The organism is Thermococcus celericrescens (assembly GCF_001484195.1).
Taxonomy (GTDB): Archaea; Methanobacteriota_B; Thermococci; order Thermococcales; family Thermococcaceae; genus Thermococcus; species Thermococcus celericrescens.
In genome coordinates, this window is record NZ_LLYW01000035.1 from 1 (window position 1) to 55426 (window position 55426).

Annotated in this window: 55 protein-coding genes, 2 tRNA genes and 6 pseudogenes (1 of these 63 cut by a window edge); 37 read left to right on the forward strand and 26 right to left on the reverse strand. The window is 55.9% G+C overall.

Going from position 1 to position 55426, the window contains the following annotated elements; translation table 11 throughout:
• Positions 1-408 (forward strand): zinc ribbon domain-containing protein (locus APY94_RS09665; RefSeq protein WP_157065522.1); only part of this gene is annotated, 408 nt, incomplete at its 5' end.
• Here APY94_RS09665 and APY94_RS09670 read toward each other — a convergent pair.
• The gene (locus tag APY94_RS09670) at positions 405-1004 is read right to left on the reverse strand and encodes a GNAT family N-acetyltransferase (protein WP_058939433.1); all 600 of its coding nucleotides are present in this window, start codon (positions 1002-1004) and stop codon (positions 405-407) included. The genes APY94_RS09665 and APY94_RS09670 overlap by 4 nt on opposite strands.
• 45 nt (positions 1005-1049) lie before the next feature.
• Between APY94_RS09670 and APY94_RS09675 the strand changes: the two are divergent.
• Positions 1050-2005, forward strand: a pseudogene (locus APY94_RS09675) (transcriptional regulator).
• Between the two features lie 21 nt (positions 2006-2026).
• Here the strand turns inward: APY94_RS09675 and APY94_RS09680 are convergent.
• Positions 2027-3277: an HD domain-containing protein gene (locus APY94_RS09680; protein ID WP_058939434.1), complete on the reverse strand. Its 1251-nt coding sequence runs from the start codon at positions 3275-3277 to the stop codon at positions 2027-2029.
• Between the two features lie 232 nt (positions 3278-3509).
• Between APY94_RS09680 and APY94_RS09685 the strand changes: the two genes are divergently transcribed.
• The 3 genes from APY94_RS09685 to APY94_RS09695 all read left to right on the forward strand — a co-directional run bounded on the left by APY94_RS09685 (position 3510) and on the right by APY94_RS09695 (position 5635).
• The gene (locus tag APY94_RS09685; protein WP_058939435.1) at positions 3510-3827 is read left to right on the forward strand and encodes a hypothetical protein; all 318 of its coding nucleotides are present in this window, start codon (positions 3510-3512) and stop codon (positions 3825-3827) included.
• Positions 3828-4024: 197 nt separating this feature from the next.
• Positions 4025-5119, forward strand: a complete 1095-nt coding sequence (locus APY94_RS09690; protein WP_058939436.1) for a DUF835 domain-containing protein — start codon at positions 4025-4027, stop codon at positions 5117-5119.
• 315 nt (positions 5120-5434) lie between these two features.
• On the forward strand, positions 5435-5635 hold the full coding sequence (locus tag APY94_RS09695) for a hypothetical protein (protein WP_245610456.1): 201 nt from the start codon (positions 5435-5437) through the stop codon (positions 5633-5635).
• A 29-nt stretch (positions 5636-5664) separates the two neighbouring features.
• Here the strand turns inward: APY94_RS09695 and APY94_RS09700 are convergent, their stop codons facing one another.
• Both APY94_RS09700 and APY94_RS09705 read right to left on the reverse strand, forming a co-directional pair.
• Complete coding sequence (locus tag APY94_RS09700; protein ID WP_058939437.1) at positions 5665-6855, reverse strand: molybdopterin molybdotransferase MoeA; 1191 nt, start codon at positions 6853-6855, stop codon at positions 5665-5667.
• A gap of 1 nt (position 6856) precedes the next feature.
• On the reverse strand, positions 6857-7372 hold the full coding sequence (locus APY94_RS09705) for a MogA/MoaB family molybdenum cofactor biosynthesis protein (RefSeq protein ID WP_058939438.1): 516 nt from the start codon (positions 7370-7372) through the stop codon (positions 6857-6859).
• A 101-nt stretch (positions 7373-7473) separates the two neighbouring features.
• Here APY94_RS09705 and APY94_RS09710 point away from each other — a divergent pair, with 101 nt between their 5' ends.
• The gene (locus tag APY94_RS09710) at positions 7474-8064 is read left to right on the forward strand and encodes an adenosylcobinamide amidohydrolase (RefSeq protein WP_058939439.1); all 591 of its coding nucleotides are present in this window, start codon (positions 7474-7476) and stop codon (positions 8062-8064) included.
• A gap of 4 nt (positions 8065-8068) precedes the next feature.
• Here APY94_RS09710 and cobT read toward each other — a convergent pair whose 3' ends face one another.
• The gene (gene cobT / locus APY94_RS09715; protein WP_058939440.1) at positions 8069-9073 is read right to left on the reverse strand and encodes a nicotinate mononucleotide-dependent phosphoribosyltransferase CobT; all 1005 of its coding nucleotides are present in this window, start codon (positions 9071-9073) and stop codon (positions 8069-8071) included.
• 68 nt (positions 9074-9141) lie between these two features.
• Between cobT and APY94_RS09720 the strand changes: the two are divergent.
• Positions 9142-9747, forward strand: a pseudogene (locus APY94_RS09720) (cobyric acid synthase); the annotation flags it as partial.
• Positions 9748-9786: 39 nt separating this feature from the next.
• Here APY94_RS09720 and APY94_RS09725 read toward each other — a convergent pair.
• Positions 9787-11098: pseudogene (locus APY94_RS09725) on the reverse strand (RNA-guided endonuclease InsQ/TnpB family protein).
• A 105-nt stretch (positions 11099-11203) separates the two neighbouring features.
• On the opposite strand from APY94_RS09725, the pseudogene APY94_RS09730 reads away from it, so the two are divergent.
• A pseudogene (locus tag APY94_RS09730) lies at positions 11204-11572 on the forward strand (cobyric acid synthase); the annotation flags it as partial.
• On the opposite strand, the gene APY94_RS09735 reads toward APY94_RS09730, so the two are convergent.
• Genes APY94_RS09735 through cobZ form a run of 5 tightly spaced genes read right to left on the reverse strand, consistent with a single transcriptional unit; the run spans position 11569 to position 13724 of the window.
• Entirely contained in the window at positions 11569-11781 is a 213-nt protein-coding gene (locus APY94_RS09735; protein ID WP_058939442.1) for a hypothetical protein, read from the reverse strand. The pseudogene APY94_RS09730 and the gene APY94_RS09735 overlap by 4 nt on opposite strands.
• The gene (locus APY94_RS09740) at positions 11778-12317 is read right to left on the reverse strand and encodes an NTP transferase domain-containing protein (protein WP_058939443.1); all 540 of its coding nucleotides are present in this window, start codon (positions 12315-12317) and stop codon (positions 11778-11780) included. The genes APY94_RS09735 and APY94_RS09740 overlap by 4 nt, the downstream gene beginning before the upstream one ends.
• Positions 12318-12362: 45 nt before the next feature.
• Positions 12363-13058 carry an adenosylcobinamide-GDP ribazoletransferase gene (gene cobS / locus APY94_RS09745; protein ID WP_058939444.1) on the reverse strand — a complete coding sequence of 232 codons (696 nt, stop codon included), beginning with the start codon at positions 13056-13058 and terminating at the stop codon, positions 12363-12365.
• Entirely contained in the window at positions 13055-13264 is a 210-nt protein-coding gene (locus APY94_RS09750; RefSeq protein WP_245610457.1) for a hypothetical protein, read from the reverse strand. The genes cobS and APY94_RS09750 overlap by 4 nt, the downstream gene beginning before the upstream one ends.
• 31 nt (positions 13265-13295) lie before the next feature.
• On the reverse strand, positions 13296-13724 hold the full coding sequence (gene cobZ / locus APY94_RS09755) for an alpha-ribazole phosphatase CobZ (RefSeq protein WP_058939446.1): 429 nt from the start codon (positions 13722-13724) through the stop codon (positions 13296-13298).
• Between the two features lie 42 nt (positions 13725-13766).
• On the opposite strand from cobZ, the gene APY94_RS09760 reads away from it, so the two are divergent.
• The 12 genes and pseudogenes from APY94_RS09760 (at position 13767) to APY94_RS09815 (ending at position 29749) form a co-directional block, all read left to right on the forward strand.
• Entirely contained in the window at positions 13767-14513 is a 747-nt protein-coding gene (locus tag APY94_RS09760) for a uracil-DNA glycosylase family protein (RefSeq protein WP_058939447.1), read from the forward strand.
• A complete protein-coding gene (gene cbiB, locus APY94_RS09765; RefSeq protein WP_058939448.1) occupies positions 14501-15385 on the forward strand; it encodes an adenosylcobinamide-phosphate synthase CbiB in 885 nt (294 codons plus the stop codon). Before APY94_RS09760 ends, cbiB begins: the two co-directional genes overlap by 13 nt.
• The gene (locus tag APY94_RS09770) at positions 15370-16338 is read left to right on the forward strand and encodes an aminotransferase class I/II-fold pyridoxal phosphate-dependent enzyme (RefSeq protein ID WP_058939449.1); all 969 of its coding nucleotides are present in this window, start codon (positions 15370-15372) and stop codon (positions 16336-16338) included. The genes cbiB and APY94_RS09770 overlap by 16 nt, the downstream gene beginning before the upstream one ends.
• 84 nt (positions 16339-16422) lie before the next feature.
• The gene (locus APY94_RS09775) at positions 16423-19974 is read left to right on the forward strand and encodes a transglutaminase domain-containing protein (protein ID WP_157065523.1); all 3552 of its coding nucleotides are present in this window, start codon (positions 16423-16425) and stop codon (positions 19972-19974) included.
• Positions 19961-20992: a hypothetical protein gene (locus tag APY94_RS09780; protein ID WP_058939451.1), complete on the forward strand. Its 1032-nt coding sequence runs from the start codon at positions 19961-19963 to the stop codon at positions 20990-20992. Before APY94_RS09775 ends, APY94_RS09780 begins: the two co-directional genes overlap by 14 nt.
• 3 nt (positions 20993-20995) lie before the next feature.
• Positions 20996-21970 (forward strand): AAA family ATPase, encoded by a 975-nt coding sequence (locus APY94_RS09785; protein ID WP_058939452.1) that lies wholly within the window; start codon positions 20996-20998, stop codon positions 21968-21970.
• The gene (locus APY94_RS09790; protein ID WP_058939453.1) at positions 21970-23232 is read left to right on the forward strand and encodes a DUF58 domain-containing protein; all 1263 of its coding nucleotides are present in this window, start codon (positions 21970-21972) and stop codon (positions 23230-23232) included. The genes APY94_RS09785 and APY94_RS09790 overlap by 1 nt, the downstream gene beginning before the upstream one ends.
• Positions 23229-24185 carry a hypothetical protein gene (locus APY94_RS09795; RefSeq protein WP_058939454.1) on the forward strand — a complete coding sequence of 319 codons (957 nt, stop codon included), beginning with the start codon at positions 23229-23231 and terminating at the stop codon, positions 24183-24185. Before APY94_RS09790 ends, APY94_RS09795 begins: the two co-directional genes overlap by 4 nt.
• A gap of 49 nt (positions 24186-24234) precedes the next feature.
• The gene (locus APY94_RS09800; RefSeq protein ID WP_058939455.1) at positions 24235-24981 is read left to right on the forward strand and encodes a class I SAM-dependent methyltransferase; all 747 of its coding nucleotides are present in this window, start codon (positions 24235-24237) and stop codon (positions 24979-24981) included.
• A gap of 54 nt (positions 24982-25035) precedes the next feature.
• Entirely contained in the window at positions 25036-26193 is a 1158-nt protein-coding gene (locus tag APY94_RS09805) for an MFS transporter (protein ID WP_058939456.1), read from the forward strand.
• Positions 26194-26412: 219 nt separating this feature from the next.
• Positions 26413-29084 (forward strand): annotated as a pseudogene (locus tag APY94_RS09810) (valine--tRNA ligase).
• Between the two features lie 86 nt (positions 29085-29170).
• The gene (locus tag APY94_RS09815; RefSeq protein WP_058939457.1) at positions 29171-29749 is read left to right on the forward strand and encodes a ferritin-like domain-containing protein; all 579 of its coding nucleotides are present in this window, start codon (positions 29171-29173) and stop codon (positions 29747-29749) included.
• 29 nt (positions 29750-29778) lie between these two features.
• Here APY94_RS09815 and trm10 read toward each other — a convergent pair whose 3' ends face one another.
• Positions 29779-30891 carry a tRNA (guanine(9)-/adenine(9)-N1)-methyltransferase gene (gene trm10 / locus APY94_RS09820; protein WP_058939458.1) on the reverse strand — a complete coding sequence of 371 codons (1113 nt, stop codon included), beginning with the start codon at positions 30889-30891 and terminating at the stop codon, positions 29779-29781.
• 97 nt (positions 30892-30988) lie between these two features.
• On the opposite strand from trm10, the gene APY94_RS09825 reads away from it, so the two are divergent.
• Both APY94_RS09825 and trm5b read left to right on the forward strand, forming a co-directional pair.
• Positions 30989-31066: transfer RNA gene (locus APY94_RS09825), tRNA-Glu, on the forward strand.
• 362 nt (positions 31067-31428) lie between these two features.
• Positions 31429-32424 (forward strand): tRNA (guanine(37)-N1)-methyltransferase Trm5b, encoded by a 996-nt coding sequence (trm5b, locus tag APY94_RS09830; RefSeq protein ID WP_058939459.1) that lies wholly within the window; start codon positions 31429-31431, stop codon positions 32422-32424.
• A gap of 13 nt (positions 32425-32437) precedes the next feature.
• Here trm5b and APY94_RS09835 read toward each other — a convergent pair whose 3' ends face one another.
• The 6 genes from APY94_RS09835 to APY94_RS09860 form a co-directional block, all read right to left on the reverse strand.
• Positions 32438-33949 carry an AMP phosphorylase gene (locus APY94_RS09835; RefSeq protein WP_058939554.1) on the reverse strand — a complete coding sequence of 504 codons (1512 nt, stop codon included), beginning with the start codon at positions 33947-33949 and terminating at the stop codon, positions 32438-32440.
• A 122-nt stretch (positions 33950-34071) separates the two neighbouring features.
• Positions 34072-34320: a hypothetical protein gene (locus tag APY94_RS09840; protein WP_058939460.1), complete on the reverse strand. Its 249-nt coding sequence runs from the start codon at positions 34318-34320 to the stop codon at positions 34072-34074.
• Between the two features lie 89 nt (positions 34321-34409).
• Positions 34410-34658, reverse strand: a complete 249-nt coding sequence (locus APY94_RS09845) for a hypothetical protein (protein ID WP_206206007.1) — start codon at positions 34656-34658, stop codon at positions 34410-34412.
• Positions 34658-35437 carry a cell division ATPase MinD gene (gene minD / locus APY94_RS09850; RefSeq protein WP_058939462.1) on the reverse strand — a complete coding sequence of 260 codons (780 nt, stop codon included), beginning with the start codon at positions 35435-35437 and terminating at the stop codon, positions 34658-34660. The genes APY94_RS09845 and minD overlap by 1 nt, the downstream gene beginning before the upstream one ends.
• A 173-nt stretch (positions 35438-35610) precedes the next feature.
• Positions 35611-36456, reverse strand: coding sequence for a slipin family protein (locus APY94_RS09855; protein WP_058939463.1), 846 nt, complete (start codon positions 36454-36456; stop codon positions 35611-35613).
• On the reverse strand, positions 36457-37803 hold the full coding sequence (locus APY94_RS09860; RefSeq protein WP_058939464.1) for an NfeD family protein: 1347 nt from the start codon (positions 37801-37803) through the stop codon (positions 36457-36459).
• 91 nt (positions 37804-37894) lie between these two features.
• Here APY94_RS09860 and APY94_RS09865 point away from each other — a divergent pair, with 91 nt between their 5' ends.
• Genes APY94_RS09865 through APY94_RS09880 form a run of 4 tightly spaced genes read left to right on the forward strand, consistent with a single transcriptional unit; the run spans position 37895 to position 39761 of the window.
• A complete protein-coding gene (locus APY94_RS09865) occupies positions 37895-38194 on the forward strand; it encodes a hypothetical protein (protein WP_058939465.1) in 300 nt (99 codons plus the stop codon).
• Positions 38176-39006, forward strand: coding sequence for a DNA-3-methyladenine glycosylase family protein (locus tag APY94_RS09870; protein WP_058939466.1), 831 nt, complete (start codon positions 38176-38178; stop codon positions 39004-39006). Before APY94_RS09865 ends, APY94_RS09870 begins: the two co-directional genes overlap by 19 nt.
• Positions 39003-39335: a hypothetical protein gene (locus APY94_RS09875; RefSeq protein ID WP_058939467.1), complete on the forward strand. Its 333-nt coding sequence runs from the start codon at positions 39003-39005 to the stop codon at positions 39333-39335. The genes APY94_RS09870 and APY94_RS09875 overlap by 4 nt, the downstream gene beginning before the upstream one ends.
• Positions 39336-39362: 27 nt before the next feature.
• Positions 39363-39761, forward strand: coding sequence for a hypothetical protein (locus tag APY94_RS09880; RefSeq protein ID WP_058939468.1), 399 nt, complete (start codon positions 39363-39365; stop codon positions 39759-39761).
• 119 nt (positions 39762-39880) lie between these two features.
• Here the strand turns inward: APY94_RS09880 and APY94_RS09885 are convergent, their stop codons facing one another.
• Complete coding sequence (locus tag APY94_RS09885) at positions 39881-40387, reverse strand: type II toxin-antitoxin system VapC family toxin (protein WP_058939469.1); 507 nt, start codon at positions 40385-40387, stop codon at positions 39881-39883.
• A 60-nt stretch (positions 40388-40447) separates the two neighbouring features.
• Between APY94_RS09885 and APY94_RS09890 the strand changes: the two genes are divergently transcribed.
• The 3 genes from APY94_RS09890 to APY94_RS09900 are packed head-to-tail and all read left to right on the forward strand — an operon-like array spanning position 40448 to position 42912.
• Entirely contained in the window at positions 40448-41215 is a 768-nt protein-coding gene (locus tag APY94_RS09890) for a LamB/YcsF family protein (protein ID WP_058939470.1), read from the forward strand.
• A 4-nt stretch (positions 41216-41219) separates the two neighbouring features.
• Complete coding sequence (gene pxpB, locus APY94_RS09895) at positions 41220-41915, forward strand: 5-oxoprolinase subunit PxpB (protein ID WP_058939471.1); 696 nt, start codon at positions 41220-41222, stop codon at positions 41913-41915.
• Complete coding sequence (locus APY94_RS09900) at positions 41908-42912, forward strand: 5-oxoprolinase subunit C family protein (RefSeq protein WP_058939472.1); 1005 nt, start codon at positions 41908-41910, stop codon at positions 42910-42912. Before pxpB ends, APY94_RS09900 begins: the two co-directional genes overlap by 8 nt.
• Here the strand turns inward: APY94_RS09900 and APY94_RS09905 are convergent.
• A complete protein-coding gene (locus APY94_RS09905) occupies positions 42909-43343 on the reverse strand; it encodes a UPF0179 family protein (protein ID WP_058939473.1) in 435 nt (144 codons plus the stop codon). The genes APY94_RS09900 and APY94_RS09905 overlap by 4 nt on opposite strands.
• 33 nt (positions 43344-43376) lie before the next feature.
• Entirely contained in the window at positions 43377-44417 is a 1041-nt protein-coding gene (locus APY94_RS09910; protein ID WP_058939474.1) for an NAD(P)-dependent glycerol-1-phosphate dehydrogenase, read from the reverse strand.
• Positions 44418-44489: 72 nt separating this feature from the next.
• On the opposite strand from APY94_RS09910, the gene APY94_RS09915 reads away from it, so the two are divergent.
• The 5 genes and pseudogenes from APY94_RS09915 to APY94_RS09935 form a co-directional block, all read left to right on the forward strand.
• Complete coding sequence (locus APY94_RS09915) at positions 44490-45299, forward strand: DUF63 family protein (protein WP_058939475.1); 810 nt, start codon at positions 44490-44492, stop codon at positions 45297-45299.
• Between the two features lies 1 nt (position 45300).
• The gene (locus tag APY94_RS09920) at positions 45301-46071 is read left to right on the forward strand and encodes a bifunctional fructose-bisphosphatase/inositol-phosphate phosphatase (protein ID WP_058939476.1); all 771 of its coding nucleotides are present in this window, start codon (positions 45301-45303) and stop codon (positions 46069-46071) included.
• Positions 46061-46678: a rhomboid family intramembrane serine protease gene (locus APY94_RS09925; protein ID WP_058939477.1), complete on the forward strand. Its 618-nt coding sequence runs from the start codon at positions 46061-46063 to the stop codon at positions 46676-46678. The genes APY94_RS09920 and APY94_RS09925 overlap by 11 nt, the downstream gene beginning before the upstream one ends.
• A gap of 61 nt (positions 46679-46739) precedes the next feature.
• Positions 46740-46847: transfer RNA gene (locus APY94_RS09930), tRNA-Met, on the forward strand.
• Positions 46848-47104: 257 nt separating this feature from the next.
• Positions 47105-48231 (forward strand): annotated as a pseudogene (locus tag APY94_RS09935) (RNA-guided endonuclease InsQ/TnpB family protein); the annotation flags it as partial.
• A gap of 162 nt (positions 48232-48393) precedes the next feature.
• Here the strand turns inward: APY94_RS09935 and APY94_RS09940 are convergent.
• From APY94_RS09940 to APY94_RS09950, 3 genes are read right to left on the reverse strand one after another with little or no spacing between them, the layout of a single operon-like run.
• A complete protein-coding gene (locus APY94_RS09940) occupies positions 48394-49158 on the reverse strand; it encodes a sulfite exporter TauE/SafE family protein (RefSeq protein WP_058939478.1) in 765 nt (254 codons plus the stop codon).
• Positions 49159-49186: 28 nt separating this feature from the next.
• Entirely contained in the window at positions 49187-50182 is a 996-nt protein-coding gene (locus APY94_RS09945; RefSeq protein ID WP_058939479.1) for a M42 family metallopeptidase, read from the reverse strand.
• A gap of 10 nt (positions 50183-50192) precedes the next feature.
• Complete coding sequence (locus tag APY94_RS09950; RefSeq protein ID WP_058939480.1) at positions 50193-51194, reverse strand: 2-hydroxyacid dehydrogenase; 1002 nt, start codon at positions 51192-51194, stop codon at positions 50193-50195.
• Between the two features lie 125 nt (positions 51195-51319).
• Between APY94_RS09950 and proS the strand changes: the two genes are divergently transcribed.
• Positions 51320-52768, forward strand: a complete 1449-nt coding sequence (gene proS, locus APY94_RS09955; protein WP_058939481.1) for a proline--tRNA ligase — start codon at positions 51320-51322, stop codon at positions 52766-52768.
• A gap of 103 nt (positions 52769-52871) precedes the next feature.
• Here the strand turns inward: proS and APY94_RS09960 are convergent, their stop codons facing one another.
• On the reverse strand, positions 52872-53273 hold the full coding sequence (locus APY94_RS09960) for a hypothetical protein (RefSeq protein ID WP_058939482.1): 402 nt from the start codon (positions 53271-53273) through the stop codon (positions 52872-52874).
• Positions 53274-53364: 91 nt separating this feature from the next.
• On the opposite strand from APY94_RS09960, the gene APY94_RS09965 reads away from it, so the two are divergent.
• Entirely contained in the window at positions 53365-54978 is a 1614-nt protein-coding gene (locus APY94_RS09965; protein WP_058939483.1) for a carbamoyltransferase family protein, read from the forward strand.
• 23 nt (positions 54979-55001) lie between these two features.
• Here the strand turns inward: APY94_RS09965 and APY94_RS13895 are convergent, their stop codons facing one another.
• A complete protein-coding gene (locus APY94_RS13895) occupies positions 55002-55136 on the reverse strand; it encodes a hypothetical protein (protein ID WP_281176035.1) in 135 nt (44 codons plus the stop codon).
• Positions 55137-55191: 55 nt separating this feature from the next.
• Here APY94_RS13895 and APY94_RS09970 point away from each other — a divergent pair, with 55 nt between their 5' ends.
• Positions 55192-55426: the 5' portion of a pyridoxal phosphate-dependent aminotransferase gene (locus APY94_RS09970; RefSeq protein WP_058939484.1), read on the forward strand. 935 nt of this gene lie beyond the right edge of the window; 235 of the gene's 1170 nt are visible here — the first part of the coding sequence; its start codon is at positions 55192-55194; its stop codon lies beyond the right edge, outside the window.

The window sequence follows — 55426 nt, forward strand, 5'->3', positions numbered from 1 at the left end:
TCCAACAAGGGTAAAAAGCAGAATTATCTCCTCTCCCACGTCTGGCGGTTTAATTACGTTATCAAACGCTTGAAGGAAGTTGCTGGGGAGTATGATATTCGGGTTTTGGTTGTGGACGAGGTTTTCACGTCTAAGCGTTGCCCCGTTTGCGGGAGGCCTCACGAGGGGGCTCGCTTCCTTCGTGGTTTGTTTAAGTGTCCCGAGACGGGGCTTGTCTTCAATTCAGACTTGGTTGGGGCGTTTAATATTTTGAAGAGGGCTGTGGGAACGATAACCCTGAACTTGGGCGGTTTGTACGCTCAAGGGAGGGGTAATTGGGGGAAGGCCGGGCCGGAGGGGTCTAAGACCCGCTTTTTAGTGGGTTTGAATGAGACCCCTCAAACCTCTCCGCCTTTAACGAGGGGTTAAGCCGAACCCTCGCCCTTCACGGCAGGGAGGAGGTCAGCGTTCGTTGGACTTTCATTTATCGCATCCTGCTCCCTGAACCGCTCGTACATCAGCACATCAACAAAGCCCTCCCCCGGGACGTACTGGTGCTTCCTCCAGCGGCCGGCAAGTTTGAAGCCGTTCTTCTCAAGAACCCTTATCGATGCGATGTTTGTCTCGAAGACGTGGGCATAGACCTTCCGCAGGTTGAGCCATTCGAAGGCGTATTCGAGGGCGAGCTTTACAGCCTCGCTGGCGTAGCCGTGGCCCCAGTGCCTTTTGGCCAGGAAGTATCCCAGCTCGGCGCGCCCGTTGTGGTGGTCTATCCTGTGCAGCCCCACAAGTCCAACGAGGGAGCGCGAGGAGTTCTCCATGATCGCAAATACCTTTTCGTGCTTCTTTTCCCGCCTCAGAGCCTCGTACCACTCCAGCTCGTCCTCGTAGAAGAATATCTCCTCCGGGAAAGAGAGGTACTTCCTGACATCGCGGTCGTTGTACCAGAGCCAGACCTGCCGCAGGTCGTCCTTCAGAAGCATGCCTATCGACACGAGACTTCCCCTTAGTATGATCGGCCTCATAGCAACACCTTAACTTTATATAAGCCGTTTGCGTATTTAAGAGTGATGGACAGGGGAAGGCTCATACGGACGGTTGAGGCGATACTCAGGGGCACGGGATATAAAACGGCGCGTATGGAGTTTAAGGGCTCGTGCTTTGACATAGTGGCGAGCAGGTTATTCCTCTTGCTCTTTATAAAGGTGGCCACCAACATAGACGCCGTCACCGGGGAGCAGGCGGAGGATTTAAAGAGACTGGCCCGCTTCTTCAAGCTTCGCCCCTGATCGTCGGCCTAAAGACGAAAAACGCCGAGCTTGAGGAGGGTGTCGTTTACGAGAGGTTTGGAATCTATGCCCTCAGACCCGAGACCCTCTACGACGTTCTTGTCGAGAACGAGATGCCGGCAATATTCGCCGAGCGCGGCGGCTTTTACGTGAGGATAAACGGCGGCCTATTGAGGAAACTGAGGGAGAAGTACGGATACTCAATAAACGAGCTGGCGCAGCTCCTCGGCGTCTCCAGAAAGAGCCTCAACAACTACGAACGCGGTGAGCAGGCTGTCTCGCTAGAGGTTGCCATCCGCCTTGAGGAGCTCTTCGACGAGCCCCTGGCGGAGCCCATCGACGTTCTCCACTCAACAGTTGAGGCCAACCTCGACGTTACCCCGGAGACACCGCTTGAGAGGGAGATATTCGACCGCCTCAAGGAGCTGGGCCTCGGCGTTGTCAAGGTCAAGAAGGCCCCCTTCAACGCTGTGTCGAGGGAGGATGAGTTCAGGATCCTGACGGGCATAGACGAGCGCAAGACCCGCTCCACAGTCAAGCGTGCCGAGATGGTGGCGGAGGTTGGCAGGATAATAAACAGCGACGGTATATTCATACTCGAGAAGACCAGAACCGAGGTCGTGGGGGAGGTTCCCCTTATCCCGAAGGACAGCCTCGATGAGGTGAGGGACGCCGACGAGCTCATAGACCTCATAGAGGAGCTGAAAAAGGAGATAAAGAAGCAGCTCTTCGGCTGATCGCATTCCGGCGGTGCCCCTTCAGCTGAACAGCACCTTTCTCCAGGTCTCCCGCAGTTTGGGTACGTACTCCCCCGGTGACGCTATGAGGACGGCCCAGCGCGGCGTCTGGCGCCTCTTTAGGGCGTTGGCCAGGGGCGTAACCCGGGTCAGCGGCTGGATGCTTCCGTCGTCCAGAAGAACGTTTATCTCCGTTGCCTTAAGCCTCGGCTCGCTGAGCATGAGGTCCGCTATGCTGAACTCCAGGATCACCTCTCCCTCCCTCGCACCAACCGCATCGGCGAGTGCCCTTTCTATCTCCTGCCTCCTCCTGACGTTCCTGTACGCTGTCAGCAGCTCCCTCTTTTCCTCGGTACTCAGTTCGTCGGCGTTTGCCAGAACCGCGGCCTTGTAAAGCTCCCTGTACTTCACGCGCCGCACCATCTCCGCGGGGAAGCCCTCGAGATCCTCCAGCTCCACAAGAACGCGGCAGTCGGTCATCTTCCAGAAGTCCCAGAGGTGGCCCTCCTCCAAGGCGAACTCCAGGGCCCGGGTGAGCATTCCCTCCGCTATCTTCACGGTGTGGTGGAAGTAAACGCGGGAGTACATGAGGGAGCGGGCGACCATCATGCCCTCAACGGCCTCGATGCCCTTCTCATCGACAACGAGCTCGCCGTCGTGAATCCGGAGAACCTTCATGAGCCTCTCCAGGTCGATTATGCCGTGGGCGACGCCGGTGTAGTGGGCGTCCCGGACCAGGTAGTCGAGCTGATCAACGTCAACATCGCCGTGCAGCATCTGGCCGAGATAGCGCTTTTCGTGTTTGCCGAGGATGAGGTTCGCCACGTCCGCCGGTTCGAAATCATAGCCGTAATCCTCAATTATCTCTGGAATCTGGCCGCCGTTCCAGCTCTCGGTTATGTTGACCTTGCCGAGAACTATATCCTGTCCGAGCCGCATGTGGTCGTGCTCTTTAACGTAGTGCTTGTATATGCTCTCGAATGTGTGGCTGAAAGGCCCGTGCCCGATGTCATGGAGCAGGGCCCCGACCTGAAGGAGCATGCTTTCATCCTCGCTCAGTCCAACTTCTGCGGCGAGTCTTCGGGCTATGCTCCACGCGCCGAGGGAGTGCTCGAACCTGCTGTGGTTGGCACCGGGATAAACGAGGTACGCGAGACCGAGCTGTCTTATATTCCTGAGACGCTGGAACTCGGGGGTTTTGACGAGGTCAAGAATGAGTCCTGTGAGCTTCATGCTGCCATGGATACCGTCGTGAATAATTTTCCCATTCATCGCTATCACCGCTGAAAATTTGAGAACAGGCTTAAATAAATTTTCGGCATTGTGACAATGGCACGGTGAAATAGCGGAAAGGGAATGTCCAGGGCTTTTCGGGGTTATGACCTCCCATCCAGCGTGCCTGGTCCCTTCCCGCCCCCCAGGGCAAGTTTTCAACGGAAAAAATGCAACCCTGGCTGGGTTGTTATAGGGAAGGTTTTTATACATCGGCGCCTATTATTATGCCATGGACTGTATGAGCCTGCTGGAGGGGGTTTATGCTGGCCCTTTGAACATTCCTGAGCCCACTACTGGACATCTTCTGAACATGCCCGGGCATCAATTCGTCGGCACCCGGTACTGGAGAAAACTACCGGGTAGGGCGACCCAAAATCTTAAAGAAATCTCCGACAGGAGTTCAATCGAAGTCTTTGAAGGCCTTCTGAACCCGGAGGCGGCCTGCGCAATGGGCGGCCCTGGGTCGTGTCCAGATACTGCAGAAGTAGGGTTCGTTTTTACCGGAGATCGGGCATTGAACAGAAACGCACCACAGCTCATCGGGTGAGTGATACTGCATTTCCTCCCAGGAATAGCGGCGATGGCTGCAGAATGTGTCCTATGAATAAGGACATCTTCAAACTGTCGCGGCCCGTCCGGAGATCTGCCGCCGAGTTCGAGAAGGGGAGGCGCGGCTAGGGTGCTTCCTTTGAACCCCCTTCAAATGGGACTGCTTGAACGTTACACATGATATGGGGTGAACCAATGGACGGTACCCAAACAATCCTCATGGTTGAGGCATTCATAGTTATGCTGGCGGATTTAACCGCCGCAACGGTGATATTTAAAAAGTACCTCTCAATCCGCAGGAAATCGGTACTCGCCTTTTCCCTGGCGTGGGTATTTGATTTCATCTTTGTCCTTGCCAGTGCCTTCCAGGATGTGGGCTGGCTTGAGGTTGTTGGATTGATCTCACTGCCCCTATTTGCGGGATTGATGTTCTACGGCTCGGTTCTGTTTATGGGGGAGGAAAGCCTTGGAATACGCCACGGCAACTTGGGAAAAATGGGACTCATGCCGGTTATGTTCATGTTTTATATGTACGCCACATATTACTACACGAACAACGCCCTGTGGACCGCCACGGTAGCCGCCTCATTTGGTATAAGCGGGGTTTTCGTCGTTGGGGCGGGGACTCTGCTGTGGGACGTGAGGGAGATTTATCATAGTGCCGTGAAGTACCTTTCCATAGGCATTATCTTCTTTGGACTTCACCTGATTCCCGCCGCAATTTTAGGCGCCCATACTTGGTACATGCCAGGGGGGTTCACACTCTCAACGGTTCTCATAGTTGAGATGGCATGGGCCATGCTTCGTCTAGTGCACATGGACACTTTTGAGAACATTTCAAAAAGCGTTCCATCGGAGATAGACATGAGCCCTGGAGTGATGGTGGTGGATCAGAAGAGCTACATTCAGCTCAAATCCGTCCTTGCGAACTCCCCAGTCCTTGCATTCATACGCAATGTCTCCGACATTCCGGAGACGTGGACATACTATTTCGTGACAACGGTTCCCTTTGAAAGGGCTGCCAAAACGCTTTATCCAACTGATTTGGCTAAGATGGTGGAAATCTCCTACCGCTATATGGAGAAAGTCTCCGCCTCCGGCGGCAGGGGCGTTGTTGTTATTGACTGCCCGGAATACCTCGCGGTTTACAACTCCTGGGAGAGCCTTATGAAATTTCTCTCGAAACTGCGGGACATTGTCGTCATCAACAATGGCACCCTGATACTGGTCGTTGAGAAGACCAGCTTCGACCCCCAAAGGTGCTCCCAGCTAGTACGGCTTATGGAGTGAGGCAGCTTTATATACCCTCTTTTTCAACGTGTTAATGCCCCCGCGCGAGGACTCTGGGGACGAATGAACCAGAGTGCGATGCGGGGGCTACAGCCCGGTCTTACAGCGAGGTCCCCGCGGGAGGGCCTTCCGCGTTACGGAGCACAATGGCCGCGGGAAACCCAGACCGGGCACAGACGGCCCGCCTGGGTTAGCCCGCCTGAGCCCGCCGTCTGGCATCGATGAGGGCGGGAGTTACGGGCGGGCCATAGCATAGTAACATTCCGTGGAGTAAGATTTATTAGCCTCTTGTGATAGTTTTATCCGGGGATATGTGTGGCAGGTAGGAAGAACCCCAGGGACGACGAGGAAGAAAAAATCAGGGACGTTCTCCCGTGGGGAAAATCGAATTTTCTCAGTGATGTTATTGCGGAAAGGAAAAGGGAGCGCAGTGATGCCCTTGAGATAGTGGAGAATCTCGTTGATCCAAACGTCCTCCCAGATGAGGTTAAGCCCATAATAAAAAAAGCCGGATAAAAAGGAGCTGATTGGGGAGTGATGGGCCTCTAGTACAGCACAACCTCGACGGTCTCTCCCTCGAGGTACCCCTCGCTGTCCTCTGGGATTTCTATGTACCCGTTGCTCTCCACCAGCGAGCTTATTATTCCGCTGCCCTTCTTCTTGATCGGCCTGGCTTCTCCGTTCTCGTACCAGACCTTCACGAACTCGTGCCTTCCGAGCTGGCTCGAAACGCGCTCGGTGAGCCTTGCCCGAACCTGGACCTCGTAGTCCCTAGCCCCTACCAGCTTCGCAAGGGCGTGCTTGACGTAGAGGTGGAACTGGGCGAAGACAGCTACCGGATAGCCGCTCATTATGAAGACCCTCTCACCGTAGCCTACCGGCCTTCCGGGCTTTATCGTCGTACCGTGGAAGAGCAGTTTGACGAAGCGGTGGGCGAAATCCTTATCGCCGAAGGCGGAGCCGCCCGTGACGAGGACGAGGTCGCACTCTCCCCTTGCCCTCTCTATTGCAGACCTGATGGCACCTTCATCGTCTGGAACGACGCCATAGAAAACCGGCTCGCCGAAGTACTGTCGCACCAGTCCCATGAGCATAATCGAGTTGCTCTCCATAATCTTCCCGGCCTTCAGCGCGCCTTCATCGAATTCCTCGATGAGCTCGTCGCCCGTGATTATTATCCCGACGCGGGGCTTCCTCTTGACCTTCACGCTCCTGAAGCCGATGCTCTTGAGGAGCGCAAGGTCTTGAGGCCTTAAAACCTGCCCCTTTTGAAGGACAGCCTGCCCCTTCTTCACGTCCTCTCCCGCGAAGGCCACGTTCTGGCCCGGGGCAACCGGCCGGAGAACCCTTATGACCTCTCCCTCGCGCTCGACCATCTCCTGCATGATGACGGCATTCGCTCCCTCCGGCATCTTCGAGCCCGTCATTAGCTTCACCGCCGTGCCGGGTTCAACCCTCGCTCCGCTCTCCTCCCCGGCGACTATCTCGTCCACGACCCTGAGTTCAACCGGACTGTACTCCCTCGCCGGGAATGTGTCCTCCGCCCGGAGGGCATAGCCGTCGACGGCCGAACGGTCGAAGGGCGGGCTGTCTATGGGGGAAACGACGTCCTCGGCCAGAACCCGTCCAAGGGCCTCGGAGACGGGAACCTCCTCGACGTCCTCAAGCTCGCTAACGTCTTCCAGCACCATTTCAAGGGCCTCTTTATACGGAGTCAGCCGTTTGAACTCTCTCACGTCACTCCCTCCCGTGTTTGAGTACGTGGCCGGCCTCTTTGAGGATAATTCTGATTCCAGTCCTTGCCGCGCCTAGACTGCCTGGCAGGCAGAAGACGGCCATAGTTCTGCCGGAGCTCCTGATTATCCCGGCGGTTGCCCTCGTCATGACCGCGGCGGTGCCTATCTCCTCATAGCTGAGAAGCCTGAAAACCTCGCCGAAGCCTGTCAGTTCTTTGTCGAGGAGAGGCCTGATGCTCTCTATCGTCACGTCCCTGCTGGCTATCCCCGTTCCACCCGAGGTTACCAGAACCTCTGCTCCCGCCCGGAAGGCCTCGACAACGGCACCGATTATTTCCATCTTCTCGTCGGGAACGACCGCGTAGTAAACCTTCTCATGTCCGGCCTTCTCCAACTCCTCGATGAGAAACTTCCCGCTCTTATCCTCCTTCTCGCCCCTGCTCGCGGTGTCGCTAACCGTTATGACCGCGAACTTAAATTTCTTTGGAGCCTTTCTCTTGTGTTCCTCCGCTCCCATATTACCACCCGATTAAGCTTGTTCCCGAACTTAATAACCTTTCAGCAAACGGAAGCGTTTAACGGCGCAAGCGTTATATCCCCCGGAGCGGACGGTCGTTCATGAGGTTCGATCACTTCATCAAGCGCTTCAACGAGCCGCTGCTCGCTCTGAGCAACGCACCCCACAGAGGTGGCCTGACGAAAGCAAACGGCTTCTTTTTCATGATGGTCTCCAAGAACTACGCCGGGAACTACCGGAAGGACTGTGCGGACTTTGAGAGGGAACACAGGCTCAAAAACTTCGTGGGCTTCATGACTGCCGCGGAGGTGGGTGAGGTTCTCTCGGTTGCAATGAGCGGGAGTGTTACGGCCTACGTCACGGCTGGGATAACGAACCCCGCCGTGGCCGGTGATGTGCCACCTCCCTGGACACCGGGGACGATAAACATCGCCCTCGTCATCGAGAACGGCCTGACCGTCGGAGCGATGGCCAACGCGATAATGACGGCAACCGAGGCGAAAACCTACACACTGCTGAGGCTTGGCTACAACGCCACCGGGACGACGAGCGATGGAATCGGCGTTTTTGCCTTTGAAGGAGAAACGGAGTGGGCCGGAACCGCAACTGAGCTTGGAATAAGCATCGGAAAAGCCGTCAGGAAGGCACTTGAGGAGAGCATTGAAAAGTGGGAGAGAACAAGGAAAAAGTGAACCTTCACCCCCTCATCTCCATGAGTCTTCTGTAAAGCTCCTCCACTTTTCCACTGACGTCTTCTGGAGAGAACCCAGCTTTCACGGCCAGCCACGTGGCCCCACCAGCCCCAACCCCTTCCTTCACGTAGCCCCTCTCGTAGTCCCTCAGCCCCCTGAACTCGCTCTTCGAGAAGTCTAGATCGGCGGCGTAGGTTATTACCCCTATCTCCTTCGCAGTTTCAAGGAACGTTGCACTCCTGTCCTGAACTACCCACTTCGTGGTTGCTATCATGAACCTGTCCATGTTCTCACCGAGCCCCTTGAGTACCGCAGAGACCGCCAGCATCTGGGTTCCTCCCGCTAAAACGACATTCTTTCTGAATCCCATGGAAATTCCAACCACCGCGGCAATCATGGGGTCGCCGAACTGTCTGAGGGCTTCAAGAGGTCTCTCCGCTAGGTCTCCGGCCTCAATCCCGGCCCGCCGAAAGCCCTCCGTGATGATCCTCTCCTTGAGGTCGGTTGGATTATTGGGGGAGGCGGAGGAGGTTCGCGCGTCATAGCCAAGGGCCCGTAAGACCGCCTGGGCTGTAGTAGTTCCGCCGGGTGTGGATTCGCCGATAACAAGCTCTTCAAAGCCGGTTTTGTTGAGCTCCTCACCGAAGAGCTTGGCGAGGCGAACGATTTCCCCGAACTCCGGGAGGGCGGGTTCCTTCCTGAAATCCCTGCCAACGTGTCCGCTGATGTGCACGTGGGGAACGAGCGGCGCCAGATACGTGCCGGCGCGGACTATCATCAGGGGAAAGCCGGCAAGTTCCCTGGCTGCCTTGGTTATGATTGCCGGCGTTGGGTGCCCCTCGGGGGTAACGGGTATCACGTCAATAATCCTCGGCATCTCGTAGAAGAGGTACTCCGCATCTGCCGGCGGGGTGAGCTTTGTCAGCTCGGGCGTCGCTCCTGCAACGCTTATTCCCGGAACGGTGCTTATCTCTGTGTTTCCAAGAACTACAAGCATGAGGCTCTTCATGACACCACCGCTGGAGTTTTTATCCAGTAGGTTTATATGTCCTTCGGCCAACTCCAACCGGTGGGAGGATGGGAAAGGCCCTAATGGTCCTTGGAACTTCCTCCGGGGCGGGAAAATCGCTCCTCGTTACTGCACTATGCCGGATTTTCTCGAACCTCGGCTACGACGTCGTCCCCTTCAAGAGCCAGAACATGAGCCTCAACTCGGCTCCGAGCATCGAGGGCGGTGAAATCAGCAGGGCACAGTATCTGCAGGCGATAGCCTGCAGGAAGAAGCCGAGCGTGAAGTTTAATCCCATTCTGCTCAAGCCCGAAGGAAGAATGCGGAGCCAGGTCGTCTTCATGGGGAAGCCAGTAGGGAGCGTCTCAGCGAGGGATTACATGATCTCAAGGAAAGAGGAGCTCTTCAGGAATGCGATGGCCGTTCTCGACGAGCTCAAGGAGGAACACGACCTTGTAATCATCGAGGGGGCTGGCAGTCCCGTTGAGATTAACCTCAAGGACTACGACATAGCCAACACGCGCGTAATGCTCCGCGCGAACGCGAAGGGAATTCTCGTGACGGACATAGACCGGGGTGGAAGCTTCGCAAGCATAGTCGGCACGATGGAGCTTTTGAGGTCGAAGGAGAGGGAGAGGATAATCGGCTTCGTCTTCAACAAGTTCCGCGGAGATAACTGACCTCCTTCCCGTCGTGAAGGGCGAGGGTTCGGCTTAACCCCTCGCCAGGCTCGGGGAGGTTTGAGGGGTCTCATTCAAACCCACTAAAAAGCGGGTCTTCAACCCCTCTGGCCGGGCCTTCGGCCAATTACCCCTCCCTTGAGCATACAAACCGCCCAAGTTCGGGGTTATCGTTCCCATAACCTTCTTCAAAATGTTGAAAGCCCCCACGAGGTCAGCGTTCATAACAACACCCTCCCTATGGCACTTAAACAAACCTCTAACAAAGCGGGCATTCTTATGGCGTTGGCCACAGAGAGGGCAGGATTGAGAAGTAAAAGCCTCATTCACGACTTCAACCCCGATACCATACTCCTCAGCGACCTCTTTTAGACGTTTGATAACATAATTGAACCTCCAAACGTGGGAGAGAATGAAATTCTGCCTCCTACATTTCTCCGAGTTCCGAGATATGCCTTTCGGATAACCAATGACAATCCTCGAAACTCCCAAATCATAAAGTCTTCGAACCGTTTGTCTAACTGCTGTATTAATGTAATGCCTTGCTTGGAGTTTGGCCTTCACGTGCAGTCTTTTGAGTTTTCTACTGTTCTTTGCTCCACTCTTGTTGAGTTTAGACTGATAGTCAGCAACAACCTTCCTAAAGTAGAAGTCAATGGCTTTTAAAGGTCTTCCATTCACAAGAAAGCTTTCGCCGTTCTCAACATAGATGGCCATTAGATTGTTCACTCCCAAGTCAATGCCGGCGGAAAGGTTCCCTTTGGGCATTCTTGGGACGCTTACCCATTGGTTATTGATTAGCTTTTCTTCCGCTTTGTATGAGATGTGAGCATACCACTTTTGTTTAACGTCATCGTAAACGATTTCTAAGCGTCCTTGCTTGCCTTTGAAGTGTATTCTGCCCTTAAATTGAAGTTTTAATCTCCCAAACTTTCCGAGGCGTCTGATCTCGATAACGTTATTATAAATCCGATACTGGTCGTTTCTGATTGGGATTATGAAGATTTTCTTCCCGTTATTTTCCTTAACAAAACCGGGCGGTTTTGGTTTGAACCATTCTGGGAGTCCTCCACTCTTTTTTCTTGTTTAGGCGGAAGAATGAACGCCAGCTTTCAGCGTTCTTTCTCGCTAAGGTTTGAACTGTTGAGCCTCCAATCCAGCCCTTAAACTGGTAATAGGCTTCTTGTTGTGTTCCCAAGAAGTTTATATTGCCAAATTCTTTGAACTGTTTTAGTCTTTGGTAATTGAGTTTGTTCCAGATTACTGCTGAAGCGTGGGCTAACTCGAAAAGAATTTCTTCTTGTTCCTTGCTTGGTTGGAGTTTAACTGTTACTGTTCGCTTCATTTCAAGGTATGGTGTGATTTTAAAGCTTTAAAAGGATATTGCTTTCTTGGTTAATTGCTTAAGGTTGGTTGTTTGTCCCCGCCCTAAAGGGCGAGGTTTGGGTCAAGAAGAAAAAATCACCTTAAGGCCGAGGTTCTCTGGGGTCCAGCTGAGGGCATGGCAGTCGAGGGCTACGAGATACGCTTCGGCAGGAGCACCTCGGAGAGGCCCTTCTCGGTCATAACGTCGGTGAACGGGGCCAGAACATTCGAGCCTGAGGGTGCAATCGGGAAGAGTGCCTTTGGAACGTACCTGCACGGAATATTCCACAACTTCGCCTTCACCGAGCGCTTTTTGAACCTCCTGAGGGGGGAGAAAGGCCTTGAGCCGGTCTCAGTTGCCGGCTGGATCATAGAGGAGGAAATCGAGAGGTTCGCAAGGCTCGTTGAGGAGAACCTCGACGTGGGGAGGATTCTAGCGGAGCTGGGACTTTAAAAATAATCTTCTGGGCTTTCAAGCTCCTTCGGCGGATGTCTCTTAGTCCACCAGAGCTTCAGGTGGATGTAGATGTAGAAGCCGAGGAAGACGAGCAGGCCCACCGCTATCAGAACCACCGCGAAGAGCAGAAAACCGAAGAGGGACAGGACTGCAAGGAGCAGGAAGAGGACAAATGCGACGGCCCCTTTAATCTCATTCCCTTTCATTTCCCCACCAGCCTCGCTATCCTCTCGGCGAGATTTAACTCTTCCGGTGTGTTCACGTTCAAAGCTAAGAGCGGGTTGCTCAGCTCGAAGAACTCCTCGCCTTCGGTTCCAACGGCGTTGAGGCCGACTATCGCGTAGCCCCCGTAAGTTACAGGCTTGAGATCCCTCGGAACCAGCCTCAAGGGAAGAACGCCCGTCAGGCTCGTTTTCCAGTCAAAGGCCCGTTCTATGGCCTGAAAATCTCCGGCCCTGACGAAGGGTAAATCCGCGGAAACGCCCACGAACGGCCCAAACTCGCGGAGGAGATATATTATATCCTCAACGTAGCCCTTTCCGGGCGTCTCCATGAATGGAACTCCCTCGCGGAGGCACAGCTCCCTTGTCCTTGGGGTGTTCCTTGAGAGGGCGACGATAATCTCGTCCACCTTTTCGGCCTCCCCGTAAACCCTCAGGAGCATCGGCACCCCGGCGACCCTCAGAACGGGCTTTTCCCTGCCCATTCTGCTCGACCGCCCGCCGGCCATGATGACTATCATGTTCCTACCTCCGAACAACCGTTAAGACAGTTAAGAGACGTCCTCTTAGAGCCCCTGCCAAACCAGCGCCATTCCTAGAAGCGCCCCAGCCCGGGTTATCTCCGCCACCGCCCCGATGCAGTCGCCGTTAAGCCCGCCGAAGTTCCGCAGGGAAACGTGAATGGTGTAAAGCCCTGCCAGCAGGCCTAGAAGGAATGAGATGGAGCGTGGCTCAAGGAAAACCACTGGGAGGAGCGAGATAACGTAGAGGGCAGTTCCAAGAATGAGTTGTCTCCCGCTCATTCCCTCCATGAAGAACCTTCCAAGACCCCGGCCGAGGGCCTTTTTTGTCGCCAGAGCGAGGAGCATGGCGAACTTGGAGTTCAGCTCCGCCAAAAAGAGCGCGTAGACCGGAACGAGTGGGAGCGAGTAAACCTGCAGGAGGAGAACCATCACGACAGCGAAAACTCCCGCTATGCCCGTGTTTAAATCTTTCATCGCCTTTACCTTCCTCTCCCTATCGCCCTTGACCATTATCCCGTCCGCCCAGTCCGCCAAGCCGTCGAGGTGGAGGAGGCCTATCGTGAAGTAGAGCGCAAGAACCGCTAAAACGTTCCCAAGCGGAGGATTGAGGTAGAGGACTGCAGTTGGAAGGGCCGAACTGAGGAAGGCAACCAGCGGGAGCGCCCAGAGCTCTCCTCGGGCCTTCTCGAAGTCTCCCCTAACCGGCAGTCGAGTGAAAAAGGGAAGGAGGTTTCTCACAGGCTCACCTCACGATTTTCCTCGAACTCCTGCCTCAGAGCGGACAGCTCGTTTTCATCAACGAACGCTATCACCGCTCCGCAGTCAAGGCAGAGCCAGGGTGTCGCTTCAATAACGGGCTTTAGTATCCCAGTTAACCTGCTCTTCCAGGGGGGCGCCCAGAAGAAGCGGGCGTAACCTGCCCTTCTAGTTTTGCTTTTTACCATGGTTCCACCGCAGAGGGGACACTTCCGGGCCTCAATCTCTCTGGCCACCATAATCACCCTCAAAGAGTCTTGTCATACAGCCCGCTATAAATCCTCCGATTGCGTCGTCTAAGAATGGAGGTAGCTCCGCGAGGATTCCGGGCTTTCTCGTGTCGTAGTAGAAGAAGTTGAAGAGCGCCATCTTGCCGCCGATGTATTCGGCGATGCTTATTCCAATCAGCTCATCGGCGACGAGGTTGACCGGGTCGCCTTCAATTTCAAAGTTCTCTTCCAGAAGTAAAGCGGCCGTGAGCAAAGCCTGAACGTTGATGTCCCCAAGGTAGTGAAGCATCAGCTCCCTGAGTTTTCGTTCGACTTTCCCCCGCTCCTCCCCTATGTAGAGTTCCATGGCAGTTTCAAGCATGGAGCCGAGGGTTACACCTTTTGATTCAAGCCGGCCAAGAAGGTTTTCAATGTCCATGCGACCACCAGAATTATAAAGCAGTTGGATGTTTTATCCTTTATGCTGCTGAGGTTTAAAGAGCTCAGAAAAGTTGGTGGTGTTTACATAAACCCCCGGAACTTCAAGGTCGCACCCCTCTTTATCCGGGACTGGAGAGACCTTGTCAGTCTCGATGAGGGAACGTATGGGGTATATGCCCGGACGATTTACAATCCGAAACAGCGTTTTCTTATTATGGACGAAAAAGATGAAAAAATCGCTAAGGAGCTTGAGGGCCTCTACCGCGAGCTTCTCAAAGATCCCCTGAGGTTCTGCCGCGAGGAGTACCACCGCTATCAGCTCCAGGTCGGCGAGTTTAAAGGACTGCCCTTCGCCAACGGCTGGGCTGGCTCAGGAATTGTCCTCGTTGGCGAGGCCCCAGGGAGGCAGGGTTGCGGAAAGACGGGAATATGCTTCTATCGCGACGCCTCAGGCATGCTCCTCCGAAAGACTCTCTTCACCCTGGGCCTCAATCCAGACTTCGTCTACATAACCAACGTCGTGAAGTGCAACCCGCCTAAGAACAGGCTGAGGGGCTTCGGTGAGGGCGAGCTTGAGCTACTCGAGAGGGAGCTTGAGGTGGTAAAGCCAAAAGCCATCTTCGCCATCGGCAGGACGGCTGAGAAGGCTCTAAAACGGCTCGGCTTTGAGTTCACCCACCTCAGGCACCCGACCTGGTATGTGCGCAGAGGCCTAAGGGAACCAAACGAGGAAATACTGGAAGAGTACTCGACCATAAAGGAGGCCTTTGGGGAATGGACGTTCTGATGGTCTTTCTCCTCGCCCTGCTCTGGGACCTGCTCCTCGGAGAGTCGCCGGCGTTAGTCCACCCCGTCGTGTGGTTCGGAAAGCTGGCCGGATTTCTTGATAGCGGATGGAAGCGAAGGGGTCATTCCCCGGATTTTCTTGCAGGGGCTTTGGTGGCCATAATCGTCATAATCTTTGCATTGGCTCTCTCATTCCTCCCGTTTTGCCTCCCATTGCCGCTGAACTACGCTTTAGCGGTTTACCTCCTCAAAAGCTCCTTCGCGATTAGGAGCCTCCACGAACACGTGGCAAGAACGGTAACTGAAGACATCGAGGAGAAGAGAAAAGCGGTCTCAATGATAGTCAGCAGAAACACTGAGAACCTCGATGAAGGACACCTCAACTCGGCCTCGATAGAGAGCCTCGCCGAGAACCTCAACGACTCTGTCATAGCTCCGCTCTTCTACTTTCTCCTCTTCGGCCTTCCGGGTGCGCTGGTCTACCGCGCGGTGAACACGCTCGATGCGATGCTCGGTTATCGGAACGAACGCTACGAGTTCTTCGGCAAGTTTTCCGCCAGGTTAGATGACATACTCAACTTCATTCCGGCTCGCTTGACGGTTCTCCTCTATCTCCCGCTCGGAGGGAGGAAGGTTCTCCAGCACTACCGCCTCGCCCGCTTCAAGCTCAACTCCGACAAGCCGATCGCTGCGATGAGCGCGGTCATTGGAGTCTGGCTGGAGAAGCCCGGCGTTTACCGCTTTCCGGGCAGAGAGCCAACTAATGAAGACATAATGCGCGCTTTGAAAGTTTACTGGCTGGTCGTTGCCGAATGGGTGATTATCGTTGCTCTACTCCTCGCAAAGGAGGTGTTCCCATGCTTGAGCCCGTGAAGTTTTCAACCTACCATGGTGGAGCGAGGAAAGATGGTTTAATCGACTTTTCGGCATCGCTCAACCCGTATCCTCCGGAATGGCTTGACGAAATGTTTGAACGCGCGAAAGAGCTTAGCAACCGCTACCCCTACTACGAGAGGCTTGAGGAGGAACTCGCCGAGCTGGTGGGGGAACATCTCACAGTGACGGCAGGCATCACGGAGGCCCTCTATCTCCTCGGAATCCTCGCGCTGAGGGGAAGAAAAGTCCTGGTCCCTCGCCACACCTACGGCGAGTATGAAAGAGCTGCCAGAATCTTTGGGGCTGAGGTTGCCAAAGGCCCGAACGAGCCGGAAAAGCTGGCCGAACGCGTCGAGAGGAACTCCGTAGTCTTCTTCTGCAACCCTAACAACCCCGACGGCAGGTTCTACCGCGTTAAGGAGCTTAAGCCCCTCCTCGACGTCGTGGAGGATAAGGGAGCGCTTCTCGTCCTCGATGAGGCCTTCATAGACTTCGTTAAGAACCCAGAAAGCCCCGAAGGGGAGAACATCGTAAAGCTCAGAACCTTCACGAAGAGCTACGGCCTGCCGGGGATAAGAGTTGGCTACGTCCTCGGCTTTGAAGAGGCCTTCAGAAGCGTCAGAATGCCCTGGAGCATAGGCTCAACGGGATTGGCATTTCTTGAGTTCGTAATCGAAGATCGCTTTGAGCACTTCAAAAAGACGATGCCTCTCATCTGGCGCGAGAAGGGGAGGCTTGAGAGGGCTTTGGGCGTCAAGAGCGACGCCAACTTCTTCATAAAGCGCGTAGAGGATGCAGGGAAGTTCGTTAAAGCAATGAGAGAGCACGGAATCCTCGTGAGGGACTGCACGAGCTTCGGTCTGCCGGAATACGTCCGCTTTTCGGTTAGGAAGCCGGAGGAGAATGATATTCTAATTGCGGAGTTCAGGTGTGTTTTAAACGGCCTTTAACAATACGTGTTGTGGAAACACGACAGCAATAGTTAAATAACCCGGATACCAACAGCGTTTAGTAAAGATCGAGCGGTGTTTCCCTTGAGGGGGTATGTTTCCGCACTGTTAGCCATGTTGATCACCCTGCTCCTGATAGCATCGATAAACCAGATACCTACAAGGCTCTACGGCACCCCCGAAGGGGCCTCTGCAGGCAATGGTTCAAGAATCGCCAGCATTGAAAACCTTTTGGGGGTTAAAAGTCCCGAGCAGTCAGAGGAGAACTCGGAGATAAGAAACGCCACTTCAGACCTCTCCCGGTTCTACCCCTGGCTAAACAGCAGTTCCCGTGAGGCATCCCTAAGAAACGTCTCTTTCAATCTCAGTCAGGAGTACAGCAACATGAGCTACCCGTCCCAGCCCCCTGGAAGCAACTCAAGCGGCACGGGTATCCTCACAGAGCCCGAGTCCATAGACCTCCGCAGGAACGGCTTCCGCAGGGAGGACACCGAGAGAATCGTCATGACCGTGAGCGGGGCAGCCCACACCGCGTACCTCAGGGGTGGCGTCTATGCCACGTACCTGAACGGAACGTGGTACCACCTGAACGAGACCCCCGTGACTGAAAACCGGGGCGTGCTGCCGCTCCCCACGGTGGAACATGCGACCGTGTCTGACGAGGTCACGGTGGTTCTGGCGTCCCCGATAATCGGGGGCAACCTCCTGACAGCCCTTTATACCGAAGAGGTGAGCGCGCCGGGTGATCTGAGATACTACGATGAGAGCCACCTGTTCGGGACCTCCGGAATCGTCTGGAACTACTCCTTCAAAACCGTACACTATATATTCCCGGATACTGCCCTGGAGGGAGCGAAGACCCCTCTTTCTACCCGGTACCTCCAGACTCCGAACGTGAGTGGGAGGGTCCTGGAGCTCGCCCGCAACATAACCGCGGGGATTGAAGGGGACTATCCGAAGGCGAGGGCGATAGAGGGCTATCTTCGCACACACTACGAGTTTGACATGAATGCACCCCCCGCCCCCGAAGGTATCGACCCCCTCGAATGGTTCCTGTTCCACTCCAGAAGGGGGGTTTGCATCGACTTCAACACGGCCTTTGTGGTTCTGGCCAGACTGAACGGAATCCCCGCGAGGCTGGTTACTGGATATCTGATAAAGGAAACTCCCGCCGAGCAGGCCGTGCACCCGATACAGGCCCACGCGTGGGCGGAGGTGCCCTTTGAGGGCATCGGGTGGGTTACGTTTGATGCCACGGCCCCCGCTGGGGGACAGGGCAACGGGACCGTTGGGGTGAGCGAATCGCAGAAACCGAAGAACCAGAGCCTCACCGGCCCGGATTTCGACATCTTGATCGAACCGAATCCCGTTGTCACCGAGGTCAACAAGTCTTTTCAGGTTTACGTTACAGTGATTCCCCACGGCCTCAGAGAGGTAAACGGCTGCGAACCGGAACTCAGCGTTAAAATCAGCATGGGTGGATTGTATTCGGTCAGCTCCACGATTGCACCAAACATCACGAAACCCTTCCGCATGAGGGGAATTCCGGAGCCGGGCACGTATCATCCAACGGTCAAAGTCGCTCTCTCATACTGCGGTACCGTGAGCGGGACGAAATCCGAGACGTTCACCGTCATAGTTAGGGGAGGGAAGTTCTCGCTGAAGGCAAAACCCGAAAACCTCACCCTCGCAACGGGGGAGCTAGGAGGGGTAAGGATCTACGTCACGGGAGAGGGGTACTCAGGGAGGGTTAACCTGGACGTGGAGTACCCCGGCAGGTACAGGCTCCTGAAGGAGTCGGGAATCCCCGACTTTGAATCCGACCTCCTCTTAACGGCGCCCTCAAGGCCCGGGGACTACACCATCAAAATAACCGGAACCTCCGACGACACAGCGGTCGTCCTTCAGGTTCCCCTGCGCGTTCTCGGGCGCACCCGGACGAGGATAACGGATTACCCTGCTGAGATACTAAAGAACCAGCCTTTCTGGGTGAACGGAACCGTAACCGACGAGAACGGAGGGCCCGTTGACGGCCCTGTGTACGTGACCCTCAACGAGAGCAAGGAATCCCCTGGTGTGGTGGTCGGCAGGGGCACCTCTGTAAACGGACGCTTCAGCGTTGAGTGCTCCGTTCCTCCAGACCTCCCCTTGGGGAACTATCAGATCGTGGCTCACTTCGAGGGAAACGATTACTACCTCCCGTCCAACAGCGACCCTGAGGTAATCGTCAGGGACAGGACAGCCATTCGGATCGAGGGGAGGGTGGTGACGAAGACCGGGAAGTTCGAACTCGGGGGAAAGCTCGTTGACTCCGCTGGAAACGGCGTTCCCAACGCCACGATTGAGGTCAGTCTGGATGGAAGCTCTCACATCAACGTTACCACCGATTCCGCCGGCGTCTTCACGGCTCCCCTGCTTCTGGAAATGCCCGGGAAACACCACGTTCTGATATCGTACGGGGGAGGCATGTACTATCTGGGTGCGGAGGCGGCGGTAAACATCACCGCGGTCGAGCTCAATGTAACCGTTCCGGATAGGTGGATAATAGGCCGGAACATCACGATCAACGGCTCGATTCTGGGCGTCCACTCCGGTAGCGTGTCCCTTTCGACCCCCATGGGCCGCTTCACCAGCGTCCTAGAGGAGGGGCGCTTTAACTTCACCGTTCCCGTAAACGTTTCCCCGGGGATTTACAACGTTTTCTTTACCTACGAAGACGTTCTTCTGGAGAGCATCCCTGTGACCCTGGCCTCTCCCACCAACATAACCGTGGAATTCGGCGAGATGCGGGAGGGGGAGAACGCCACGATCGCGGTCAGGCTCGTGGATGCGTTCGGCAATCCGGTCCCGGGAAGGGTCCTCATCCTCAACCTCTTCGGCAACCACAGCGCCAGGACAGACATGAACGGCACGGCCCTTTTCACGGTTCGGCCGAGTGAAAGCGGGAGGCAGGGGGCCAGTGCGGTCTTTGAAGGGGACGAGTTTTACCTTCCCTCCACCGCGGAGTTCGAGGTTTCCGTGGCCAGGCGGCCGCCTTACGCCCTTATCCTCGCGGGACTCATCATACTGCCCGCAGGGGTGCTCGTCTACCGGAGGAGGGAGGATATCGCGGCGCTTAAGATTGGGATTACCTCCGCCCTCAGGGGGCTGGAGAAAAGGCGCTACGCGCCAATCCTTCATCCCGACAGAAGGCCGCCGGTTTACGGCGAGGGCGAGAAAATCACCGTCACGAGCGACGTTCCCGTTGAGCTCTTCGTCGACGGTAAGCCAGCCGGAACGGGGAATAGATTTGAACTGGTGCTGCCCAGGGGGGTTCACGAACTTCTCGCAAAGGGGGAGAAAGTTAGGGGATGGGCCAGAGTGTGGGTTGTGGACTACAGGGAGGAGATAATGAGGCTCTACGACAGATGCTTCCTCGAACTCGCCAGGAGAAAGGGGCTGGGGGGTAAGGACCTCGCCCCGGAGGAACTTGCCCACAGGTTGCGGGGTGAATACGACTGGAGGGACCTGAAGACCGTCACGTACCTTTTCGAGGTCGCCAGGTACAGCCTCTATCCCGTTGGAAGGCGGGAGTTCATGGAGTTCTATCGGTCCCTGTCCCGACTGGTGGGAGGTGACTGCTATGAGGAAGATTGATACCTCTCTGATTCTCTATCCCGTCCTCATGGTGCTCGTCTATGCCCTTTCGGGATACCCCCTCCTGAGCGGATACCTGGGGGATTTCGTGGCAAGCATCGAGGTGCTCCTGCTGTTTTTCCTCCTCTCCCGGCTCTTGCTCTTGCTCCCCAATTACGGGGAAGTTGCCTCCAAACTCGTTAAGGGGGCAGGCTTTGCACTCGCGTTCTATCTCCTGCCCTCCGAACCGTACACCAGCTTGGAATTCCAGCTTCCCCTCACCCTTCTCGCCGCAGGGATTACCGCGGCCAGCGTCGCGCCGGAGCTCCCGGAGGTTCCAGGGCTTCTAACTAGGGGTCTTGGGGTGGCCCTCGTCTTCTACGCCCTCTACCTCTTCAGCGGCCAGCTGGTCAGGGGATACATTATAGCCCCCGCGTTCCTCTACGCCGCGGCGGCATCGGTGGTCGTGTACGCGCTCGTTGCCGCCGAACGCTCCGGCCTGATAGGAAGCCGTTTCGTGGAGAGAAACGCCGCCGGAATAATACTGCTCTTTGTACTCCTGGGGCTGTACGCCGGGCTCAGGCCCTACATGCTTGAGAACTATCCACGGTACGTGTTTTACCTGGAGTGGGGGACGATAGGCTTCGCAACCCTGCTGGCGGCGATGGCCGTGCAGAACCACCTCTCGGCGGCGAACCTTGAGAACTATCTGGTGGGAGAGTGGAAAAAGCACAGTATGGAGATATCCATAACCGGGGACGAGGAGTTCGAACGTGTGAAGGGAGCGGTGGAAGACTTCGTTCTCCGTAAAAAGAAGGGCCCGCTCGTGACGTTCCTGACTTACTACGGCATAAAAGCCCTAGGAAACATTGAAGCCGTTAGAGAGCTCACCGAGCCCATCGTGGAGTACGAGGAGGAGTGCTATTCGGTGTTCACCCCGAGCTGGCTGGTTAGGAAGAGGGAGAGAGAACGCCTCCAAAGACGCCTTCAGCTTGTTAAATCTGCCATCGAAAAGATTGAAGAGTATATGGGGGGGTAAAAGATGAACGCGGAGTCCTACGCAACCCTCTGCGATGAAGTCGTTTCGGCGGTTTCCAAGGTTTACATCGGCAACGAGGAAGTTGTAAGGAAAACGCTGGCGGCGGCTCTCGTAAATGGAAACGTCCTCTTTGAGGACCATCCGGGTCTGGGGAAAACCCTGCTCGCTAAGGCCTTCGGCCGCGCCCTCGGCCTGGAGTACCGCAGGGTTCAGTTCACGCCCGACCTGCTGCCGAGCGACATCATAGGGACCAAAGTCTGGAGGCAAAACCTCGGAACGTTTGAGCTTCTGAAGGGGCCGGTTTTCACGAACGTCCTTCTGGCGGACGAGATCAACCGCGCTCCCCCCAAGACCCAGTCCGCGCTGCTTGAGGCAATGGAGGAGCGCCAGGTCACGATAGAGGGCGACACCCTGAAGCTTGAGAGGCCCTTCTTCGTGATAGCCACCCAGAACCCCATCGAGTACGAGGGAACCTACCCCCTCCCCGAGGCCCAGCTCGACAGGTTCCTCCTCAGAATGAGCGTGGGATATCCGAAGAGCTTGGATGACGAAGTCGGAATCCTCAAGGCCAGGATATCGTGGGGCAAAGACGACCCAACGGCGGACATGGAGCCGGTCATGGACAGGGGCACGTTCCTGGAGATGCAGGCGTTCGTTGAGCACGAGGTGTTTATACACGACGAGGTTCTCAAATACATCGCGGGAATCGTCAGGGAGGTCAGGAAGGACGAAAGGGTCGAGGCGGGCCCGAGCCCCAGAGGCGCTCTGGCGCTGCTGAAGGTTTCCAAGGCGAACGCCATGATGAACGGCAGGGATTTCGTTGTTCCCGATGACGTTAAGAGATACGTCATAGATGCGCTAGCCCACAGAATCGTCCTCGGAGCGGAGTACGCCTTTGAGGGGGTGAGCGGTCGGGAGATCGTCGAGGCGGCGGTTAAGAGGGTCCCAGTTCCCAAAGAGTTCGAGCGTGAGGAGTGATGACCGCGGCCCGCTCCTTCATCTCCACCGCCCTCTGGTTCATCGCAGCTGGAATAATCTTCTCCATGCCGGGACTGGCGTACCTGGCGGTAATTCCCATGACGGTGCTGGCGGTGGGGCTTTTGGCCGATCCCCCGGAGGGAATATCGGTTGAGCGGGAGCTCGTCAAAACGAACCTTCGGGTGGGGGAAGAACTGAGGGTCAGCGTGCGCCTCAAGGTCGGGCGCGGCCTCGGCTTCGTGGTGATAAGGGACGCCCTCCCGGAGGAGTTTGCGCTGGTGGATGGGAGCAACGTCCGGGCGTTTTTCAAGGGGCCCCGGGAACTGGTGGTGGAGTACGAGTACATCATCAAACCCGCGAAGAGGGGCAGGTACCGCATCGGCCGCAGTGAGGTGATGGGCTACCACGTCTTTGGGCTCAAACCGAGCAGGTGGGGTGTTTTTGGTGAAGAAACCTACCTATCGGTGCTGCCGCGCGTAAGCCTTCCGAAGAGGACCAGAACGCCTGTTACAAAGTCCCAGATTCCCATCCCCGTGACGAGCGTCTCCATCAGGGGCGTGGCCTCCACGGACTTCAGGGAGATAAGGGAGTACCGCGCGGGCGACCCCGTCCGCTTCATAAACTGGAAGGCGTCCGCCAGGAAGGGTGAGGTTCTGGTAAACGAGTTCGAGAAGGAGGGCAAAAAGACGGTGCTTTTCATCATAGACGCAACGGGCTCCAAAGTCGGCTCCTCCGTGGAAAACCCCCTGGAATACAGCATCCAGCTCGTATCTTCCCTGGCGTACTACTTCACAAAGAGAAACTACAACGTTGGCCTCTACGTAGTGGGCCACGGAAAGCTCATCCTTCCCGCCACCGGGTCAAAGCAGCTGTATATCCTGGTTAAAACGCTCCTGGAGCTTGAAGAGGTTGAAGTTGAAAAGGAGGACTTCGTTCGCGCCGTGGAGGGCCTCAAGCACGTGCTTATCCGCTACACACCCCTGGTGATTTACGTCTCAAACCTGCTCCCCGAAAGACTGGCGGAGGTCATGGAGGGCATAAGAAGGCTTCGTCCGATATACCGGGATAAACGGCTTCCAATGCTCGTGTTCGATGTGTCCACGTACTCGCTTCTGGAGAGGGAGGTCAGCTCGCTGATACTGCTGGAGAAGCGGGCCCTCCGGCATGACCTTCTAAGGGCGGGTGTTTACTCAATCCTCTGGGATCCGACCAGGGAAGACGTGACCTCCGTCGTCACAAAAACTGTGAGGCTGATAAGATGAGAACGGATCACGTCCTGACGGCACTGAGGCTGGCAGTTTTGGTACCAATGGTACTCATAGTTTCGGACATGCTGACCTCGATAGCCCCCCTGACGGCGTTTCTTGGTGGACTCGGGATCGCCGCTCCAGAAACGCTGATCCGCCTCGGCGTGGCCGCGTTGGTGGGGTTTATAGTTCTCAACGGTGAATCCCCCGGGTGGTTGATTTCCCTCGCTTACTTCGCGAACATGCTGTACCTGATAATGAGGGCCTCCCCCCTGGTCGAAACAGCGTTCCCGACCCTGTACCCACCTCTGATGGATGCACTGAGGGAAAACGTGCTACTCCCAACTTCACGGGCGTTCTTCTACATCCCCGTGCTCGTCGTTGTCTCGATAGTTGACGACTACATCGGGGAGCTGCTTGAGAAGGAGAGGATTATGAGTGAGTGGGAAATTCCCGCGGGGGACGTTGCGGGCGTCGTTTACCCCTCCCTCTTAGTGATGGCCGTGGCAACGGTAACGTCCGCCCTGGTGTTCCTGTGGGCGATTGATTACCTCACCGGGAGAAAGGTGGATTTCGGGGAGCTATACTACCTCGCCCCTCCGCTTCTCCTCCTCGCGCTTGGGGTGTCGTTCAGCATGGGCATCTTCGGGCGTGGGAAGGTTGGACGCAACGTGCTGGTAATCAAAGCCAGAATGCCGCTGGGCAGGAGCTATTCATGGAAAATCGAGGGAGGGGACGACCTCGTCGTAACCGTGCTGACCCGGGGCGGTGAAATAATGGAACGGGAGATAAGGATAGAAACGGAAGTCAAAGAACCGCCAAAGAGGGTGATCCTTTACGTCAAGAATCTGGGGGTGGGAGAAGGGGAGGATTCCACCAAGAGGGTGCCGCTTAGAAAGGTTAAGGAGAGCACCGACGGGGATACGCGGTTTCTGCTGTACACCAACATGTGGCCCGTTGAGTTCTGAGCGCCGAAAATCTTTTGTTTGAAAATATGTCCATATTTCTGGTGGTACCATGCACGAACTCTACACGGCCCTTGCCGAGTACTACGACGCGATTTACAGACGGAGGGTCGAGCGGGTTTCTCAGGAGATAGACTTCGTGGAGGGACTCTTTAGAGAGGATGCGGAAAGGGAAGTACGGCGAATCCTAGACCTTGCCTGTGGAACCGGAATTCCAACGCTCGAACTCGCGAGGAGGGGATACCATGTTACAGGCCTCGACCTCCACGAAGAGATGCTGACCGTCGCGAGAAGAAAGGCCGAAAGGGAAGGGCTTAGCGTCGAGTTCATTCGGGGAAACGCGCTTGAGATTGATTTTGAGGAAGAGTTCGACGCGATAACGATGTTTTTCTCTTCAATCATGTATTTCGATGATTCTACAATTCAGGAATTATTTAATTCTGTAAAATGGGCTCTCAGGCCGGGCGGGATTTTCATCGCTGACTTCCCGTGCTGGTACTACGGCGGAAGGGACGGCCCGATAGTATGGGACGAGCGGAAGGGCGATGAGCGGTTAATCATAACCGACTGGCGCGAAATCGAGCCGGCCTTCCAGAAACTCCACTTCAAGAGGCTCGTGCAGATAGTGAAGCCCGACGGGAGCGTTAGGGCCTTCATGGTGGACGACGAGCTCAACATCTACACCCCGAGGGAGATGAGACTCTTAGCTGAGAAGCACTTCAGGAAGGTCAAAATCTACGGAGACCTCCACGAGCTGAGGCCCAGCGACAGGAGGTACTGGCTGGTGGCGGTGAAGTAGCCCAAAATTTTTAAACCCCCATCCACTTCTGTACAGGGGTGATGCCTATCGTTCATGGAAGGAGGAAAGCGCGGTCTGGAATGGCGCTACACAGTGGCGGCACTGCTGAGTTCGCTGGGCTCGGCGGTACTGGGCCCTTACCTGAGCCTGTGGCTTAAAACGGTGGGCCTCAGTTTTTCGGAGATTGGCCTGGTTCAGGGCGTTTCTGAGATCGTCCAGCTCCTAACGGACTTTCCAACGGGTGGTTTTGCGGATCGGTACGGCCGGGTGAAAACGTGCGCAGCGGGGAGTGCTCTCTTCGGCACCGGACTCCTGATGATAGCGCTCTCCAGCGGCCTTCCTATGGTTCTCCTGGGTTCGGCAATGACCGGATTCGGGGCGGCGCTGGTCAGCGGGACGATGATACCCTGGCTGTACGATTCCCTTGGCGACGGCAACAGGGTCAAAGACGTCCTCAGCAGGGTCAAGGCGCTCTCAGGGCCGGTTCGATTTGCTGGTGGTCTTTCCGCGGGCTATCTGGCGTCACTCGCACCGAATCTGCCCGTGTTAGCCGCGGGACTGCTCTCGATCGCATCGGCCCTCACGGCGTACCTCCTGCTGCCGGACAACTACGGGACACTGAAAAAGAGCTACGTTGAGGTGCTCAAGGAGGGTCTGCACGAGCTCAGGCACAACCGGGCAGTTCACTTCCTTCTGGCTGCTTCATTCCTCCTCAGCTTCTCCGTCAGGGCGTTTTTCACTTTCTGGATGATACTGCTTTCGGGCAGGGGACTTCCAGAGACGTACATGGGTCTGCTCTTTGCACTGATGGTGCTGTCCACCTCCGGGGGAGCGCTGATTGCAAAGAAAATCAGTCCCACACCAAGGGCACTCGCCGCATTAACGGCACTGTGGGGACTTGAGATACTCCTCCTCGGCCTTGTGGAGGGCCTTGCACCCAGTATTCTGCTGCTTTTTGCCATTGAAATCACGCTGGGAGCCAGATTTCCGGTGATGGCCGTTGTCAGGAACAGATTCATCCCATCCGAAGCCCGTTCGACCGTTAACTCCGCGATGAGCACGATGGCGAGTGGCTTCATGGCCGCCGCAAACATCTTCGTTGGAGCACTGGCTTCTTCCTTCGGCCTGGAAGTGGCGTACAAAACGGCAGGAATCCTCGCCCTTGCCTCTGCCCTTCCACTGCTGTTGCTCTCGGAATTCGATCAAGAATGAGGGTTCTTTCATTTTTTAACCCTAAAATTTTTAAACCCCTGCCCATTTCTATACCCCGGTGGTGCCTATCGTCCACCGTAACGCTGATTTCAACCTTTGAATCCCATGCGTTCCGCGCTTCTTGGTTAGCCTTTACTCCGGCACCACCGGCGTTGCTAAGATTTTTAAGCCGCCCTTCTGAGGGTAACCCATCTTCAAAAAACCGAAAAGGTGATGCCCATGCTTCCTAAGACCTACGACCCGAACGAGATTGAACCGAAGTGGCAGAAGTTCTGGCTGGATGAGAAAATCTACAAGTACGAGCTCGACGAGAAGAGACCGAGCTACGCGATAGACACCCCGCCCCCGTTCACGAGCGGAACGCTCCACCTCGGTCACGTGCTCAGCCACACCTGGATCGATATCATAGCGCGCTATAAGAGAATGACCGGCTACAACGTGCTCTTCCCGCAGGGCTTCGACAACCACGGCTTGCCGACCGAGCTTAAGGTGGAGAAGGAGTTCGGAATCAGCAAAGACCAGCCAGAGAAGTTCCTCCAGAAGTGCATTGAGTGGACCTGGCAGGCCATCGAGGCGATGCGCAACCAGTTTATCAGGATAGGCTACTCCGCAGACTGGGACCTGGAGTACCACACGATGGACGACTGGTACAGGGCTGCCGTGCAGAAGTCCCTCCTTGAGTTCTACGAGAAGGGCATGCTCTACCGCGACAAGCACCCGGTCTACTGGTGCCCGCGCTGCAGGACGAGCCTCGCTAAAGCTGAGGTTGGCTACGTTGAGGAGGATGGTTACCTCTACTACATCAAGCTCCCACTCGCCGATGGAAGCGGCTACGTCCCGATAGCCACGACCAGGCCCGAGCTGATGCCCGCCTGTGTTGCCGTCTTCGTCCACCCGGAGGACGAGCGCTACAAGGACGTTGTCGGCAAGAAGGTTAAGCTCCCGATATTCGAGAGGGAAGTACCGGTTATAGCAGATGAGGACGTTGACCCTGAATTCGGAACCGGTGCGGTCTACAACTGTACCTACGGTGACGAGCAGGACGTCGTCTGGCAGAAGCGCTACAACCTCCCGGTTATCATCGCCATCAATGAGGACGGCACGATGAACGAAAACGCCGGCCCCTACGCCGGCCTTAAGGCGGAAGAGGTGCGCGAGAAGATCGCTGAAGACCTCGAAAAGATGGGCCTGCTCTACGACAGGAAGAAGGTCCACCACCGCGTGCTGAGGCACACCGAGAGGAGCTCATGTATGGCACCCATCGAGCTGCTCCCCAAGACCCAGTGGTTCATCAAGGTGAGGGATTTCACGGACGAGATAGTGAAGGTTGCGGAGGAGATCAACTGGTACCCGAGCGACATGTTCCTCCGTCTGAAGGACTGGGCGGACTCAATGGACTGGGACTGGGTTATAAGCAGGCAGCGCGTGTTTGGAACGACGCTCCCGTTCTGGGTCTGCAAGAACGGCCACGTAGTTCCGGCGAGGGAGGAAGACCTTCCGGTTGACCCGCGCTTCGACAAGCCGCCCGTGGAGAAGTGCCCGGTCTGCGGTGCCGAACTTGAGCCCGTAACGGACGTCCTCGACTGCTGGATAGACTCCAGTATAACCCCGCTCATCATAACCCGGTGGCACGAGGCGATTAAGGGCGACGAAGAAGCCAAGCGCTGGTTCGAGCACAACTTCCCGACCGCACTCAGGCCGCAGGGAACGGACATCATAAGGACGTGGGCCTTCTACACGATATTCAGAACCCACGTCCTCACCGGCGAGAAGCCTGGGACGACGTCCTCATCAACGGAATGGTGGCCGGCCCGGACGGCAGGAAGATGAGCAAGAGCTACGGCAACGTCGTCGCCCCGGATGAGGTGATCCCGAAGTACGGCGCCGACGCTCTGAGGCTCTGGACCGCCCTCGCTCCGCCCGGAGAGGACCACCCGTTCAAGTGGGAGACCGTCGACTACAACTACCGCTTCCTCCAGAAGGTCTGGAACATCTACCGCTTCGCCGAGAGGCACCTGAGCGATTTCGACCCGAAGGAAGCTCCAGAGGAGCTTGAGCCAATCGACAGGTGGATACTCTCAAGGCTGCACCGTGTCATCAAGTTCGCCACCGAGGAGATGGAGCGCTACCGCTTCAACCTGCTCACCAGAGAGCTGATGACCTTCGTCTGGCATGAGGTGGCCGACGATTACATCGAGATGATCAAGCACCGCCTCTACGGCGACGATGAGGAGAGCAAGCTGAAGGCGAAAGCGGCGCTTTACGAGCTGCTCTACAACATCATGCTCCTCCTCGCGCCGCTCGCCCCGCACATAACTGAGGAGCTCTACCAGGAGATGTTCAAGGGCCACGTCGGTGCCAAGAGCGTGCACCTCCTCGAGTGGCCGAAGTACGATGAGGGCAGGATAAGCGAGGAGGCTGAGAAGCTCGGCGAGCTGGCGAGAGAGATAGTCGGTGCCATGAGGCGCTACAAGAACGGCCACGGCCTGGCTTTGAACGCCAAGCTCAAACACGTGGCAATCTACGCCACCGACAGCTATGAGGCCCTGAAGGCCATCGAGAAGGACATCGCAGGAACCATGAACATCGAGAGGCTGGAGATAATCCAGGGTGAGCCGGCCCTGGAGGAGCGCATCACCGAGATAAAGCCCAACTTCAGAACGGTGGGACCGCGCTATGGCAAGCTCGTGCCGAAGATTACTGCCTACCTCAAGGAGAACGCCAGGGAAGTCGCCAAGGCACTCAAAGAGGCAGGAAAGGTCGAGTTTGAGGTGGAAGGCCAGAAGGTCGAGCTGAGCAAGGATGACATCGTGCTCAGGAAGGCGGTGTTCAGCGAGGGCGAAGAGGTTGAAACGGCCGTAGTGGGAGACGCCGTTGTGGTGTTCTTCTAAATTTTTAATTTCTCTTTTGGTTCCATCCCCGGTATCTGGGCTACCTTTTTATATCATGGTTTCTTGTATTTACCACGGTGGGGGACATGAGCCGGGCGCTTGAGCTGTTCATGGAAAAGGCCAGCGTTCGAGAGGAAGTCAGAGAGGCCGTCAGAGAACTTGCAGAGAGACCCCTTAAGGAGATACTCGCATACATGATCAGAGGGGAAGTTGATTCCACTGGACTCTACAAGTTCCTCCATGAGAAACTGCCGGATGGGTATCCAAAAGAGAGATTTAAAAAGTTCCTTGAAATGGAGCGGGGCCATGACTTAGAGGTTTCGAGACTGTTCCGGACACTCTTCCCCGGTGAGGGAGTTCCTGATGTCCGCCTGAAGAGCTGGGCTCGAGTATTCTGGGAGAGGGATTATCGTCTCAGGACTGTCGGGGATTACCTGAAGGTCCTCGAAATTGGCATGGACGCGGAGCAGCTTTCTGAGATGGTATACAAAATGCTCGCGGAACTTCTCGAAAACCCTGAGCACAAGAAGCTTATGGAAAGTCTAGCGGAGGATGAGCGTGAACATTATGAGTTCCTGAGGGCTGAATATGACTTCTACTCAAAGATCGAACGCCAAAAGGCGTTGAAGGAACTCATAAATAAGATCAAAAAAGAGGATGGATGATAAAACTTTTGATCCTGTTTAAATCATCTTCAGCAGTTATAGCACAGCATCGCGGCCTTCTTGAGGAGAATCACCCGGTATGTCTTTCCGTTTATTATCCTGGGGTTGGAGATCTTGTTGAGGTGGTGTATCCTCTTCCGCTCGAGCGCTATCAGGTCGAGCTCCCTCAGCACCTTCACGAAGTCCTCCCAGCGGATTTTGAGCCATCTGGAGTACTCATCGAACAGCTCCTTCTCGACCACCCGGTAGGTCTTGCCGTTCACTTTGTATCTGATCGCACGCTTGGGGAGCTCCTTCCTCAGGCGCCAGCGGGCGTGAAGTGGCTCCTGGAACTCGTAGACGGCTTCATCCATTGATTTCCCTTCCACCATCATCTTGAGGATTATGCCGAGGATGCGGTTTATCCTGTCGGGGACGCCCACAACATCGCCCTTGAGAACGATCTTCCTCCGGCGGACCTTTATCCCAGCCTTCTCAAGCTCCTCACCAATTTTTGGCGTGGTCTTCTTCTTGTTCCCGCCGGTGTCGACGATGCCGCCGATTATAAAGGCCCCAACGTCAAAATCCTTCTCGCTCAAAACCTCCTCCGCCCAGGGGTCGAGGAGGACCACCTCGTCGATGTCGTTCTCCCTCAAAAACTCCGCCGTCGGCCCGGCGTAGAGTGTTATTCTATCGATGGGGCCCTTAAACATTCTCTCGAACTCATCGTTCGCCCACGTTACGGCGAGCTCCCTCCCCGTGAAGTAGTCCCTCAGCAGGCCGTAGCTCTGGCTCACCTGCAGGCAGACCTTGCCCTTCTCCTTCTGCGTATGTTTGTTCCAGTGATAGAGGTCGATTATGAAGTAGGGCCACTCTAGGAGCTTTGAGCGGAGCTCTTCGGGCATCAGAACCGGCTCGAACTTCTCCATCATGCACAGCGGGGCGTAGGCGTAATGCGAGCCCTCGACACGGTTGCCGTTCAGGTCCCAGGCCACTGCGGTTTTCTCCGGGACGCGGAATATTGCTCCCTTTCCGTTGATTATCTCCACTGCCACGTCCTGGAGCTTGCTCTTTGACTTCCTGAACCTCTTTGAGAGCACTCCGAAGCTCTCGATCCCCTTCTCTTTCAATGCTTCCCTGAAAACATCGGCGAGCGTCTTCATGGCCATCGGTTGAGGGTCGGGCGGAGGTTTAAAAAGTTTGCCGGCGGCTTTCCCTCAGACGAAAGATTTTTAAACGCTCTCCCTTCCCTAATATCGAGCCCCGGTGGTGTAGCCCGGTCAAACATGCGGGCCTTTCGAGCCCGCGCCCCGGGTTCAAATCCCGGCCGGGGCACCATAAGAAACTTTTGCCAAGCAAAAGTTTCATCAAAGTTCATGGCTCTTTTCTAGAGGACTATTGAGTAAATGGTTTTCATGTTCAACTTGCTGTCTCGTGTGGAGAATCTGGCTTAAAAAGATCTTTAGTAGAGGTTCCTTGTTCTTCGACGCCCTTCGGGCGTCTTCCGAATCAAACCCTTTTAAAAAGGCATTTGATTTGGATTCTCCGATTAAAATGATTCTGAGATTTTGAAAATGCAACATATCAAGTTTTTCTAAGAGCCACAAACCTTTTATGAGCCGCCTCAAAGGCTTAGCGCTGGCGGCAAGTTTTTTGAAGTGAACATTGTGTTTGTAATGGATTGCTTCACGGTGAACAGCATGCTCGCAGTCAAAGTCCCCAAGCGGGAAGCTGAGAAAGTCAGGAGAAAACTAATCGACCTCGGCGTCCTGGCGAAAGGATACGCCGTCAAACGGGAGGGCGAGTTTATACTCTTCCCGGTCACGGGGCCCGTAGAGGGCTTCGAGCTTGTCGAGGCTGAGTTCGAGAGGCTTGAGAGAAAACCCCACAGCTACCGCGAGGTCGTTGAGGTTCCGGACGAGGTTAGAGGGCTCCTTCCGAGCTCCCTCGACATAATCGGCGAGGTTGCGATAATCGAGCTTCCGGAGGAGCTGATGCCCTATGGAAAAGCAATCGGCGAGGCGATTCTCAAGGTTCACCGCCACATAAAGGCCGTCTTCGCCAAGGGGAGCAAGATTTCTGGGGAATACCGTGTGAGGGAGCTTATTTACCTCGCCGGCGAGAGGAGAACGGAAACTCTCCATCGCGAGAACGGGATAAGGTTAAAGCTCGACGTTGCCAAAGTTTACTTCTCCCCCCGCCTGGCCACGGAGCGGATGAGGATTTTCGAGAAGACGCACCCTTGGGAGGTCGTCTTCGACATGTTCGCCGGCGTCGGGCCGTACGCGGTGCTTCTAGCTAAGAAAGCAAAGCTCGTCTTCGCCTGCGACATCAACCCATGGGCGATTCGCTACCTTGAGGAGAACATCAGACTGAACCAGGCCGACAACGTCGTGCCGATCCTCGGAGACGTGAGGAAGGTGGCCGGCAAATTTGAGGCCGACCGGGTGATAATGAATCTCCCCAAGTTCGCCGACCGCTTCCTGAGGGAGGCCATGCTGAGCGTTAGGGACGGTGGCGTGATCCACTACTACGGCTTTGGCCCGGAAGAAGACCTGTTCTCAGAGCACGAGGCGAAGATTAAAGCCGTTGCCCGGGAGCTGGGCTTTGGGGTTGAGTTCCGGGGGGAAAGGAAAGTCCGCCCCTACGCGCCAAGGCAGTTCAACATCGCGATCGACTTTCAAGTACTGAAGTAAAGAGAAAAAGGGATTAAATATTGCCTATCCTCTGAAGGACCATCCCCTCTATTCTTATGGGCTCGGTTCTCCTTGCAAAGACTGTCGCCTGGTCGAGCCTGGCCTCGCTCTCCGCGTGGATTGTGAAGAGCGGATCGCCCTCCTTGACCTTCTCCCCAACCTTGACGTACAGCTCGATTCCCGCGCCTTTGTCCTCCGGCGCCCCTGCGGCCCTGGCTATTCCCGTGATGGCCTTGTTGTCTATGGCGGTGATGTAGCCGCTGGTCGGTGCGGTGAACGTGTAGGTCTTGTCGCCAACCGGGATATCTTCTGGCTTGATGTCCGGGTTGCCTCCCTGCTCCTCTATTATCTCGCGCATCTTCTGGTAGGCCTTTCCGCTCTCGAGTATCTCGCGCGCCATCTTCTTTCCCATTCCAGCCGGTGCAACACCGCCCATCTCCAGGAGGACTCCGGCGAGCCCGGTGGCCTTCTCTATAAGGCTGCCAGGACCGGTGCCTGCCATAAGGGCCTGGAGTGCCTCCCTCGCCTCGAGGGCCGGGCCAACGGTGTGTCCAATCGGCTGTCCGCCGTAGGTTATGGCCACCTCGACGTACTGACCGAGCCTCTTGCCCAGCTCAATGAAGTCCCTCGCCAGGGCCCTGGCCTGGTCCACACTCTCGACCTTGACGCCCTTGCCGGTTGGAATGTCAATGAGAACGTACTGGCTGCCCATGGCGTACTTCTTTGACATTATGCTGGCCAGCATCAGACCGGTCGGGTCAATGCTGAGAGCGCGCTCCGATTTGATGGTTATGTCGTCGGCCGGGGCGAGGTTGAGGGCACCGCCCCAGACCATACATGCGCCTATCTTCTCCACGATGCGCTTTATCTCGTCGAGGGAGAAGCTGACGTCCGCGAAGACCTCCACGACGTCCGCCGTTCCGGCCGCGCTGGTTATTGCGCGGGAACTGGTCTTAGGGATGGTGAGGCCGGCGGCGGCAACGATAGGCACGACGAGGATGTTGGTCTTGTTGCCGGGGACGCCTCCAATGCTGTGGACATCCATTATTGGCTTTCTGTCTATGTCGAGCATATCGCCTGTCTCGGCCATGGCTATCGTCAGGGCGGCTATCTCGTCCATATCGAGGCCGTTTATCTCAAGCGAGGTGACGAATGAGCTTATCTCAATGTCGCGGAGCTTCCTGTCAACGATGTCCTTGATTATCGTCTCTATCTCCACCTTCCGGAGCTTTCCTCCGTTCATTTTCTTCTTTATGTAGCGGACGCTCTCGGGCGTGCCGCTCGGAATGACCGTGACCACCTCACCCTCAGAGAAGCTGTGAAGTTGAAGAACGTCCCTGCTTATTCCTATCTCTCCCTCCTTAACAAGACTGCTTATGACTACGCTACCATAAACCGTTTTCTTGCCGGCCTCAAGCTTTACGAGATCATCCGGGTGAAGCTTGGCCTTCATGGCCTCTTTCTCATTTATAAAAACCGAGTATCTCCCGCTGTACACATCCAGTATCCTGACCTTCACCTTCACTTCCATTCCCTCCTGCGAGTTTAGTTCCTAGTATTGTGCGGAAGAATACTTAAACTTTTTCAACTGATGTACGGGAAAAACATTTTAAAAAAGGGATGGGGTCTTGCAGGATAATGTAGAAATCATCTGCTGAGGCCATGAACCTGCTCTGTAATCCCCTGGTACTCGCCCTTGAGCTCACCCGTTCTGAGGAGAACTCCAACGATGTCGCGGGCGATTTCCCTGACCGCGGGCGGCAGAAGTCCATCGCCCCTCAGGTAGTAGCTCACGACCTCACTCAGGGGGGCGCTCACGAGTCTGCCCCTGAAGACGCGGACGGTCCTATCATCGACCTCGACTATCCTGTCTGGATAGCCGAGCCGGACCTTCATAACAGCCCACCCCCATTTTAGAGTTAATAGAACAGACCTTTTAAAATTTAACGCCCCAAAAATGTTTAATAACAAAATGGTTAAAAAGCTCAGAGGTTCCTGACTTCCTCGTCAATGGACTCTTCGAGGGTCTTTTCCCACTCCTCAACATCAAAGTCTATGAGCTCGCTTTCGAGATCCTCCTTGAGGCTTGAGACGCGCCTCTTGAGAGCGCTCTTGGTCTCCTCGTCGTAGACGACGTAGTAGGGGTTGCTTTTGGCGGAGTAGTAGAGCATCAGAAGGATTATGTTGAGGATTATGAGGATGACCACGATTCCATACACGAGGGCGTCGGCCATCACTTCTTCCCTCCGAAGAGTGCCTTGAAGACCCTCTTTATGGGGCTCTCTGGCTCGGGTGGTTGCCACTTGATTCCCGCAAGTTTGGCCGCAAGCTGTTTGATGGCTATCGCCGACGGGCTGGTGGGGTTCTTGATTACCAGCGGGACACCGTAGGCGCTTGCACGCTTGACTTCGGGATCCTCGGGTATCACCGCCAGAACCGGGACCTCAAGAATGGCCTCTATCTCCTCCTGGGTGAGTTCGGTCTTCTCGTTGGTTACCCTGTTGAGTATCGCTCCGAGGGGGAGTGTTCCGAGCTTCTCGGCGATGAGCTTGGTTTTAAGGGAGTCCGTGATCGCGGATATCTCGGGGTTGGTAACGATTATGAGCTCTTTACCTATGAGAAGGGCAGTGACGGATGTCATTTCGAGGCCGGCGGGGGCATCGATGAGGACGAAATCCGCCATCTGGCCTATCTCCCTGATGAGCTGCCTGAGCTTCTCCGGCTTGGCCTTCTTTATCTTCTCCAGGCTCAGTCCTCCAGGTATGACCTTGACTCCCGCCGGGCCTTCGTAGATGGCGTCCTTGAGGTCCGCTTCGCCCGCCAGAACGTCGTGGAGGGTTATTGGAATGTCCTCCATTCCAAGGACGAGGCTCAGGTTCGCCATCGTGATGTCCGCGTCCAGCAGAATGACCTCCTTTCCGAACTGGGCCAGAGCAACACCCAGGTTTGCAACCGTCGTTGTTTTACCAGTTCCACCTTTTCCAGATGCAAAAACAATTGAACGGCCTTCCAAAGTTAACACCTCCGGTGTAAAGCGCTAACGACGCTTTCCCGCGATAATCACTGTGACCTTCGATTTTATACGGAGTATTCAGTTTGCGTGTATGAACTATGCTGGCAATGCTTTTATTTTTTGCGGTTCATCTAAAGACATGGGAAAAAGATAGAAGAAAAACTATTCGTAGTTCACTCCTCTCCCGCCTTTGCCCTGGCCTCGGCCTCCAGCTTCTCCTGGACTTCCTTTTCAAGCTTTACCTTGGCCATCTCCGCGGTGTCCGCCAGGCTCCTGAAGAGCTTGAGCATCTCCATCGGGAGCGGCAGGATGATCACGTTGCTCTTGTCGCTGGCAACATCGCTTATGGTCTGGAGCGTCCTGAGCTGAAGGGCCATCGGGTGCTGGGACACTATCTCAGCGGCGTCGCGGAGCTTCTCGGCCGCCTGGCGCTCCGCCTCTGCAAGGGTTATCCTGGCCCTCCTCTCACGCTCTGCCTCGGCCTGCCTGGCCATGGCCCTCTGCATGCCGCTCGGCAGCTCAACGTCCTTGATCTCAACCGTGCTGACCTTTATTCCCCACGGATCCGTGGCCTCGTCGATGATCTTCTGGAGCTGGAGGTTAAGCTTCTCCCTCTCGCTCAGCAGCTCGTCGAGGTGTGCCTGGCCGATGACGCTCCTCAGGGTCGTTTGGGCGATCTGGCTGGTGGCCATTATGTAGTTCGCCACCTGGGTAACCGCCTTAACGGGATCAACCACGCGGAAGTAAACGACGGCGTTGACCCGGACGGGAACGTTGTCCTTGGTTATGGTCTCCTGCACCGGCACGTCGAGGACGCGCGTACGGAGGTCCACTATGACCGCCTTCTCAAATATTGGAATGATGAAGAACAGTCCGGGACCCCTTGCTCCCACGACCCTACCGAGGCGGAATATAACCGCCCTCTCGTACTCCTTGACTATCTTTATGGCCGTTGCCAGTATAATCAAAACAAACAACAAAACAATCGAAATAACCACAGTACTTGCCGTTATGGCCATTCATTCTCCCTCCTTTACTCCCCCAACTTTTTCGACGATGAGGGTTAATCCCCTGACTTCAACAACTTTGGCCTTCTCCCCGACCGGGATTCTGCTCCCATCCTGGCTCTCCGCCTTCCAGAGCTCCCCACGAAGCTTGACGACGCCCTCAGGGTCGACGTCTTCCACGACCTTCCCGACTTTCCCGATGAGCTCCTCTTTCCCAGCCTCGGGCTTTTTCCGGTGGGCCCTGACCACAGTGGCCGCACCGAAGAGGAAGAACAGCCCGAGCAGTATTGCCATGACCAGTATCGCTATACGCAGTACTGAGTACGTCTCACTCGTCACCAAGTACTCACCTCCAGCTCCGGTTCCGCTGAAGAGCAGAATGCCCCCTATGACGAAGGTCACAACCCCCGCAACTGTGAACAGGCCGAAGGTCGGCGTCAGCGCCTCGGCTATGAAGAATATTATCGCTAGGACTATGAGGATCAGGCCCGCGCTGTGGTATCCGAAGTAACCCAGTCCGATGAGGCCGAGCACTAGGAGTATGGCCCCTATGGTTTCCGGCACGTGCCAGCCGGGGGTTAAAAAGCCGAATATCAGCCCTATGAAGCCTATGTTCAGAAGGAGGTACGCTATGGTTGGGTCGGTTATGTACTTTACAACTGTGTCCCTGAAGGATGGCTCCAGGTAAACCACGTTTGCGTTTTTGATGTGCAGTACGACCTTCCCCTTTCCCTTGACAGGCATCTTTGTCTCCATGCCGTCGGCTTTCTGGAGGAGGTCGTCAAGGTCGGTCGCTATGACCTCAATGACCCCGTACTTCATGGCCTCCTCGGGGGTTACGCTCCTGTCCTCGGTTATAAACTCTGCCGTGAGCGTCTCGTTCCTGCCGCTCATCCGGGCCAGCTCGCGGAGGTAGGCCACGTAGAAGTTGGTTATCTTCGGCGGGGCTTCGACGATGCTTCCGTTCTGGCCGTAGCCGAGTATCGGCCTGCAGGCCCCTATCACCGTCCCAGGGGCCATGGCAATGAGATGGGAGCTCAGGGCGATGTACGTTCCCGCGGATGCGGCCATTCCGCCCGAGGGGTAGACGTAGATGATAACCGGGACCCTGGCGCTCTCAATCCGCGTTACTATCTCCTGCATGGCGTCGGCCCTGCCGCCGGGGGTGTTCAGCTCGATAATTATAGCGGAGGCATTCGCATCCTCTGCCCTGCTTATGTATCTGTCGAACTGATCGACTGTATAGCCGGTTATCATTCCATCGACCTTTGCAACGTAAACTGTGCCGCCCTGGGCACTCACGCTGGGGAGGAACACCATGAACAAAACCAGGATTACCAGGGCAACGTTCAGCCTCATCCATACCGCCTGATATCAGTACTACTCAAGGGTTTAAATCTTTTGCCTGCCTTCCAAAAGTGATTTATATGTTGGGTGGGAATTCAGCAACATGGAGCTGAAAACTCTGGCCAAGCTCTACCGCGTCGCCAGGGGTGATGAAAAGGTCGCGAGGGCCTGGGAGCTCGTCCGTGCGGCCGCAGGATACAGCCTGCACGAGCCGTACTGGGACTTCCTGAGGGAGAACTTCGAGGTTCGTGCGGAAGAGGTTAAAGAGGCCATGCGCTTCCTAGAGGAAAGGGGCGAGCTTCAAATCAAGCGTTCCGTTGACGGTAGGAGGCTCTACGTCTCGACCCTAAAGGATATAAGGGAGAACCCCGTTAGGCTCGACCGATGGCTGGGATTGACCTGAGGAAGACCGCGGGCGAGATGATACGCAACGGAACGTGGAAGTTCGAAGACGGTGTTTTCTACCAGGCGTTTGGGAGCGGTATCGCCGGCTACGATGGAGAGAACTTCATTCTTCCGGATTCGTGGGGCAGAAGGGAACGAAAATCCGCGAAGGAAAAGTTGTCCTTTATCCTCGGCCTCGATACGGACCTGGATTCCTTCTACGCCGAGATAAGCGACTCCCCCTTCGCCTTCTTGATTGACGAGTTCCACGGCCTCACCGTTCCCGCCTCACCGGACACTTACCAGGCGTTAGTTGAGACGATAGCCCAGCAGCAGGTCAGCTTCGAGTTCGCCCAGAGAACTATCGCGAACCTCGTAAAGCTCGCGGGCAGGCCGGTGGGGGATTTACACGCATTCCCCACCCCCGAAAGGATAGCGTCTCTGAGCGAAGAGGAGCTGAAGAAGGCCAAGCTCGGCTATAGGGCTGGTTACATAAAGTCCCTGACGGAGCTTTATTTGGCCAAAAAGCTCGACCTTGAACTCTGGGACTGGGGCGTTGAGGATGCCATCAGATACCTCACGAGGTTCCGAGGAATAGGGAAATGGAGTGCGGAGCTTTTCCTGGCCTACGGTCTGAGAAAGAACGTCTACCCCGCAGGAGACCTTGGGCTCAGAAGGGGGATAGCAAAGATTTTTGGGAAGCGGGTTAAGGAAGTACGGGAGAAAGACGTGAGGGAGCTTATAGAACCCTACGGAAGGTGGAAGGGGCTTTTGGCGTTTTATGTTCTCTGCTACGACAGGAAGACCGAGATGGAGAGGAAGAGAAAATGAGAGAGGTTAGGATTATCCTGGAAAAAGAGAGATTCAAGGCCCTGAAGGGGCGCGATATCAGTGCCCTCCTCCGTGAAAACCTTCCTCGGGTGGAGGATACCCTGAAGGCCGAGCGCGAGGGGGTCCTTCTTGAGAAGATCGCAAAACTCGAGGAAAAACTTCGGAAGATGGAAGGGGAGATAGAGGAGCTCAGGGAATTCTATGAGAGGGCTTTGAGGGACAAGGAGCTCATGACAGCCGAGCGTGAGAGGCTGAGAAGGGAAAACGAGGAGCTCAGGAAGAAGGTTGAGGAGAAGAGGAGAGAGCTTGAGAAAGTTCACGGATCGTGAACGAGTCGTTCATGGAGTGTGAACGGGATGAAGCTCATCATCAAGCCGAACAAGGGCTTCGGGAAAATTGGGGCCGAGATAAACGAAGAACTGTGGGGGGAGATAGAGCGTCTCGGCGAGAGATACGGCGTTTCTCCTGAGATGGTCATCGAGATAGCCTTCAAAGGGGAGTTCAAAAAGCCCAAGGGAAACCTTGAGGAACTTGAGGAGAAGGTGAAGGAGCTTGAGGAAAGGACGTGGGAGCTTGAGAAGGAGTACGCCCCGCTCCGCTTCAAGGCCTACGGCCTGAGCGAGGACAACAGGATACTCGCCACCGAGCTCTCGGGCCTAATAGCCGAGAACAGCCAGCTTAAGCGGTTCCTGAGAATGAAGCCCGAGCGCAACCTTGAGCTGAGAAAGCTTATATCCTACTACCTCCAAGGTTGAACCGCGGATGATGACAGCGAATTGCGCGGATCGGTGAAGAGCAACGCTATCTGACGCCGTCCCGGGCGGGCCGTGACGATTCCAAGACGGGCTGAACCGCTTTGCGGTTGTGACGTACCCTATGAGCGCCGAGCCCGTCCGGGGCGTTTTCTCCGGCGCTTCTTCTTCGGTATCAACCTCACCGGGCTGCCGCAATCCGGGCAGATTCCCTCCGGCGGCATCTCTGAGAAACGCTTTCCACAGCCGATGCAGACGTAGTTCCAGCGGATGACTCGCTTTATCCCGCGCTTCAGGGTTCTGAACTCTATTCCGAGGATTTTCGCTATGTTCTGCAGGTTGTAGTCGTCGGTGAACAAGGTAGCATTGAGCTCGTACGCGAGGGCTAAAACCTCAACGTCCGCCTCGCTCAGCTCCCCCAGCTCGCCCGTCTTTCTGGCCGCTTCCCTTACCGCCTCAAGGCTCTCCTTTGAGGGGACGAGGACCTTGACCTTTCCGGCGCTTATCAACCCCTCCAAAAAGAGCCTCGACTCCGGGTCTTTAACCTCATCAACGACCTTCGGCGTCGTGAAGCCCTCGACGTCTATCCCCTGAATGAAGACCGCCGCATCTATGACCTGAACCTTCATGGCCTAAACTCGGAGAAACCCTTTTTTTAGATTTCCGTCGAAATGAGGCCGGTGGTGCGGATGAAGGTTGACCTGAACTCGGACCTCGGCGAGAGCTTCGGCCGTTACAAGCTCGGCCTCGACGAGGAGGTCATGAACTACATCACGAGCGCCAACGTTGCAACGGGCTGGCACGCCGGCGACCCGATAGTCATACGGAGAACTGTAAGACTTGCGAAGGAGAATGGAGTGGCCGTCGGGGCGCACCCTGGCTACCCGGATTTGCTCGGCTTCGGGAGGAGGTATATGAAACTCTCGCCCGAGGAGGCGAGGAACTACATCCTCTACCAGATTGGCGCCCTCTACGCCTTCACGAGGGCTGAAGGAATCGAGCTCCAGCACGTTAAGCCCCACGGGGCACTCTACAACGCCCTCGTTAAGGAGGAAGAGCTCGCGAGGGCGGTCATCGAGGGGATAGCGGACTTCGATAGGAACCTGATATTCGTGGCCCTCTCCGGCTCAAGGCCGGCAGAAATAGCCGAAGAGATGGGGGTTAAGGTTGCCCGCGAGGTTTTCGCAGACAGGGCTTACAACCCTGACGGAACCCTCGTTCCCCGTTCGAAGCCGGGAGCGGTCATACACGAGGAGGAAGCGATAGCCGAGCGCGTGGTCTCGATGGTCAAGGACGGTGGAGTCAGGGCGATAAACGGGGAGTGGGTCGAGCTGAAGGCTGACTCCATCTGCGTCCACGGGGACAACCCGAAGGCAGTCCAAATTGCAGCGAGGATAAGGAGAGTCCTTGAGGAGGAAGGGGTTAGGGTAGTGCCGATGAGGGAGATCGTGCGGTGAGACCATGCAACCGACGATAAAACCCGCCGGCGACTCGGCGCTGCTCGTATCCTTTGGTGAGGTCATTGACGAAGAGGTAAACGCGAAAATACACGCTATTGCCGACGCGGTGGAGAAGGCTAACTTTGAATGGCTCGTTGAGGTGGTGCCGGCTTATTCGACGGTCTACGTCTTCTACGATCCCCTCAAGGTGAGCTTCAGCGAAGTAAGGGAGGCCATTGAGCCCTTCCTCCAGGTTTCACCGGAATCCTTTGAGGGGAGACTCGTCGAGGTTCCAGTCGTTTACGGCGGCCGGTACGGTCCGGATATCGGCTTTGTGGCGGAACACAACGGCCTGAGCGTCGATGACGTGATCGAGATACATTCCAGACCGACCTACCGCGTCTACTTCCTCGGCTTCCTGCCGGGCTTCGCATATCTCGGCGGCATGGACGAGAGGATAGCGGCTCCAAGGCTCGAAAAACCCCGCCTGAAGGTTCCCGCTGGCTCGGTAGGGATAGCCGGAAGGCAGACTGGCATCTATCCCCTCGAGAGCCCCGGCGGCTGGAGGCTCATCGGAAGGACTCCGCTCAGGCTCTTCAACCCCGAGAGAGAACCTCCGACCCTTCTAAGACCAGGTGACATTGTGAGGTTCGTTCCCATCGATGAGTCGGAGTTCAGAGAGCCCTACGAGGCCGAATGGGGGGAGGGAGATGATTGAGCTCCTCAACGTCCCTTCACTCCTCACCGTCCAGGACTCCGGTAGAAGGGGCTACCGAAAGCTCGGCGTTCCGGTTTCGGGCTTCATGGACGATTACTCCGCGAGAACAGCGAACTACCTCGTCGGAAATCCCGGTGATGCGCCCCTCCTTGAGTTCCTCCTCGCCGGCCCAACCATTCGGTTCAGGGCTTCCGGCGTCTTTGCAGTTGCCGGTGACGTTGACCTCAGGCTCAACGGTGCTCCCATAGAACCCTGGATGAGCCACTGGGCGAAGAGGGGCGACGTCCTTGAGGTTGGCGCTTTGAAGGGCAGGCTCTACGGCTACATAGCCTTCGCTGGCGGGATAAAGTGTGAACCGCTCCTCGGGAGCTGCTCGGCCTATCCCAAGGCCGGCCTTGGAAGGCCGCTGAAGGCCGGGGATGTGTTAAACCTCGGCTACGCGATACTAACCGGGAAGGATGGGAGATACCTTCCTCCGGAGCTGAGGCCAGACTATTCGGCTAAGGAAAAGACCGTCCGCGTCGTTCTCGGCCCCAACCTCGACCACTTCACCGAAGAGGGAATAGAGACCTTCCTGAGCGAGGTCTACACGGTAACACCGGAGAGCGACAGGATGGGCTACCGCCTCGATGGAAAGGCCATAGAGCACTCGGAAAAGGGTGCAGGGATAGTGACCGACGCCATACCGACCGGTGCGGTTCAGGTTCCGGCCAACGGAAAGCCGATAGTGATGCTCCGCGATGCCCAGACGACCGGCGGCTACGCGAAGATATCCGTCGTTGCAGCGGCTGACCTCCCCTTGGTCGCCCAGAGCCGGCCGGGAGAGAGGCTGAGGTTTGAGGCGATAAGCGTCGATGAAGCCCGGGAACTGCTGATTAGGCGCGAGAAAACCCTGATGGCCATCAGGGATTTCCTTGATGGGAAGATGCGTGCCTACAGGATCATGGCGGGGGGAGAAGAGCTGATTGCGTTCACAAAAGTGGAAAGAAGGGGTTAATCCTTCTTGCGCATGACCTTGACGTGCTTGTAGGTCTTGCCGTTGCACTCGACGTCGCCGAGGATTTCTATTATCTTTACGTGGTCGCCCTCGAAGAGGCCCTCGGGGCTGAAAAGCTCTGCCTTCTCTGGGTCGCTGCACTCCTCGAACTTGAGCTGTATCACCGAGCCTGCTATCGCCAGCCTAGGCTCTATCGCTACTTCGATGCTGGGCTCGACGACCTCGACGACGCGAACCTTGCCCTCGTGAAGCGGGCAGGAGTGTGAGGGCATGCTCCTCACGCGGAGGATTTTGTATCTCCTGCCGGGTTCGAGGTTTCCGACGCAGACTCCTGCGAGCTTGCACGTCTTGCACGGTTCTGCCGGGCCGTAATATATGAATTCAACCCCTGGTCTTGCCAGCTTTTCCCCAACTAACGTGATTATTGCCATTCCAAACACCTCCGTTTTGTGAAGCGGTGATCTTCAGATAACTCCGGTGATTTTAGCGGCCTTCTCCGCTGCCTCCCGCGTTAGACCGTCCTTTCCGAGGATCGTGTATCTCTCGGGCCGTATCGTGTGGGCAATCGTGAGGGCCTCGATTATGTACTCCGGGTCGATCCCAAGCTCGTATGCGTTAGTTGGCGCCCCCATCCTCTTTAAGGTTTCCCTAACACGTTCCCACTTCATGCCGTGGAGGTAGGCCATTATTATCGTGCCCACCCCGACCTGCTCGCCGTGCAGGGCCGGTTTCGGCGCTATGGCATCGAGCGCATGGCTGAAGAGGTGCTCTGCACCACTGGCCGGCCTCGAAGAGCCCGCTATGCTCATGGCCACGCCGCACGAGATGAGGCCTTTCACCACCTTTCTCACGCTCTCCTCGTTGCCCAGCCTTATTATGTCCGCGTTCTTTATCACCATCTTGGCGCTCATCAGGCTCAGCGAGGCCGCGTATTCGCTGTAGTACTCACCCTTAATGCGGTGGGCCAGCTGCCAGTCCTTCACCGCCGTCAGGTTGCTTATCATGTCGCCCACGCCTGCCGCGAGGTAGCGGTAGGGGGCGGTTTTTATGACCTCGACGTCCGCCACGACGGCTATGGGAGGCACTGCCTTGACCGAAGTCTTTGCTCCGATGTCCTTTATCGAAGCGTTGGCGCTCGCTATACCGTCGTGCGAGGCGGTGGTTGGAAAGCTGATGAAGGGAACTCCCGCTTTGAAAGAGGCGAGCTTGGCGACGTCGATTATACTTCCGCCGCCGACTGCTATGAGCCAGTCAAATTCACCGCCCCTGATTTCATCGAGGGTCCGGTTCACCTCCTCCATCGTCGCACCCTTAACGGTGAGGCCATCTACCTCGTACTCCCCTGAGAGGTTCTCCTCGACCTCCCTGCCCGCTATCTTTTTTGTGTGTTTCCCGTAGAGTACGAGCGCTTTTCTTCCCAGGCCGATCCTCTTCGCGACGTTCACGACCTCTCCCTTGAGATTCTCGCCGAGCAAAACCTCTCGCGGGAGCTGCATCAGGTGCACTTTTCTCACCACCCCTAACCCTAAGGTGGGAAAAGCTTTAAGGCTATCGGAACAACCGTCTATGGTGGTCAAATGGGGCTCTACGAGTTCTTTTACGAGTACTTCATCAGGCCCATACAGGAGAACCAGGGTTACAACCCCGTGAATACGGTTGTCTACGCTATAATCCTGGGCATAGCGGTCCTGCTGCTGTACAAGATGCTCAAGCGAATGGAAATCAGGGTTGATGGCCGCTTCTTCAAGGCCCTCGTCCCGTACATAGTACTCGGCCCGCTGATGAGGAGCATGACGGACGTCGGAGTCCTCCCCAGAACGTACCTCACCGTGAGCCCCGGCGGCTACTTCGTCATAGCGGCCTTTGCGATAGCCTCCCTGTACATCGTCTGGAGGCATTGCCCGGGTGAGAAGCTCTACCCGCTCTACCAGGACTTTGGCTGGGTGCTGGTGGGGGGACTGCTCTTCCTGCTCGTCATAAACCTCGACAAGGTCAGCTTTAACTGGGAGGTTTTCAAGTACTTCATTCCCGCCCTGGTTATAGCGGAGGGGGCGGTATGGATGCTCGCGAAGAAGGTCCCCGTTATCGCCGACAACAGCGTCCTTTTCTACACCCACTTCTACGACGCGACCACCACGTTCATTGGAATTCAGTTCTTTGGCTACTGGGAGCAGCACGTTCTCGCGAGGTGGCTCATAGACACCTTCGGAACGGCGGCGATCATGTACCTCGAAAAGTTCCTCATCCTCCTTCCAGTGGTCTGGATACTCGACAGGTGGATGGCCGATGAGGATCCCGATCTGATAAACTTCGTGAAGCTGACGGTGTTCATCCTCGGCTTCGGGCCGGGAACGAGGAACCTGCTGATAATGCTGATGGGTGGTTGAGATGGAGATAGCGTGGAACGAAGTGGCCCTTGAGATGGCCCGAGAGGTTGAGAAGGTTGTGATGCCCCTCTTCGGAACCCCCGAGGCAGGGAAGACCGTGGGGACGAACGTGAGCGGGGACGTGACGAAATACGTTGACAAGGTCGCAGAGGACGTGGTCATCGGCCGTCTCGAGCCCCTGGGCGTCAACCTGGTGAGCGAGGAGATAGGCTTCATAGACAACGGGAGCGACTATACGGTTGTGGTTGATCCCATAGACGGTTCCTACAACTTCGCCGCCGGAATACCGATATTCGCCTTCAGCTTTGCGGTCTTCAGGGGGAAGGAACCCGTTTACGGCGCCATCTACGAATTCGTGCCGAAGCACTTCTACGAAGCGGTGCCGGGAAGGGGTGCGTTCATGAACGGCAGGCGGATAACGGTCAGGAAGCCGGAGCGTGGGAAAGAGGCCCTGAGCTTCTACACGCGCGGAAGGTGTACCGGACTGATAAAGAGGGTCAAACGCGTTCGCGTCCTCGGGGCGATAGCCGTTGAGCTTACCTACCTGGCAAAGGGGGCCCTCGATGGCGTTATGGATATCCGGAACTACGTCCGCCCGACGGATATAGCCGCCGGCGTGCTGATAGCGAAGGAGGCGGGGGCTATCGTGACCGACGGGACGGGAAGGGAGCTGGAGATACACCTGAGCGCGACCGAGCAGACGAACATAATAGCCGTGAACGACCGCTACCTGCTCGATATGATAATGGAGGAGCTGGAAAATGGGCGTTGAAAGGTATTTCTACCGCTACGGAAAGGCGACGTTCACGCTATTCCTGATAAACGTGGCTGTTTACGTGGTCGAGTCTATCCTCAGCGGAAACCCGCTCAGCATAAACATCCGCGTTCTGCAACTCCTCGGCCAGTGGAACTACGCCGTCCTCAACTACGGCTGGTGGTGGCAGCTCATCACCGCGATGTTCGTGCACGTCGGCATACTCCACATAGGCTTCAACATGTACTTCCTCCTGATGATGGGCAGGCAGCTAGAGGGCATACTCGGGCCGAAGAGGCTCGTCATGGTTTACCTCGTCTCGGGCCTTGCCGGGAACCTGCTGACGCTTCTCCTGTTGCCCCCTAACTCGGTCAGTGCGGGGGCGAGCGGGGCGCTCTTCGGCATAGTCGGAACGCTGATAGTCATCATGGGTGTCGTCGGGGGCAACATGCAGGGGGCGTTAATAAACGCCTTCGTGCTCTTCCTGATAAACAGCCTCCTGCCGAGCGTCAACGTCTACGCCCACCTCGGCGGTCTCGTCGTCGGGATGGCCGTGGGCTACTACTACGGCAAACGGATTAAGAGGCACCTGATGGCGAGGATGTATGGGTACGGGTATTATTAGGACCATCGCCGAAAGATTTAAAAATGCCCCCCTGGAGGTATAGGTCGAGCGCTCGGGTTGTGCCGGGGTAGCTTAGCCTGGTCAGAGCGCTCGGCTCATAGGGCCGCTCCCCTTCGGGGGAGCCTGAGAAACCGAGAGGTCCGGGGTTCAAAGCCCCGCCCCGGCACCACATTCACACCCGAAGCTGAGTACACCCAACGTGTTTTTAACTGATGGTCAGGGGGAGCAATTCCAGATTCTGGTGGACGATTCTCGAACCGGTTACTTTTTTCTTCTGAAGGCCTTGTCCTTTAGGGTGGGGATGCAGTGATTGGGAGACCAGCCTGAAGGCAGGAAAGCAAAACTATTTTAAAGCCTAAGAACAATACCATACCTTAGAATGAAGCGGTCAATAACGGTAAAACTCCAGCCCTCAAAAACCCAAGAGAAACATTCAAATCCGAAATAGGCTCGGCAACGGTTCAACAAATCTGCAGGAAGAACGCCGAAAGCTGGAGAAGCTTCTTCTCCCTCCTAAGGAACAAACGGAACGGAGAATTACCAGAGTGGTTCAAGCCAAAACCACCAAACTACATCAAGGGAGAAGGCTTAATAGTCCTCAGAAACGACCAATACAAAATTGAAGGAAACAAACTAATCCTCAAAGGCCTCGGAAAGTTCAAACGCCTCGAAATTCAATTCAAGGGGAGAATACACTTAAAGGGCAAGCAAGGGCGATTAGAAATAACTTACGACACCGTTAAGCGGAAATGGTATGCTCACGTGAGCTACACGGTGGAGGAGAAGCTAATCAATGGTGAGTGGGTCAAGCTTCCAAGACAACCCTTAGGCAACCTTTCAGCGGGAATTGACCTTGGAGTAAACAATTTGATAGCCGTTTACGTTGAGAACGGGGAAAGCTTCTTAGTGAACGGGAGACCGCTCAAGAGCATTGATTTTTACTGGCGGAAGAGGATTGCAGAGTATCAATCCAAAATCAACAAAAGCGGGGCAAAGAAGAGCAGGAAACTCTCAGGAATGCACTTGAAGGCTAAACTCCAGGCGAGGCACTACATTAACACGAGGGTGAGGCAAACAGTTGAAAAGCTCTATCGTCTCGGTGTTTCGAGGATTGTTGTTGGCTATCCGAAGGGCATTAGTAGGAACTCCAGCAAGGGTAAAAAGCAGAATTTTCTCCTCTCCCACGTCTGGCGGTTTAATTACGTTATCAAACGCTTGAAGGAAGTTGCTGGGGAGTATGATATTCAGGTTTTGGTTGTGGACGAGGTTTTCACGTCTAAGCGTTGCCCCGTTTGCGGGAGGCCCCACGAGGGGGCTCGTTTTGTCCGGGGTTTGTTTAAGTGTCCCATGATGGGGCTTATCTTCAATTCAGACTTGTTGGGGCGTTTAATATTTTGAAAAAGATTGTCAAAACCATAAACCCGAGTCTGGGTGGGCTTTACGCTCAGAGGAGGGGTAATTGGGGGAAGACCGTCCCGGAGGGGCTGAAGGCCCACTTTGAGGTAGGCTTTAGTGAAGCCCCTCAAACCTCTCCGCCATTAGCGAGGGGTTAGGCAAACCCCCGCCCCTCACGGCGGGAAGGAAGTCAGCATACATCCCGACGGGAGAGCTCTACTATCCCTACGACCGGCCGCTGGTGATCGCGTGGCTGGCCATGATAGCTGCGACGCTCCTCCTTGAAGCGGCTTATCTGAAGGAAAGAAGGAGAGAAAAGCTCACGGAACCGGAAGGCCAAGACCCTTCAGGATCATCCTCAGAGCCAAGAGGGCCATGACGACCGCGAAGGCCCTCTTAAGACTGCTCGCCCTCGTCCTCTTCGCTATTCTCGCACCGAGCTGGGCGCCGATTATAAGGCCCGGGACGAGGAGAACCAGCCACTGGGTCTCCACGTTGCCCATGGCGTAGTGCTTGAGCGCCCCGGCCGTTGCGGTGAAAACTATCGCAAAGCTTGAAGTCGCCACCGCGTAGTGTATGGGGAGGCCGAGGTACGTCAGGAAGGGCACGTTGATTATTCCCCCGCCGACGCCGAGGAGACCGCTGGCGATTCCCGCGAAGAAACCTCCAATCGGCACCAGCCTGTAGTTGACCTCCACTTCCTCAAGTTTGACCTCACTCGGCTCGGCCGTCTTCTTCCTGTATATCCTGACAGCGACTATTACAAGGGCGAGACCGAAGATGACCTTCAGCTGGGCGGCACTTATAAAGGAAGTCAGCCACGCACCGATGTAGGCACCGATTACGGCCGTCGATGCCAGCAGGAGGCTGACCTTGTAGTGTATCCTCTTCTGCCTTGAGTACGCTATCGCCGAGCTGAGGGATGTAAAGACCACAGCGGCGCTCGACGTTCCGACGGCGTGGTGTATCTCGACGCCGAGGAAGTTGAGCGTCGGGACTATCAGGAATCCACCTCCAAGACCAAAGAGCGCCGCAAGGATGCCGATGAATACTCCGACCGCGAAGTAGCCGACGTATTTGAGCAAGGAATCACCTCCGTCATTGATTGAACACTCACAGTTCGAAGGCTATCGCCTCTATAAGCTTTATCAGTGCCTCCAGATCAGCCAGATGGAGGGTCTCGACCTCGCTGTGGAGGTACCTCATCGGAACGCTCAAAGCGAGAACCTCACTCTTGCCCTGGAAGACTGACGCGTCCGTTCCGCCGCCGGTGACGCCTATCTGGAGAGGGATGTCATTCCTCGACGCTATCTCGGCAACCTTTCTGGCGAGCTTCCTCGTGTAAATCGCGGAGTTATCAACGGCCCTTATCACCGCTCCCCCGCCGAGGCGGACGTCACCGGTCAGGTCGCCGCAGCAGGCAAAGGAATCGACGGCGAAGGCGTACTTCGGGGGGTAGTGCTCCGCCAAAAAGCGGGCGCCCTTGAGGCCTATCTCCTCCTGCACGGTGAAGGCGAAAATCCACTTCCCATCCAAGTCGTGGTCAACCAGATCCTTTATCGCCTCTACGAGGGCGACAACTCCAAACCGGTCGTCCAGCGAACGGGTCGAGACGTAGCGGTTGTTGAGAACCGCGAAGTGCTTCTTGAAGACTGCATAGTCAAGCACCTTGACCCCAAGCGCTTCCGCCTCCTCCCTGCTCTCAGCACCGATGTCTATGACCAGCCTGCTCCATGGAACCGTGTCGAACTTCCTTTCGAGGTTTAGGTGCACCGGAAGCGCTCCGATGACCCCGTCGAGCTTCCCGTTCTCAGTTATAACATCAAGGTGTCTCCCGTAGAGGAGCCTGTCATCTATTCCGCCGATTTTCCTGAAGGTGAGCCTTCCGTCCGGCCTTACGCCTGTTATCAGAAGGCCTATCTCGTCCATGTGGGCCATGAAGATGCCCTTAAGCTCGCCCTCGCCGAGCTCGACGACGAGGTTTCCAATCGTGTCAACCGTGTAGTCGGCGTAGGGCTCAAGCCACTCCTCTATCTTTTCCCGTATCCTTTCCTCATAGCCCGAAATACCGGGGATCCGGGTTATTTCCTTCAGTTCCTCAACAAGCATCACAACCACCTCAAAGCATCTTAACCCCCTCTGGGGAACGTATCTCAACCACTTCACGGTTCACGAGCGTCTCAGGGACTTCCCCGCGGAGAACCGCGAGGAGATTCCTAACGGCCTGGAAGCCCATGTCCTCCATGGCCTCCCTCGAAAGGCCAGCGTGGTGAGGAGTTAGAACGGTTTCCCACTCGTGTTCAAAGAGTTCGTGCTCCTGAATGGGTTCGTTCTCGAAAACGTCCGTTGCATAGCCCTTCAGCTTTCCTTCCTCGATGGCCTTCACGAGGGCCTTCTCATCAACGAGCGTTCCGCGGCCAATATTGACGAGGTATTTGCCTTCGAGGAGCCCCAGCCTCTCCTCGTTTATGATGTGGTATGTCTCCGGTGTGGATGGCAGGGCCAAAATCACGATATCGCTCTCCCTCAGGACGTCCTCAAGGGGCATGTAAATGGCTTCAACCTCTTCCTCCACCTCGGGCTTCCGCGAGCGGGACCAGTAGAGTATCTCCGTCCCCATGACCTTCATTCTCCTCGCTATGGCCTTTCCAATGGCACCCATGCCGAGAATTCCAACTTTTTTCCCATAGACCGTTTCTATGTCCCTGAATTCGCTCCAGACGGTTCTGTGGGAGTCCCACTTCCCGGCACGGATGAACTTGTCGGAGTAGGCTATCTTCCTGAGGAGTGCTATGATCAGGCCAACGGCGAACTCCGCAACGGCCTCGCTCAGGACACCGGAAACCTTGGTGACGTATATTCCCCTTTCGGTTGCAGCTTTAACGTCAACGTGGTCGTAGCCGGCGGAATGACAGCTGATGACCTTTAACCGCTCGGCACTCTCGATGACTTCGCGCGGAAACCTGTTCAGCGGGGAGATTATGACGCCATCAAACTCGCCTATCCTTTCTTTGAGTTCATCGACGCTTGGATACAGGATAAATTCGACGTCCGCGTATTTCCTGAGCTCCTCAACGGGCTTGCTCTTCATCTTAAAGAGAACGGCCACCCTAGGCCTCATGGTATCACCTTAAGATGCTTATCGAAACGACCCTAATAAGGTTTTTGCATGGGATTTGTCAAAAAGCCGAGCCGCCACCGGGAAAACTTAAAAACTTTTTCGGTTTCTCCCTCTAGGTGGTGCAGATGAGTAAGGTTGAGCGGAAGAAATGGAGCGAGAATTTCAGCGAGTGGTACAACGAACTTATCGAGACCGCTGGAATCCAGGACAAGCGTTATCCTGTCAAGGGAATGAACATCTGGCTCCCCTACGGCCTCAAGATAATGAGAAACATCGAACGCTTCGTCCATTCCGAGATGGAGAGAACGGGCCACGATGAGGTTCTGTTCCCGGCGCTCATCCCTGAAACCGAGTTCCAGAAGGAGGCTGATCACATAGCGGGCTTCGAGGGCGAGGTCTTCTGGGTCACCCACGCGGGCCACGACCCGCTCGATATCAGGCTGATCCTCAGACCGACGAGCGAGACCGCTATGTACTCGATGTTTTCCCTCTGGGTGCGCTCACACGCCGACCTGCCCTTCAAGGTTTACCAGATAGTCAACACGTACCGCTACGAGACCAAGCACACAAGGCCCCTCATCCGCGTCCGTGAGATAAGCAGGTTCTTTGAGGCCCACACGGCCCACGACAGCTATGAGGACGCCGAGAGACAGATAAAGGAGGACCTCGAGATATTTGACAACCTCGCGAGGTTCCTTGCGATACCGTACATAATCTCCAAGAGACCCGACTGGGACAAGTTCCCCGGCGCTTACTACTCCCTCGGCGCCGAGGTCATGATGCCCGACGGCAGGACGCTGCAGATTGGAACCATGCACAATTACCGCCAGAACTTCGCGAAGGCATACAACATCCAGTACGAGACCGAAACCGGCGACCACAAGTACGCTCACCAGACGACGTTCGGAATGAGCGAGCGCCTTTTGGCAGCGGTCATAGCCATACACGGCGACGACAGGGGAATGGTTCTGCCCCCCACTATAGCCCCGATACAGGTCGTAATCGTGCCGATTCCCAAGAAGGATGCCGAGGCCGACGTCTTCGCCTACGCCCGTGAGATAGCGGAGGGGCTGAGGGCAGCGGGAATAAGGGTTCACATTGACGAGCGCGACATAAGGCCCGGCAGGAAGTTCTACGACTGGGAGCTCAAGGGGGTTCCCCTCCGCATAGAGGTTGGCCCGAGGGACGTTGCCGGCAGGAAGGCAGTCCTTGCGAGGCGCGATACCCTTGAGAAGCTCGTGGTGGAGCGCGAGGGGATCGTTGAGGAGGTCAGGAAGACCCTGGACGCGATCCACGAGAACCTTCACAAACGTGCCGAGGAGTTCCTCGAAAGCCACATAAAGCGCGTCGAGACCATAGAGGAGGCCAAGGCCGTCTTCGAAGACAGACGTGGCATTGTTGAGATCCCCTGGTGCGGCGAGGAGAGCTGCGGTCTCGAGATGGAGGAAGCCCTCGACGCCAAGATGCTTGGAACGCCCTACCCCGAGGAGAAGGCCAAAGCTCCCGAAGGCAAGAAGTGTCCCGTCTGCGGCAGGGAGGCCAAGTTCATAGCGAGGTTCGCGAGAACCTACTGAACTTGACTCTCTTTTTTCATCTTGATTCTATGATAATGCTGACCTTCTCCCTGCCGTGAAAGGCAAGGCTTCCGAGAGAAAAATGTAATGAAAAGAGAAAAGATCAGGCATTCTGGGCCTCGAGCCCCTTGAGGGCATCTTCAAGGAGCGAAATGGCATCCTTGAGGGTAATGTATGCCTTTCTCATGTGAACGATGAACGGGAGCCAGGCCATGTTCTTGGATTCGAGAGGGTTGCCGTAGGACAGGGCAACCTTGTATTCGGCACTGGCGTTCTCGTAGAGCTGCATTACGGTCTGAAGGGTGGTGTTGTCGATGCCGGCGCTGACGCTCTCATTGTAGAGCCTGTGGAACTTGGACTCCCCTCCGATGTAGAGGTAGTACCACAGCTTCGTCTGCGTTATTATACTGCCCCTCGAATCCTGGGACTTCGCCGCGGTTGCAGCCCCCGCAAAGGGGACCATCATAACCACCAAAATGGCAAAGATTGCAGCAACTCTCTTCATGGTTCCACCTCCGTCAAATGTATTCATCGAGCGGCATTTTTAAATTCTTCCCTCCCCCAACGTTTAAAAAACGAGCATCGAACGAACCACCATGATACTTGGAATCCACGACGGTCACGACGCTGGTGCGGTGCTGGTAGACGGCGGAAGGATATTCGCGGTAAACGAGGAGAGACTGAACAGGATCAAGAAGTACCGCGGCTTTCCAAGGATGAGCGTGGCGAAAGTCCTCGAAATGGCTGGGGCATCGCCGGAGGATGTTGAGGCCATAGCGGTCGCTGGCATATTCAGGAAGCAAAAACGCCTGCTTGAGCTGGAGGAGAACCTCAGGGGAATATTCGGAGCAGACTTCAAGAAGAAAGTCATCTTCGTCGAGCATCACCTGGCCCACTCCGCGGGTGCATACCACACCGCAGGCTGGCGTGAGGCGATAGCGCTGAGCATAGACGCCGCGGGAGACGGGCTAAGCTCTTCGATATACGTGGCGAGAGAGGGGGAAATGATCCGGATCGCACAGAGCACCTACATTGACTCCCTCGGGGATTTCTACGCCTCCGTTACCGAGCTTTTAGGATTCAAGCCCATGCGGCACGAGGGCAAGGTCATGAGCCTGGCGGCATACGGGAAACCAGCTTACGACCTGAGCTCAATAATAGAGCTCAACGGGCTGAGCTTCGACAACCATCTCGGAGTAATCGGGGTCGAAGCGACGAGGAAGCTCGCAGAGCTCTTTGATTACCCCCTCAGACACGCCAGGGAGATCGCCCTTCAGATGAAGCGCGGAAAGCTTGAGGGTAAGCTTCAGAAAAAGGCCATAGAGATAGCCGCCAGCGCCCAGGCACACCTGGAAAGGCTGATTGAGGAGCTCGGCCTCGGACTCAGGGGGCAGGGACTTCCCGTTGCCTACGCAGGTGGAGTTGCCCAAAACGTCAAGGCCAATGCGGTGTTGAGGCACATTGTCGGGGACGATAACCTGTGGGTCTTTCCGGCGATGGACGACGGCGGTCTGGCCTTCGGCGCCGCGGTTTTTGTGAAAGCCCAGTTCGAGAGGCTCGACGGAAAGTGGAGGCCCTCTAGACTGGAGCACGTTTATCTTGGCCCATCCTACGGAAGGGAAGAAGTTGAAGAGTTCCTGAAGATGGAGGGCGTTGAGTTTGAGGAGGTGGATGACGTCCCGGGCCTCGTCGCGGACGCCCTCGTTGAGGGCAAGCTGGCCGGATTCTTCCAGGGAGCGATGGAGTTCGGACCGAGGGCCCTGGGTAACCGCTCAATTTTGGCGGACCCGAGGAACGAGGAGGTCAAGGAGAGGCTCAACGTTGCCCTGAAGCGCGACGTCTTCCAGCCCTTCGCACCCTCAATGCTCTGGGAGAACGCAGAGGAATACCTCGAAAACCTCAATGGAAGGCCAAACGAGTTTATGACGATGAGCTACACGGCGAGTGAGGAGTTCAGAGAAGCCGCTCCCGCCGTTGTTCACGTGGACGGGACGACTAGGCCCCAGGCCGTGAGGAAGGAAACCAATCCCGCTTATTACGACGTAATCAAAGCCTTCGAGCGGAAGACAGGCCTGGGCGCGGTGCTGAACACGAGCTTCAACATGCACGGGGAACCGATAGTCTGCTCACCCGAAGACGCCCTGAGAACGTTCCGAACGGCTGGACTGGATGTCCTGGTGGTTGAAGGGTTTGCGGTTTGGAGGGGTTAGGGTTCCCCCTCTCAGCCCATCTTTCAGTTTGAGGTGTTCCCCGAAGGAGACTCCGCCTGGATGGAGAGGCTTTCGGGAGAAAAAAAGCGGCTCCCAACTTCTGTACTCCCATGGCCTATAAGGTCCTTTGTAGGTTTTATCTGCACTTCGATGAACATCTTTTCGTTGAGGTAAAGTTATAAACATTGCCTCTAAGGAAGAGCGGTGATGCTCATGGCGCTGAGCGACAGGTTGGAACTCGTCAACCCTTCTGAGATCAGGAAGCTCTTCGACCTCGCCCAGGGTGTTGAAGGTCTGATATCACTTGGAATAGGTGAGCCGGACTTTGATACTCCAGAGCATATAAAAGAGTATGCCAAGGAGGCCCTTGACAAGGGAATGACGCACTACAGCCCGAACGCGGGAATCATGATGCTCCGCGAGGCCATATCCGAGAAGCTCAGGGAGC

Bases quoted from the DNA above. Each gene is read 5' to 3' on its own strand.
- APY94_RS09670 (WP_058939433.1), bottom strand. From the start codon at position 1,004: ATGAGGCCGATCATACTAAGGGGAAGTCTCGTGTCGATAGGCATGCTT.
- APY94_RS09680 (WP_058939434.1), bottom strand. From the start codon at position 3,277: ATGAATGGGAAAATTATTCACGACGGTATCCATGGCAGCATGAAGCTC.
- APY94_RS09685 (WP_058939435.1), top strand. From the start codon at position 3,510: ATGGACTGTATGAGCCTGCTGGAGGGGGTTTATGCTGGCCCTTTGAAC.
- APY94_RS09690 (WP_058939436.1), top strand. From the start codon at position 4,025: ATGGACGGTACCCAAACAATCCTCATGGTTGAGGCATTCATAGTTATG.
- APY94_RS09705 (WP_058939438.1), bottom strand. From the start codon at position 7,372: ATGGGAGCGGAGGAACACAAGAGAAAGGCTCCAAAGAAATTTAAGTTC.
- APY94_RS09710 (WP_058939439.1), top strand. From the start codon at position 7,474: ATGAGGTTCGATCACTTCATCAAGCGCTTCAACGAGCCGCTGCTCGCT.
- cobT (WP_058939440.1), bottom strand. From the start codon at position 9,073: ATGAAGAGCCTCATGCTTGTAGTTCTTGGAAACACAGAGATAAGCACC.
- APY94_RS09735 (WP_058939442.1), bottom strand. From the start codon at position 11,781: ATGAAAGGGAATGAGATTAAAGGGGCCGTCGCATTTGTCCTCTTCCTG.
- APY94_RS09740 (WP_058939443.1), bottom strand. From the start codon at position 12,317: ATGATAGTCATCATGGCCGGCGGGCGGTCGAGCAGAATGGGCAGGGAA.
- APY94_RS09750 (WP_245610457.1), bottom strand. From the start codon at position 13,264: ATGGTAAAAAGCAAAACTAGAAGGGCAGGTTACGCCCGCTTCTTCTGG.
- cobZ (WP_058939446.1), bottom strand. From the start codon at position 13,724: ATGGACATTGAAAACCTTCTTGGCCGGCTTGAATCAAAAGGTGTAACC.
- APY94_RS09760 (WP_058939447.1), top strand. From the start codon at position 13,767: ATGCTGCTGAGGTTTAAAGAGCTCAGAAAAGTTGGTGGTGTTTACATA.
- cbiB (WP_058939448.1), top strand. From the start codon at position 14,501: ATGGACGTTCTGATGGTCTTTCTCCTCGCCCTGCTCTGGGACCTGCTC.
- APY94_RS09770 (WP_058939449.1), top strand. From the start codon at position 15,370: ATGCTTGAGCCCGTGAAGTTTTCAACCTACCATGGTGGAGCGAGGAAA.
- APY94_RS09780 (WP_058939451.1), top strand. From the start codon at position 19,961: ATGAGGAAGATTGATACCTCTCTGATTCTCTATCCCGTCCTCATGGTG.
- APY94_RS09785 (WP_058939452.1), top strand. From the start codon at position 20,996: ATGAACGCGGAGTCCTACGCAACCCTCTGCGATGAAGTCGTTTCGGCG.
- APY94_RS09790 (WP_058939453.1), top strand. From the start codon at position 21,970: ATGACCGCGGCCCGCTCCTTCATCTCCACCGCCCTCTGGTTCATCGCA.
- APY94_RS09795 (WP_058939454.1), top strand. From the start codon at position 23,229: ATGAGAACGGATCACGTCCTGACGGCACTGAGGCTGGCAGTTTTGGTA.
- APY94_RS09800 (WP_058939455.1), top strand. From the start codon at position 24,235: ATGCACGAACTCTACACGGCCCTTGCCGAGTACTACGACGCGATTTAC.
- APY94_RS09805 (WP_058939456.1), top strand. From the start codon at position 25,036: ATGGAAGGAGGAAAGCGCGGTCTGGAATGGCGCTACACAGTGGCGGCA.
- APY94_RS09815 (WP_058939457.1), top strand. From the start codon at position 29,171: ATGAGCCGGGCGCTTGAGCTGTTCATGGAAAAGGCCAGCGTTCGAGAG.
- trm10 (WP_058939458.1), bottom strand. From the start codon at position 30,891: ATGAAGACGCTCGCCGATGTTTTCAGGGAAGCATTGAAAGAGAAGGGG.
- trm5b (WP_058939459.1), top strand. From the start codon at position 31,429: ATGCTCGCAGTCAAAGTCCCCAAGCGGGAAGCTGAGAAAGTCAGGAGA.
- APY94_RS09840 (WP_058939460.1), bottom strand. From the start codon at position 34,320: ATGAAGGTCCGGCTCGGCTATCCAGACAGGATAGTCGAGGTCGATGAT.
- APY94_RS09845 (WP_206206007.1), bottom strand. From the start codon at position 34,658: ATGGCCGACGCCCTCGTGTATGGAATCGTGGTCATCCTCATAATCCTC.
- APY94_RS09855 (WP_058939463.1), bottom strand. From the start codon at position 36,456: ATGGCCATAACGGCAAGTACTGTGGTTATTTCGATTGTTTTGTTGTTT.
- APY94_RS09860 (WP_058939464.1), bottom strand. From the start codon at position 37,803: ATGAGGCTGAACGTTGCCCTGGTAATCCTGGTTTTGTTCATGGTGTTC.
- APY94_RS09865 (WP_058939465.1), top strand. From the start codon at position 37,895: ATGGAGCTGAAAACTCTGGCCAAGCTCTACCGCGTCGCCAGGGGTGAT.
- APY94_RS09870 (WP_058939466.1), top strand. From the start codon at position 38,176: ATGGCTGGGATTGACCTGAGGAAGACCGCGGGCGAGATGATACGCAAC.
- APY94_RS09875 (WP_058939467.1), top strand. From the start codon at position 39,003: ATGAGAGAGGTTAGGATTATCCTGGAAAAAGAGAGATTCAAGGCCCTG.
- APY94_RS09880 (WP_058939468.1), top strand. From the start codon at position 39,363: ATGAAGCTCATCATCAAGCCGAACAAGGGCTTCGGGAAAATTGGGGCC.
- APY94_RS09885 (WP_058939469.1), bottom strand. From the start codon at position 40,387: ATGAAGGTTCAGGTCATAGATGCGGCGGTCTTCATTCAGGGGATAGAC.
- APY94_RS09890 (WP_058939470.1), top strand. From the start codon at position 40,448: ATGAAGGTTGACCTGAACTCGGACCTCGGCGAGAGCTTCGGCCGTTAC.
- pxpB (WP_058939471.1), top strand. From the start codon at position 41,220: ATGCAACCGACGATAAAACCCGCCGGCGACTCGGCGCTGCTCGTATCC.
- APY94_RS09900 (WP_058939472.1), top strand. From the start codon at position 41,908: ATGATTGAGCTCCTCAACGTCCCTTCACTCCTCACCGTCCAGGACTCC.
- APY94_RS09905 (WP_058939473.1), bottom strand. From the start codon at position 43,343: ATGGCAATAATCACGTTAGTTGGGGAAAAGCTGGCAAGACCAGGGGTT.
- APY94_RS09915 (WP_058939475.1), top strand. From the start codon at position 44,490: ATGGGGCTCTACGAGTTCTTTTACGAGTACTTCATCAGGCCCATACAG.
- APY94_RS09920 (WP_058939476.1), top strand. From the start codon at position 45,301: ATGGAGATAGCGTGGAACGAAGTGGCCCTTGAGATGGCCCGAGAGGTT.
- APY94_RS09925 (WP_058939477.1), top strand. From the start codon at position 46,061: ATGGGCGTTGAAAGGTATTTCTACCGCTACGGAAAGGCGACGTTCACG.
- APY94_RS09945 (WP_058939479.1), bottom strand. From the start codon at position 50,182: ATGCTTGTTGAGGAACTGAAGGAAATAACCCGGATCCCCGGTATTTCG.
- APY94_RS09950 (WP_058939480.1), bottom strand. From the start codon at position 51,194: ATGAGGCCTAGGGTGGCCGTTCTCTTTAAGATGAAGAGCAAGCCCGTT.
- proS (WP_058939481.1), top strand. From the start codon at position 51,320: ATGAGTAAGGTTGAGCGGAAGAAATGGAGCGAGAATTTCAGCGAGTGG.
- APY94_RS09960 (WP_058939482.1), bottom strand. From the start codon at position 53,273: ATGAAGAGAGTTGCTGCAATCTTTGCCATTTTGGTGGTTATGATGGTC.
- APY94_RS09965 (WP_058939483.1), top strand. From the start codon at position 53,365: ATGATACTTGGAATCCACGACGGTCACGACGCTGGTGCGGTGCTGGTA.
- APY94_RS13895 (WP_281176035.1), bottom strand. From the start codon at position 55,136: ATGTTCATCGAAGTGCAGATAAAACCTACAAAGGACCTTATAGGCCAT.